The following is a 57,671-nucleotide window of genomic DNA, read 5'->3' as shown; positions in this document are numbered from 1 at the left end:
GACATGCTGGCTGAGCCCCAGCGCCACGGTGAACAGCGCATGCAGCGCGCCCATGAGGGCTCCGACAAGCACGGCCACCAGCACGCCCAGCCACAGGCTGCCGCTCAGGCTGGCGGCGGTGAAGCCCGCCATCGCCGAAAGCAGCATGATGCCCTCGATGCCGAGATTGAGCACGCCGGCACGCTCGGAAAACATTTCGCCCAGCGTCGCGAAGGCCAAGGGCGTGGCAATGCGGATGATGGCGGCGAGGAAGCCGACCTGGAAGATCTGCTCGAACACCGCGCTCATGTCTGCGCTCCCACGCGGCGGATGCGGTAAGCGGTGAAGAGCAGCGCCACCAGCATGGAAAGCAATGCGGTTCCCTGAATAACGTCGCTGAGGAAAGCCGGCACGCCGGTGGCGCGCGACATCGCCTCGGCCCCGGTCATGACGGCGGCAAGGAAGAGCGCCGCCGGCACGACGCCGAGCGGGTTGAGCCGGGCCAGCATCGCGACGACGATGCCTGAATAGCCGTAGCCCGGCGAGATGTCGCTCATCACCTGGAAGTGCACGCCGCCCACTTCGCCGACGCCGGCCAGGCCCGCCAGCGCGCCGGAAAGCAGCGCGGTGGAGAGGAGCACGCGCTGCACGTTGATGCCGCCATAGCGGGCTGCTTCCGGATTCTCGCCGGTGACGCGGATGCGGAAGCCGAGCGTGGTGCGCGCGATCAGGAACCAGCAGAGCGGCGCCGCGATCAGCGCGACGAAGACGCCGAGATGCAGTCGCGTGCCTTCGATCAGCACGGGGAAATTGGCCGAATCCTCGATCGGCGGCGAGATCGGGTAACCGGAGAAGGTGTCTTTCCAAGGCCCCTCGATCAGCGCCATCAGCGCGTAGTAGATGACCGAGTTGAGCAGCAAAGAGCTCACCACGTCGTCGACCTTGAACTTGACTCTGAGCGTCGCCGGAACCAGCGCGACGAGAGCGCCGGCGGCGGCGCCCACCAGCGCCATCAACAGCATGGCGAGATCGCCCGGCATCGGGATCGCGCCGACGAAGCAGCTCGCCACCGCGCCGGCCAGCAACTGGCCCTCGGCGCCGATGTTCCAGAATTTGGCGCGGAAGGCGATCGCCACCGCGAGGCCGGTGAAGATCATCGGGGCGGCGCGCACCAGTGTTTCGGTGATGGCGTAGCTGTCGCCGAGCGAGGCGGACAGCATCACGCCATAGGCCTCGATGACGCCGGCGCCGGCTACGGCGATGAGCCCACTGCAGAGCACCAGCGTAACGGCGATCGCGATGAGCGGGAGGGCCAGATTGAACCAGGCGGGCGTCGAGGTGCGGGCTTCGAGGCGAAACATCAGGCTGCCTCCTCGGTGTGCCCGGCGCCGGTCATCATCAGGCCGAGCCTTGCGATGGTGGCATCGGCGCTGGGAAGCGTGCCGGCGATGCGGCCCTCATACATCACGGCGATGCGATCCGAGAGCATCAGCAACTCCTCGAGGTCCTCGCCGACGACGATGATGCCGCAGCCTCTGGCGCGCATGGCGAGGAATTTCTCATGAATGAAACGGGCGGCGCCGATGTCGAGGCCGCGTGTCGGCTGCGAGACGATCAGCACTTTCGGATCGAAGGCGAGCTCACGCGCCAGCAGCGCTTTCTGCAGATTGCCGCCGGACAGCGCGCCGGCGCGTACCATCGGGCCGGGGCAGCGAATGTCATAGGCCTTGATCTGTTCCTCGGCGAAGGCGCGGATGGCGGCCGGGTTGAGCAGGCCCTTGCGGCTGAAGGCTTCGGTGCCGATGCGCGGCAACACCATGGAGTCGGCCAAAGGCAGGTTGGTCACCAGGCCGGTCGTCATCCGGTCCTCCGGAATGCGGCCGAGGCCGAGCGCCTGCAGTTCGTGCGGCGAGAATTGCGCAACCGTTTTGCCGGCTATCGTCATCGTGCCGGCCCTGGGCGCCAGCATGCCGGAAATGACGTCGGCCAGCGCGCGCTGACCATTGCCGGAGACACCGGCTATGCCGAGGATCTCGCCGGCGCGGACGAAAAGCGAGACGTCGCGCAGCGGCGTGCCGGCATGGCCCGAGGTGGAGATGCCGTCGAGCGTCAGCACCGAAGCGCCAGGTGTTGAGGCTTCCCTGACCGGCGGGACGATTTCGTGGCCGCACATCAGCTTCGCCATCTCGGCCGAGGTCGTTTGCGCCGGATGATCGACGCGGCCGGCGACCTTGCCGTGGCGCAGCACGACGCAGCGATGGGTGAGCGCACGGACCTCGTTGAGCTTGTGCGAGATGAAGATGATACCCAGTCCTTGCGCCGCCATCGAGCGCAGGGCGGCGAACAGGCCGTCGACCTCCGAAGGCGCCAGCACCGCCGTCGGCTCGTCGAGGATCAAAAGCTTCGCGCCGCGAAACAGCGCCTTGATGATTTCCAGCCGCTGCTGCTCGCCGACCGACAGCGCCGAAACAGGCAGGTTCGGATCGAGGCTCAGCCCGTACTGCCGGCCGATCTCGGTGAGCCGCGCCAGCCCGCCGGCGCGGTCGATCCGGCCCGACTTGCCAGGAATGCCGATCAGGAGGTTCTCCAGCACCGTGAGGCGCGGCGCGAGGTGAAAATGCTGGTGCACCATGCCGATGCCGGCGGCGAGCGCATCGGCGGAATTATGGATGGAGACAGGCTTGCCCTCGACCATGATCTCGCCCGCATCCGGCGCATAGGCGCCGAACAGCACGTTCATCAGCGTCGTCTTGCCGGCGCCGTTCTCGCCCAGCAGGCCGAGGATCTCGCCGGGCGCGACGCTGAGGTCGACGGCCTCGTTCGCCTTGACGGCGCCGAAGCTCTTGGTGATGCCGCGCATTTCGATGAGTGGGGCGGACAAGGGTGAATCCTGGTTTTGCTATCGGGCGAAGGGCAGCGCGAGGCCCCCCTCTCTGGCCTGCCGGCCATCTCCCCCTCAAGGGGGGAGATCAGATGTCACGCCGGCTTTCGCCAACTTTCAACGTTGAAAGGATCGAGCGCCGTCGACGGAACTGCCAATCTCCCCCCTTGAGGGGGAGATGTCCGGCAGGACAGAGAGGGGGGCCTCGCGCCACCCCTCAATGGCATCAATCCGAAACCGGCGTGTTCTCGTCGACGTCGACGCGGAAATTGCCTTCGAGGATCTCGGCCTTCTTCTTCTCGACCAGGTCCTTGACCTCCGCCGGCAGCGTCTTGTCGAATTTGTGGTAGGGCGCGAGATAGGAGCCGCCCTTAGCCATGCGCGAGAAATCGCCATAGTCCTGCGCGGTGAAGACGCCGGCCTTGACGAGCTTGATCGCCTGCTCGACCGTCGGGTACATGTCCCACACCGGGCCGGTGATGACCGTATCCGGCCCGAGGCTCGACTGGTCGGACATGTTGGAGATGGCATAGATCTTCTTCTCGACCGCCGCTTCGATGACGCCGAAGCGCTCGGCGTAGATGACGTCGACGCCGGCATCGATCTGCGCCACCGCCGCTTCCTTGGCCTTGGGGGGATCGAAGAACGAGCCGATGAAAGCGACCTTCTTCTTGACGTTGGGATTGACTTCCTTGGCGCCGGCAAAGAAGGCGTTGACCAGCCGGTTCACTTCCGGGATGCCCATTGCCGCGACCGCGCCGACCGTGCCCGACTTCGACATTTTTCCGGCGATCATGCCGGAAAGATAGGCGGGCTCGTGGATCCAGTTGTCGAAGACACCGAAATTGGGTTCGGCCGGGCCGGCGCCGGAGCCGAACAGCCAGGCCGTTTTCGGGAACTGCTTGGCCGTGCGGCGCGATTCGCGCTCGGCGGCAAAAGCGTCGCCCAACACCAGCTGGTAGCCCCCTTGAGCATATTCGCGCATCACGCGGCTGAAGTCGGCGGTCTGCACCTTCTCCGACCACTTGTAGTCGATACCCAGCTCTTTCTGCGCCTTCAGCAAGGCGACATGGATCTGGTTGTCCCATGGTTCCTCGATCGGCGTGGCGAAGATCGCCGCCACCTTCAGCTTCTTGTCCTTGGCGAAGGCCGCGCCGGGCAGCGCCGCCGCCGCGAGGCCGAGCGCGCCGAGTTCCAGCACGCTGCGCCGCGACAGGCCGGCGCGTTGCGTTTTGCTATGGTCGTTTTCCATTGAAGTGCCCCTCTGTTCGACAGCCGTGTCGAGCCGGCCGTTCCAAAAATGTCAGACGCACAGGACTATGGAACGGCGCCTGAGATTTGTCCACATGGTCAAATTTGGTGAGTGGTCGCTGTGTAGAAGCCGGGAACGCCGGCGGGACAGCGCCGCCCTCGGCATCTGGAGACGGGCGAGGGCTGACGAAGGCCGGTCCCGTCTAGTTGTCCACCCGACCGAAAGGCGGCACGTCGCCGATCACCTCGCGCTTGTCCTTGCCGCAAGTGAAGGTTTTCGCCTTCTCGTCGGCAAGCTTGCGCGCCAGGTCGTTGGCCTGCGCGTTGCCGGTGGCCAAAACCAGGCCGATCGTACAGCCCTGATGCTCTTCCGGCTGCGCCACCTTGGCGACGACCAGCACCTCGATCGACTTCTTCTCGTCCTCGGGATTGCTGACCGAGCGGCGGTGGATCGCGGCGAAGGGGATGGCGATGTCGCCATTGGTCTCGATCCGCCATTCCACCTTCGGGCCGGAGCCGTTGAAGGCGGTGAAGCTCTCCCAGACCGCGGTCATGTCGTCGGACGGAAAGCCGTAATAGACGGATTCGCGCGCGTCGTCGTAGCCGACCAGCACCGGATAGCCGCGATAGCCCGAGCAGACGAGGCTCGCCCAGTCGCCATCGCCTTCCGCTGCCTGCGCATAGGTCACGCAATCCTTCTTCCAGTCGAGATCGGTATAAGCGCTGGAGATGTCGCCGGCCTGGGCCGCCTGGCAGAAACCGGCGAGGGCAAGCGGGATCAGAAGAGCACGCATCAATGGCAACTCCGTTTCGAGTTGCCGGAAGCGTAACGCCGTCCGCTATTTCTTCAAGCTGGCTTCGATCAGGAGGTCGGCGTTACGAGCGACGGCCGCCGCCGGTCCGCCCAGGCCGAAAAGCTGGCCGCTGATGTAAGCGCCCTCAATGAGAAGCAGCAGGCCGTCGCCCAGCGTGTCGGAATCGGCGGCGCCCATCGCGGCCGCCATGGCGCGCAGGCGCCGGCGCAGCTCTATCTTGTTGTTCTCGCTCACCACCCGCGCGGGATGCCCGCGCTCGGGGTATTCCACCGCCGCGTTGGTCATGCCGCAGCCGCGGTAATCCGGCTTTTGCGTGCGTTTGCCGACGCGGGTCAGGAAAGCGATGATCTGGGCGCGCGGATTGCCCGGATGGGCGTCGACGGCCTCGTCGAAGCGCTCCCAGAATTCCAGGTCGTACTTGCGCAGATAGGAGGCGGCGAGCTCGTCCTTGGACGGAAAGCTGCGGTAGAGGCTCGGCTTGGTGACGCCGGCGCGCTTGACGATCTCGTCGACGCCGATCGCCCGGATGCCCTCGCGATAGAAAAGGTCGCGCGCCACGTCCAGGATCTTGTCCGCTGCCTTCGGGGCGGGGGCCGCGTTCGACGACACTTCAATTTTATTGTCCGATGGCATTCAAACAACTCGCTTGACAATGTTACTGACCGGTACGTATGTATGGCGCCATCCCACTGCAACGTACCGGTCAGTAACATGATAGCCCAGTCCCGTCCGTTTGGCCAGCGCTACGCATTCGTCGTCGTTGCCGTGATTTTCCTCTGCCTGCTGATCGCGGCCGGGCTTCGCTCGGCGCCCTCGGTGATGATGGTTCCGCTGGAGGAAAGCTTCGGCTGGCGCCGCGACGTCACCTCCTGGGCCGCCAGCGTCGGCATCCTGCTCTACGGGCTGACGGGCCCCTTCGCCGCGGCGCTGATGGAGCGCGTTGGGCTCCGCCGCACGCTGCTTGGCGCGCTGCTGGTGATGTCGGGCTCGACCGCGCTCAGCCTGTTCATGACGCAGCCCTGGCATCTCTTCCTCACCTGGGGCGTGTTTTCCGGCATCGGCTCGGGCGCGGTGGCGAGCGTGCTTGGCGCCACCATCGTCAACCGCTGGTTCAAGACCAATCGCGGCCTGATGATGGGCCTGATGTCGGCTTCAAGCGCCACCGGCATGCTGGTGTTCCTGCCCGTGATCGCCTCGCTGGCGCAAAACGGCGGCTGGAAGCCTGTGGCGATTGCGGTTGCCCTCGCCACCGCGGCGCTGATCCCGCTCGTTCTGCTGCTCGTGCCGGAACGCCCTTCCTCGATCGGCCAGGTGCGCTACGGCGCCGACGCGAACGACGTGCCGCCGGTGTCGCCGGCATCGCAGGGCAATTTTCTGGCGCATACGCTGAACACGCTGCGCCGCGCGGCGGGCACCCGGGTGTTCTGGTACCTGTTCGCCACCTTCTTCGTCTGCGGCTTCACCACCAACGGTCTCGTCGGCACGCATCTCATCGCCTTCTGCGGCGATATGGGTATCGGCGAGGTTCAGGCCGCCGGGCTGTTGTCGATGATGGGCATTTTCGACCTGATCGGCACGAYGCTGTCCGGTTGGCTCACCGACCGTTTCGATCCGCGCAAGCTGCTCGGCGTCTATTACGCCGTGCGCGGCCTGTCGCTGATCTACCTGCCTTATTCCGGCTTCTCGGCGACCAGCCTGGTCATCTTCGCTGTGCTCTACGGGCTCGACTGGATCGCCACCGTGCCGCCGACGCTCAGGCTCGCCAACGAAGCCTTCGGCGACCGCAGCGGGCCGATCGTGTTCGGCTGGATCGTCGCCGGCCACCAGGTGGGCGCCGCGGCCGCCGCCGCCTTTGGTGGCACGATGCGCGAGCTGCAGGGCAATTACGAGCTGGCGTTCCTGATTGCGGGGATGACGGGCATCGCAGCGGCTTGTATTTCGTTGCTGATCAATACCGACAGGCCGGCCTTCGAGCCGGAGCCGCAGATGGTCTGAACAGCCAATCTCCCCCCTCGTGGGGGAGATGCCCGGCAGGGCAGAGGGGGGCGCTGTCCCGCCGACTTCTCGGTTGAATTGCCGTCAAATCAAACCGTTGCGAAGAGTTTGAGGGGTCTGAGAGGTTGGCGATCCTTCGCGCCCCCTCTGGCCTGCCGGCCATCTCCCCCACAAGGGGGGAGATCAGCAGTTCTGTTCGCTGTTATCAAAACTTCATGGTTCCGAAATGCGCCTGAAACATTGAGGCGAGAGCTTGGCGGTCCCGTTCAAAGCCATCCGGAGACAGCCATGAACAAGCTTTCCCTTACCCGCCGCGCTTTCGTCACCTCGGCCAGTGCCTTCGGCCTTGTCGGCGCCTCCGGTCTGGCACTGCCCTATTATTCTCGCGCCAGCCAGCGCCCCGCCTTCACGCATGGCGTCCAGTCCGGCGACGTCGACGCCACGTCCGGCATGGTCTGGACCCGCACCGATCGCCCGGCGCGCGTGATGTATGAAGTGTCGACCACCGAAAGCTTCGCCAATGCCACGCGGCTGGCTGCGCTCGATACCTCGCCCGCCAGCGACTACACGGTGAAGCGGCTGCTCACCGACCTCGCCTCCGACCAGGACATCTTCTACCGCATGACTGCCGCCGATCTCTCCGACATCAATGCCGTCTCCGAGCCGATCGTCGGCCGCTTCCGCACGGCACCGTCCTCGAAGCGCGATGTGCGCTTCGCCTGGTCGGGCGACACCGCCGGCCAGGGCTGGGGCATCGACGAGACCGGCATGAAGACCTATTCGACCATCGCCAAGCACACGCCGGACTTCTTCCTGCATTCGGGCGACACGATCTATGCCGACGGTGCGCTGAAGGACGAGGTCGACCTGCCCGGCGGCGGCAAGTGGAAGAACGTCGTCATGCTCGATGGCAAGCGCAAGGTCGCCGAGACGCTGGACGAATATCGCGACCAGTGGAAGTACAACATGATGGACAAGCACGTRCTTGCCCTCTCCGCCATCTGCCCGACCTTCTACCAGTGGGACGACCACGAGGTGCTCAACAACTGGTCGGACTCGAAGGACCTGACCGCCGACGACCGCTACAAGGAGAAATCCATCCATGTGCTGGCGGCACGCGCGGCGCGCGCCTTCCATGAGATGACCACCATCCGCTACGAGCCGTCGGAGCCGGGCCGCGTCTACCGCAAGATCTCGCACGGGCCGCTGCTCGACGTGTTCTTCCTCGACATGCGCTCCTATCGCGGTCCGAACGGCCCCAATCTGGACGAAACGTTGACGCCGAAGTCGCGCATGATCGGCGAGGAGCAGTCCAAATGGCTGAAGCGCGAGCTGGCGAACTCCAAAGCGACGTGGAAGATCATCGCCGCCGACATGCCGCTCAGCCTGATCGTCTGGGACGACGCGGCGAAAAAGGTCGGCTTCGAGGCGGTGTCGAACAACGACAACGGCGCGCCGAAGGGCCGCGAGCTCGAATTCGCCGATGTGCTGCGCTTCATCAAGAATGCCGGCATCACCAACACGGTGTGGCTGACCGCCGATGTGCACTACACCGCGGCGCATTACTACAACCCCGACAAGGCGCAGTTCCAGGATTTCAATCCGTTCTGGGAGTTCGTCTCCGGCCCGATCCACGCAGGCACATTCGGCCCCAACGACCTCGACATGACCTTCGGGCCGGAGCTGAAATTCATCAAGGCGCCGACCGCCGAGCAGGGCCAGAACCTGCCGCCGTCGGCCGGACTGCAGTTCTTCGGGCTGGTCGATATCTCCGGCGCCACCGAACAGCTCACCGTGCGGCTGATGGATCGCGACGACAACGAGCTTTACAAGGTTACACTCGACCCGGTGCGGTCGGCGTAACGGGCTCGAGAAATTGGCAAGGTCGGCGGGACAGCGCCCCCCTCTGGCCTGCCGGCCATCTCCCCCACTTGGGGGGAGATCAGCAGTTTCGGCGCGTCGCTCCTTCTGCAACGTTGGCAATTGGCGAAAGCAAGCGTGGCAGCCAATCTCCCCCCAAGTGGGGGAGATGCCCGGCAGGGCAGAGGGGGGCGCGAAGGATCSCTAAATTTGCGGTATTGAGGGGCGTCAGTCCGGATAACAAGCGCGCGGAACGTTCGGCCAAACCGCCGTGTCGCAGTTGGCGTCCTTCTGCCGCTGCTTGAAGGCGGCGCTGACCGGGCCGGTGACGATCGGGTCGACGCCGTCGGGGGCGTCGGCGAACATCTGCTGCGCGGTCCTGGCGTCGGGCGGCTGGATGGYACCGCTCTCTCGCAGAGCCGTCGCCGACTGCGCCACACCGGCCGCAAGCAGCACGCCGAGCGCTGCCCACCCGAAAACCGGACGCAATCTGGACATATGATCGGTCATGAACATCGAACTGCCCGGCCCCTCAAAGGTTCCGCCTTGGTTAACAGAATCATTTCACACCAAGACGTTTAAGAATCAGTGACCATTATTTGGGGTCGGGCCTCCCCTTTCGCAATTGCGAAAAACCCTGTATGAGCCGGGCAACCGAAAAAGGCGGCGCTTGTTAAGCCTGCTGCCCGCAACGTTCCCGAGACCAGACACATGAACCTCCGCAATATCGCGATCATCGCGCACGTCGACCATGGCAAAACCACGCTCGTCGACCAGCTCCTGAAACAGTCCGGCGCCTTCCGCGACAACCAGCGCGTCGCCGAGCGCGCCATGGATTCCAACGACCTCGAAAAAGAGCGCGGCATCACCATCCTGGCCAAGGCGACCTCGGTCGACTGGCACGGCACCCGCATCAACATTGTCGACACGCCCGGACATGCCGATTTCGGCGGCGAGGTCGAGCGCATCCTGTCGATGGTGGATTCGGCGATCGTGCTCGTCGATGCCGCCGAAGGCCCGATGCCGCAGACCAAGTTCGTCGTCGGCAAGGCGCTGAARGTGGGCCTGCGCCCCATCGTCGTCATCAACAAGATCGACCGTCCGGACGCCCGCCATATCGAAGTGGTCAACGAGGTGTTCGACCTGTTCGCCGCGCTCGACGCCACCGACGAACAGCTCGATTTCCCGATCCTCTACGGTTCGGGCCGCGACGGCTGGGTGTCGGAAAACCCCGAGGGTCCGAAGGACCAGGGTCTGGCGCCGCTGTTCGACCTCGTCGTCAAGCATGTGCCGGCGCCGACCGTTCATCCCGGCCCGTTCCGCATGATCGGCACCATCCTCGAGGCCAACCCGTTCCTCGGCCGCATCATCACCGGCCGCATCGAGTCCGGCACGCTGAAGGCCAACCAGGCGGTCAAGGTGCTGCACCATGACGGCACGCAGATCGAGACCGGCCGCGTCTCCAAGATCCTCGCCTTCCGCGGTCTCGAGCGCCAGCCGATCGAGGAAGCGCAGGCAGGCGACATCGTAGCCATCGCCGGCCTGTCGAAAGGCACCGTCGCCGACACTTTCTGCGACCCGGCTGTGAACGAGCCGCTGCATGCGCAGCCGATCGACCCGCCGACGGTCACCATGTCCTTCCTGGTCAATGACAGCCCGCTTGCCGGCACCGAGGGCGACAAGGTGACCAGCCGCGTCATCCGCGACCGCCTGCTGYGCGAGGCCGAGGGCAATGTCGCGCTCAAGATCGAGGAATCGGCCGAAAAGGACTCCTTCTTCGTTTCCGGCCGCGGCGAATTGCAGCTCGCGGTGCTGATCGAGACGATGCGCCGCGAGGGTTTCGAGCTCGCCGTGTCGCGTCCGCGCGTCGTCATGCAGAAGGGCGATGACGGCCAGCTGCTGGAGCCGGTCGAGGAAGTCGTCATCGACGTCGACGAGGAGCATGCCGGTGTCGTCGTGCAGAAGATGTYGGAGCGCAAGGCCGAGATGGTCGAGCTGCGTCCTTCCGGCGGCAACCGCCAGCGCCTCGTCTTCCATGCGCCGACGCGTGGCCTGATCGGCTACCAGTCGGAGCTTTTGACCGACACGCGCGGCACAGCGGTGATGAACCGCCTGTTCTTCGCCTATGAGCCCTACAAGGGCGAGCTGCCCGGCCGCACCAATGGCGTGTTGATCTCCAACGAGCAGGGCGAATCCGTCGCCTACGCCATGTGGAATCTGGAAGACCGCGGCCCGATGATCATCGATCCGGGCGTCAAGGTCTATCAGGGCATGATCATCGGCATCCACTCCAGAGACAACGACCTCGAAGTGAACGTGCTCAAGGGCAAGAAGCTCACCAACATCCGCGCCGCCGGCAAGGACGAAGCGGTGAAGCTGACGCCGCCGATCCGCATGACGCTGGAGCGGGCGCTGGCCTGGATCCAGGACGACGAGCTGGTCGAGGTGACGCCGAAGACCATTCGGCTCCGCAAGCTCTATCTCGACCCGAACGAGCGCAAGCGTTTCGAGAAGTCGGCCAGGGTGATGGGCGCGGCGTAAGCTTTCCAGCCAAGGGTTCAAAAGAGGGAGTATCTACTCCCTCTTTTCGTTTCAGCGGCACGCTGCCGACAGGATGGCGTTGCGATCAGCCTCCCCGGTCAGATCGATGCGCACCGCCAGGCCATCGCGAACCGGCTTGCGCAAGGTCCTGGCGCCGTCCGATCCGACGGTCAGCCGCCCTCGGCCCTCGAGGGCCTGAAGCCTCGATCGCGGGAGGCCGAGCTCGCCGGCAAGCAAGCGGTCCAGCCGCAAAGGCGTCGTGCCCTCCAGCCGAAGCTCGAGCCAAAGCGCGGTCGCGTGTCCAGGTTCGCCGGCAGGCGGCTCCTTATGGACCGTGATGTCGGCAAATTCCTCGACCCGCCCGGCGCGATTGCGCAGCGCGGCGGCATCGAAGGCAAAGCGGCGCACGAGCGCGGGATCGTTGCATTCGAGGGCCGTAAGCAGCGCCGGCTCGATATCGCGGCGGTTTCGCCGCTCCAGGATGGTGAAATTCCAGGAGTTGTCGCAGCCTGTACAGCGGTAGATCAGCCAGACGTCGATGCGTTTGCCGTTGGCGTTGACGCGGAATTTCTCGCTGCATTTGTAGGGCCTGACGCCGCCGCACCGGTTGCAGTTGATGAGAGGTCGAGGCGCGATTGCGGGCGCGATCGTCCAATGGACACGCAAGGTGGACATGCCGGTAGGCCCTTCCCGTCGGGAAGTCCGTCAGGCCGGCAATGTCCGAGATGCCCCTTTTTGTTGAGCATGATCTTTACCGAAAACCGGGTACCACTTTTCGCTGACGCGGACCTTCGGTTCGGGATCATGCTCGTGTGGRCACGGCGTGGCGAGAGACTGTGTTATCAGGAAGTCAGGCGTCGGCGTGGATCACACGCGGCGGCTCAGCAATGCCAAACCGGTCTCGAACCGCCCCCTGAAGAACACATGAAGTGGAGCAGAYGCGCCAGTGCTGCGCCTGCGGTGCATTCGGAGGAGTTGGCGAGACCGGCGGTTACTGAGGCAAAGTGATGCTCTGAAATGAATGTCGAGGCGGGTCTTCTAGACGTGTGGCAGTGGAGGAGCAAGGGCTAAACACGGATGTCTGCGCTGCCCCTCATTGCCCTGCCGGGCATTTCTCCCCGTGAACGGGGAGAAAGAGGCTGGCCGCGTCGCCGGCTCCTGTTCTACGACGTTTGCGATTGGCGAAATCGTCGCCGCCAGCGTCCCTTCGCCCCGTTTACGAGGAGAAGGTGCCCGAAGGGCGGATGAGGGGCAGCGCCGGCGCTGGCAGCTATTGTCTCCATCCTCAACGCGAGCCCCCTTGCCGGGCGTGCCAAATTCGCTCTGATCGGCTATCGTTCGTTTCCGTCCTATAGGAAACGACCCCATGCATCTCGCCTCGCTGCTGATCTTCGCCGCCGCCCTCTTCGTTGCCGCGGGCTCGCCCGGCCCGTCGATCGCGGCCCTTGTGGCGCGGGTGATCTCGAAGGGTTTTCGCGATGTCTTCCCCTTCCTGCTGGCGATGTGGATCGGCGAGGCCATCTGGCTGTCGCTGGCGGTGTTCGGGCTGGCCGTCGTGGCGCAGACCTTCCACTACGCCTTCGTCGTCGTGAAATGGGTTGGAGTTGCCTATCTCGCCTATCTGGCGTTCAAGATGTGGACGGCGCCGGTCGAGGCCAAGGAAGGCGAGATGCCGCGCGAGGATTCGGCCCTGAAACTGTTCTTTGCCGGCATGGCGGTAACGCTGGGCAATCCGAAGATCATGATGTTCTATCTGGCGCTGCTGCCGACCATCATCGATCTTGCCTCGGTCAGCCTCATCGGCTGGGTCGAGCTGACGCTGACCATGGCCATCGTGCTGGTCGTCATCGACCTTGCCTGGGTGCTGGCCGCTTCGCAGGCGCGCCGGCTGCTCAAGAGCAAGCGGGCCATGAAGATCGCCAACCGCGTCAGCGCCACGACGATGGCGGGCGCCGCCGCGGCAATCGCCGCGCGCTGATCCGGGCTTTCCAGGCGAAGCCTACCTTGCCATGGCGTGGTACTCAGGGTTCGGCCGCATGTCGACCGCGGCGGCCACCCGGTTCGACATGTTGAAGAAGGCGGCGGTCGAGGCGATGTCCCAGATGTCGCGATCGGAGAAACCGGCTTGCCGCAAGGCCGCGCGGTCGGCTTCGACGATTTTAGCCGGCTCTTCCGTGACCTTCACGGCGAATTCGAGCATGGCGCGCTGGCGGTCCGACAGATCGGCGGCGCGGAAATTCATCACCATCATCTCGCCCAGCGCCGGCTCGCCCGACAGCTGGCGCACCGCCGCGCCATGGGCGGTCAGGCAATAGAAGCAGTGGTTGATCGAGGAGACGACCACGGCGATCATCTCGCGCTCCAACTTCGACAGGCCGGACTCGCCCAGCATCAGGTCGTTGTACATGTCGGTGAAGGCGCGCAGCTTCTTCTCGTCGAAGGCGTAGGCGAGAAGCACGTTGGGCACGAGGCCGAGCTTCTCCCGGCATTTGTCGAAATAGGCTTTCGTCGCCTCGCTGAGCTCCGCCTGGACAAGGTCAAGCGCGGTAATCCTGTCATTCATGGGTCGTTCTCCTTGCAAGGCAACGGCGTCGGTTCGAATTTTTTAATGCGTCGTCAAACCTTTGTCGCGAAACGGCGGTCATCTGCTACGATAGCCGCAAAAGCATACGACGGGAGGGACCAAGCGTCATGGCCAGCGTTAAATCCAAGCCGAAGAAGAAAGCCGCCGCCGCGAAGGCGGAGGAAAAATCCGCAAGGCTTGCCGACTATCTGCTGGCACGGGCGCCTGCCGAAGACATCGCGGCCTATGACGTGGCCGATCTCGAACGCGCCGGCGAGCTCGCCGCCCAAGCGGTCGCCAGCCACAGGAAAGGCGAAAGCGTCATCGCCGTCGAGGCCGATTCGGGCGTTGCATGCGGCGGCCGGCCGGTGACGGTCATCACCGTCGTCAACGACAACATGCCGTTCCTGTTCGATTCCATCCTGGGCGAGATCACCGAGGTCAGTGGCGAGCCGACGCTGGTCACCCATCCGATCGTCACCGTACGCCACGGCAAGAACGGTGTGGCCGAGGTGCTTGGCGACGCCGGCAAGGAGGATGACAAGCACGACCGGCTAAGCGTCGTCCATGTGCATATCCCGCGGCTGACCGCCGACCAGGCGAGAAACCTCACCGAGCGGCTGCGCAAGACGCTTTCGCAGGTCCGCGCCGCCGTCGTCGACTGGAAGCGCATGCTCGCCCGTCTCGACCAGGCGATTTCCGAATTCCGCTATTCGGCCGTGCCGCTCGACAAGAAGAGCGTCGCCGAGGCGATCGCCTTCCTCGAATGGCTGCGCGACGACAATTTCACCTTCCTCGGCATGCGCGAGTTCAAATATGTCGGCGGCGAGGAAAGCGGCAGTCTGGAGCGCGCCGAGAAGCCTGGCATGGGTATTCTGTCGGATCCCGACGTGCTGGTGCTGAGGCGTGGCACCGAGGCGGTGACGACGACGCCCGAGATCCGCGCCTTCCTGCACGGGCCGGAGCCGCTGATCGTCACCAAGGCCAACGCCAAGTCGTCGGTGCATCGGCGCATCTATCTCGATTACATCGGCGTCAAGACCTACACGTCGAAAGGCGCGCTGGCGGGTGAGCTGCGCATCGTCGGCCTGTTCACCTCGACCGCCTACACGCGCTCGGTGATGAAGATCCCCTATCTGCGCTCGAAGGCGGAGACCATCATCGCTAAGTCCGGCTTCAACCCGAACGACCATTCGGGCAAGGCGCTGATCAACGTGCTGGAGAGCTATCCGCGCGACGAGCTCTTCCAGGTCCCCGTCCCCATCCTGCGCAAACATGCCAGCGCCATCCTTGGGCTCATCGAGCGGCCGCGCGTCAGGGCGCTGGTGCGTGCCGACCAGTTCGACCGCTTCGTCTCGATCCTGGTCTTCGTGCCGCGCGACCGCTATGACAGCGTCGTGCGCGAGAAGATCGGCGCCTATCTCAAGACCGTGTTCGAGGGCCGGCTGTCGGCCTATTACCCGGCCTTCCCGGAAGGCGGGCTGGCGCGCGTGCATTTCATCATCGGCCGTTCCGGCGGCAAGACGCCGAAGATCGAGCAGTCGACGATCGAGGCGGCGATCCGCGACATCGTGCGCACCTGGGAGGACGCGCTCTCCGAAGCCGCGGAGGCCGCCGGCAGCGATCCGGCGCTGAAGGCGATCGCGGCGCGTTTCCCCGAAAGCTACCGGGACTCCTTCTCGGCCGCCGTGGCGCTGGCCGATGCCGGGCGCATCGCGAAGATCGGCGTGGTCAATCCGATCGCCATCGACTATTACCGCCATGCCGACCAGAAGCCGCACCAGGCGGCTTTGAAGATCTACCATTTCGGCAGCCCGGTGGCGCTGTCGCGACGTGTGCCGGTGCTGGAAAATATCGGCTTCCGCGTCATCAGCGAGCGCACCTTCGAGGTCGGCGGCGATCCGGCTGATCGGGTGTTCATCCACGACATGGAGCTGGAGAACAGCTACGGCGCGCGAATAGACCTTACCGACGGCGGCGCGCTGTTCGAGGACGCGTTCCTGTCGGTCTGGCGCGGCGATGTCGACAATGACGGCTATAACGGCCTGGCGCAGACCGCCGGCCTGTGGTCGGGCGAGATCACGATCCTGCGCGCCTATGGCCGCTATCTGCAGCAGGCCGGCATCCCGCAGAGCCAGGATTTCATCGCCGCGGCGCTCAACCGTTATCCCGAGATCGCGCGCGGCCTGCATGACCTGTTCGTCGCCCGTCTCGGACCGGCGGCGGAGGGCGACGGCGCGGTGGCGGCCAAGCACCTCAAGGCCAAGATCAAGGACGCGCTGGAGGAGGTGCCCAATATCGATGACGACACCATCATCCGCCGCTATCTCAACCTGATCGAAGCCTCGCTGCGCACCAATCATTTCGTAGCCGATACGAAAGCGAAGGGGCAGTCGCTGGCAATCAAGCTCGACTCGCAGGCGGTCGAGGGCCTGCCGGCGCCCAGGCCATGGCGCGAGATCTTCGTCTACGGCTCCGAGGTCGAGGGCGTGCATCTGCGTTTCGGCCCGGTGGCGCGCGGCGGCCTGCGCTGGTCGGACCGCGCCCAGGACTACCGCACGGAGGTGCTCGGCCTGGTCAAGGCGCAGCAGGTCAAGAACGCTGTCATCGTGCCGGTCGGCGCCAAGGGCGGCTTCTATCCCAAGAAGCTGCCGATGAGTGCCGGGCGCGACGCCATCTTCGAGGCCGGCACCTCGGCTTACAAGAACTTCGTCTCCAGCCTGCTCTCGATCACCGACAATATCGGCGTCGACGGCGTCATCCCGCCGGCCGGCGTGGTGCGGCGTGATCCTGACGATCCGTATTTCGTCGTCGCCGCCGACAAGGGCACGGCGACCTTCTCCGACACCGCCAACGCGATTTCCGAGAAGCACCACTTCTGGCTGGACGACGCCTTCGCCAGCGGCGGTTCGGCCGGCTACGACCACAAGAAGATGGGCATCACCGCCAAGGGCGCCTGGGAAGCGGTGAAGCGGCATTTCCGTGAGATGAACCGCGACATCCAGACCGCGTCCTTCACCGTCGTCGGCGTCGGCGACATGTCGGGCGACGTGTTCGGCAACGGCATGCTCTTGTCGCCGCAGACCAGACTGATCGCCGCCTTCGACCATCGCGACATCTTCATCGATCCCGATCCCGACATGGCGGCGTCGATGGCCGAGCGCCAGCGCATGTTCGCGCTGCCGCGCTCGTCCTGGCAGGACTATGACAAGTCGAAACTGTCGGAAGGCGGCGTCATTGTTTCGCGCAGCCAGAAATCGATCACGCTGCCGCAGGCGGCCGCCGCCGCGATCGGCCTCGCCAAGACGACGGCGACGCCGGTCGAGATCATGAACGCCATCCTCAAGGCGCCGGTCGATCTTCTGTGGTTCGGCGGCATCGGCACCTATGTGCGGGCTTCCGGGGAAAGCAATCAGGATGTCGGCGACCGCGCCAACGACGCCATCCGCGTCACCGCGCTCGATGTCCGGGCGAAAGTCATCGGCGAAGGCGCCAATCTCGGCGTCACACAGCGGGCGCGCATCGAGTTCGGCCTGAATGGCGGACGCTGCAACTCGGACGCCATCGACAATTCGGGCGGTGTCAACTGCTCCGACGTCGAGGTCAACATCAAGATCGCGCTGGCGTCCGCCATGCGCAAAGGCTCGCTGGCGCGGCCGGCGCGCAACAAGCTGCTCGCCGAAATGACCGACGAGGTGGGCGCGCTGGTGCTCTCCAACAACTATCAGCAGACGCTGGCGCTATCGCTGGCGCGCAAGCGCGGCCTTGCCGACATCGCGCACCAGGCACGTTTCATGACGGCGCTGGAATCGCGCGGCCTGCTCGACCGCGCGGTCGAGACGCTGCCCTCGCCGGCGGCGCTCGCCGAACGCGAGGCGCGCGGCGAGCCGCTGACCAGGGCCGAGCTCGGCGTGCTGCTGGCCTATGCCAAGATCGTGCTGTTCTCCGACATCGTCGCCAGCGACGTGCCGGACGATCCGCATTTCGACCGCGACCTGATGGCCTATTTCCCGGAGCGCATGGCGAAGAAATTCGCCGGCGAGATCCGCGACCACAGGCTGCGGCGCGAGATCATCGCGCGCGTCGTCGCCAACGATCTCGTCAACCGCGGCGGACCGTCCTTCGTCAACCGGCTGCAGGAGGCGACGGGCCGCACCGCGGCCCATGTCGTGCGCACCTTCGCCGTGGTCCGAGACGGCTTTGCGCTGCCGGCGCTCTACAAGGAGATCGACGCGCTCGACAACCAGATCGACGGCCAGATCCAGCTTGATCTCTACCAGGCGGTTAGCCGGCTTATCTTCGTGACCAGCGGCTGGTACCTGAAGAACGATGCAGGCTCGGCGCCGCTCAGCCAGCGCATCGCCGAATTGCAGGAAGCCCGCAAGGCGCTTGAGCCGAAGCTGGTGTCGCTGCTGCCGGCCTTCTCGCGCGAGCGCATCGAGGAGCGGCGGCACGGCCTGTTCAAGTGCGGCGCGCCGGAAAGGCTCGCCGGGCAGCTCGCCCTGACCGAGGTGGCCGAGCTGATCCCGGATGTCGCGCTCACCGCACGCACCGCCAGTGCCGACATCGTCAGCGCGGCCAAGGCCTTCTTCGCCGTCAGCGACGCCTTCCGCATCCCGCGCGTCGAGGAAGCGGCGCGCTCGATCATGCCGCCCGACTATTACGACCAGCTGGCGCTGTCGCGCGCCACCGACACGATCGGCGTGGCGCGCCGCGGCATCGCGGTGGCGGCGCTGACCGCGCACGGCACGGCCGCGGATCCGGTCGCGGCCTGGCTCGAAGCCGGCGGCGAGCGCGTCGCGCGCATCCGCGAGCGGCTGCAGACGCTGACCGAAGGCGGYGACATCACCGTGTCGCGGCTGTCGGTGGCGTCGGGCCTGATGAGTGACCTGACGGGGATGTGACGTTCCTCGCCCCACGCAGTGGGGAGAGGTGCCGAGCGTAGCGAGGCGGAGAGGGGCTTCGTAGGGCGGCCGGCCTTTGGCGATAGCGTGCATGGCAGCTTGGCGCATGCATTGTCTCATGTAGCGCTGGTCGACCCCCACTCCGTCTCGGCTTCGCCGAGCCACCTCTCCCCCGATCGACGGGGTAGAGGAAGGGCGCCAAGCTTTTTGCCGCCAACGCTCCTCCAGCAAGGCTCCCTTCCTTTCCCTCCGGAGGGGGGAAAGGTGGCGCTGCGAAGCAGCGACGGATTGGGGGAACCACGTGGCAATCAAGCCAGGTCGATCAGTCAATCACAGAAGATGTGTGCATAGCGTAGCCCATTGCGTGGGGCGAGGAAGGCAACGGCAGCGCCGCGCTTGTTCATTTGCATCGCTGGTTGAAAACATGCAGACATGGCGCCCGACGCGAGCGATGCCAGGGGAGAAAGCATGGCGGCAGTAGAGACAGTGCAGCGGGCATCGGGGCGCGGCATCTGGGGCTGGATGTTCTTCGACTGGGCGGCGCAGCCTTTCTTCACCGTCGTCACCACCTTCATCTTCGGACCCTATTTCGTCTCGCGCATGGCGAGCGACCCGACCGCCGGACAGGCGGCCTGGGGCTACGGCATTGCCGCGGCCGGCCTGGTTATCGCGGTGCTGTCGCCGGTGCTCGGCTCGATCGCCGACCAGACCGGGCCGCGCAAGCCGTGGATCGCCTTCTTCGCCACGATCAAGATCGTCAGCCTTACCTTGTTGTGGTTCGCCGCGCCGGGGTCGAACCTGTTCCTGGTCGTGCTTTTGTTCTCGCTGGCTTCGGTTGCGGCCGAATTCTCGACCGTGTTCAACGATTCCATGATGCCGCGGCTGGTGCCTAAGGAAGAGATCGGCCGCATCTCCAACGTCGCCTGGGGCCTCGGCTATCTCGGCGGCATGGTGGCGCTGATCTTCGTGGTGCTGTTCCTGGCCGGCAATCTCGAAACCGGCAAGACGATCATCGGCCTCGATCCCTTGTTCGGCCTCGACCCCAAGCTCGGCGAGGACGCGCGTTTCACCGGGCCGATGTCGGCCGGCTGGTATTTCCTGTTCATCCTGCCGATGTTCTTCTTCACGCCCGACGCCAGCAAGGGAATTCCGATCGGGCCGGCGGTGCGCGAGGGCCTGTCGGAGCTGAAGTCGACGCTCGCCGAGGTGCGCCAGCGCAGCGGCATACTGCGCTTCCTCCTGGCGCGCATGATCTATCAGGACGGCGTCAATGCGCTGCTCGCGCTCGGCGGCACGTTCGCGGCCGGCATGTTCCACTGGTCGATCACCGAGATCGGCCTGTTCGGCATCATCCTCAACATCGTCGCCATCTTCGGCTGCTGGATCGCGGCGCGGCTGGACACGGCCCTCGGCTCTAAAGCGGTGGTGATGATCTCGCTGGCGATGCTGTCGGTCGCCACGATCGGCGTCGTCTCGACCGGCCCAGGTTTCACGCTGCTCGGCCTCATTCCGCTGTCGACCGCCGATTCCGGCGGCCTGTTCGGCACCGCGGCCGAAAAAGCCTATATCCTCTATGGGCTGCTGATCGGGCTCGCCTTCGGCCCGGTGCAGGCCTCGTCGCGCTCCTACATGGCGCGCAGCGTCACCGCCGCCGAGTCGGGCCGCTATTTCGGCATCTACGCGCTGGCGGGCCGGGCGACCAGCTTCCTGGCGCCGTTCATGGTGGCGACCATAACGGCCATGAGCGATTCACCACGGCTCGGCATGGCGGCAATCATCCTGTTCCTCGGCATCGGCATGGCGATCCTGGTCGGAACGCCCTATCCGGCGGACAAGCGGTAGCGCAATTCCCTTCTCCCCTTGTGGGAGAAGGTGTCGCCGAAGGCGACGGATGAGGGGTGCTCCAGGGAAAGCCAACGTCTCACTCCGCTGGAACACCCCTCATCCGTCTCGGCGCTGTGCGCCGATCCACCTTCTCCCACAGTGGAGAAGGAAAGAGGCGCTAATGCCTGAAATGCCTTACGCCCGTGAAGACCATGGCGATGCCGTGCTCGTCGGCGGCGGCGATGACGTCCTCGTCGCGCATCGAGCCGCCGGGTTGGATCACGGCCGTGGCGCCGGCCTCGATTGCCGACAGTAGCCCGTCGGCGAAGGGGAAGAAGGCGTCCGAGGCGACGACGGAGCCCTTGGTCAGCGGTTCGGCGAGGCCGGCGGCTTCCGCCGCGTCCAGCGCCTTGCGGGCGGCGATGCGGGAAGAATCGACGCGGCTCATCTGGCCGGCGCCGATGCCGACCGTCGCTCCGTCCTTAACGTAGACGATGGCGTTCGATTTGACGTGCTTGGCGACGCGGAAGGCGAATTTGAGGTCGGCCAGTTCGGCCGGCGTCGGCGCACGCTTGGTCACCACTTTCAATTCGAGGTCGTCGACCACGGCGTTGTCGCGGCTTTGCACCAGCAACCCGCCGGCCACCGATTTCACCGTCGTGCCGGCAGCGCGCGGGTCGGGCAGGCCGCCGGTGACCAGCAGACGCAAATTCTTCTTCGCCGCGACGATCGCGGCGGCTTCGTCGGTGGCGTCGGGCGCGATGATGACCTCGGTGAAGGTCTTCACGATCTCTTCCGCCGCCTCGGCGTCGAGGATGCGGTTCATGGCGACGATGCCGCCGAAGGCCGAGACCGGGTCGCAGGCCAGCGCCTTGGCATAGGCCGCCTTCAGCGATAAGCCTTCGGCGACGCCGCAAGGGTTGGCGTGCTTGATGATGGCGATCGCCGCGGAGCGGGCGGGATCGAACTCGCCGACCAGCTCGAAGGCGGCGTCGGTATCGTTGATGTTGTTGTAGGAGAGCTGCTTGCCCTGCAACTGCCTTGCCGTCGCCACGCCCGGCCGCTTGTCGCCCGACAGGTAGAAGCCCGCGCTCTGGTGCGGGTTCTCGCCATAGCGCATCACCTGGTCGAGCCGGCCGCCGAAAGCGCGCCATGTCGGATGCTCGATCTCGAGCGCCTCGGCGAACCAGCCCGAGATCGCCGCGTCATAGGTCGCGGTGCGGGCAAAGGCCTTGGCCGCCAGCATCTTGCGGAAGTCGAGCGAGAGCGAGCCAAGATTCATCTCCAGCGCGTTGACGACGGACGCATAATCGGCCGGGTCGGTGACGATGGCGACATAGGCGTGGTTCTTGGCCGAGGCGCGGATCATCGCCGGCCCGCCGATGTCGATGTTCTCGACGATCGAGGCGTAGCCGGCACCGGAGCGGCGGACCTCCTCGAACGGGTAGAGGTTCGAGACAACGAGATCGATGGGCTCGATGTGATGGTCGCGCATGGCCTTAGCATGGTCGGCATCGTCGCGGATGCCGAGCAGCGCGCCATGCACCGACGGATGCAAGGTCTTCACCCGGCCGTCCATGATCTCGGGAAAGCCGGTGAGGTCGGAGACGTCGCGCACCGCAAGGCCAGCCTCGGCAATGGCCTTTGCCGTGCCGCCCGTCGAGACCAATTCGACGCCGGCAGCGGCGAGCGCCTTGGCGAAGTCGATCAGGCCGGTCTTGTCGAAGACGGAAAGCAGGGCGCGGCGCACCGGAACGAGATCCGGCGCCGGAATGTTTTTCGTGGGCACGGCCATGGCGGGCGGCCTTTCAGAGCTGTTGGAAGGGACGTTGGCCGGCCCTAGCATATGAGCCCCGGAAATCAAGCTCGCAGCCGGATTTGCAACTCAGTTGTTCTCGGGATAGCCGGCGATATCGGTGCGGGTCAGCTGCCAGTGGACCTCGGCAATTGCCGAGGCCTTGAAGGCGAGCACGATCTGCCGGCTGCGGCGCGGGCCGCCCAGACCGGCGAAATAGATCGATTCCTCGACCTCCGGCACCACTTCGGCGCAGGTGAAGACCCAGCTGTCGCCCTGCGCGGCGGCAAGGGTCAGCCGGTCGTGGTCGTCCTGCAGCAGGCTGATATCGGGATGGACGTGGAAGCGCACCGTGACGAAGTCGCGGCCATTGTTGCGGATCGCCGCATTGCCCGGGCGCAGGAAACGGTCGCGCCCGGCAAGCACGTTGCCGTTCGTGCCGAGCTTCAGCTCGCGCTCGTGCAGGAAGCCGAATTGCTGGACATAGCCGTCATGGCGGGCGACGAAGCCCTGCATGCCCTTCTGGTCGAGGCGCTTGCAGGGCACATGCTGCGGACCGCCGATCAGGGGCGAGCCCAAAAGATCGCTGACGCGCAGCGAGTGGCTGAAGCGCGCCGACGAGGTGTCGTTGATCGTCGCTGTYGAGTGCGCGKCGGTGGCGCGGGCCAGCGGCCGGAATTCCGGGGCGCCGTAGGTGTCGATGCCGGCATTGACGATGAAGTGCTGACGCCCGGAGGAAAGCTCGAAGGCGAGGCAGCCGGCATGCGCTGCGTTGGAGACGTCGACAGGCGGCGGCAGGCCGGTGTCGGCGATCACCGTCACGCCGCCCATCGACAGGCGCTCATAGCCGGAATGAGGCGCGTGCAGCAGCGGCGCGCCCACCGTGTCGTCATGGCGCAAGATGGTGGCGATGCGGTCGTGGATGGTGGCGCCCATGCCGTTGAAGCGAGCCAGGCTGCCGTCCTGGTGGCGGAAGAAGCGCAGCGCCGGCAACATGCGGTCGATGGCGCCGATCAGGGCCGCCGGCGGCGCCTCGGCCTGGTTGGCATAGGTCTGGCGCAGCGGCAGCAGATCGGCGAGCAGTTCCAGCACCGCCATCGGCTTGCGCGAGATGTGGCCGCCATCGGGCAGGATTTGATGCTCCAGCTCCTCAGCCAGATTGCGCGTCGCGGAACGCAGCGCCGAGGCCGGGGCCGGCAAGGATAGCGCGGCGAAGGCGAGCGCGATGCGGGCGCGCAGCCTGGCCTCGCCATCCGGCATCTCACGCGCCACCGAGCGCAGGTAGCGGATCTGCACGGCGAGCGATTTGAGGAAGGCGCGATAGAAGGGGAATTCGGCGCCTTGCAGCACCACTGAGGAATGCTGCAGCCAGGCGATCACGCGCTTGGCCGTCGTTCCAGGCTCCCAGGCGATGCCCGAAATCTGGTTGCCGTGCATGGCGATCCAGTCGGTGACGAGCGCCCTGGCGTTGGCGGCGGCGAGCTCGGTGCCGGTGGCGCGCATATGGCGCAGCCAGCGGAAGCCGTGCAGCGATTTCTGCCAGCCGCGATTGGGCACGTCGAGCTGGAAGGGCGAGGTGCCGCCGGTCTCGACCAGATGGCCGGACAGCGGATAGCGGCCATAGTAAATCTCCAGAGCGATCTGCGGATCGGCGAGCCGCAGGTCGGGCGGGGCGATCAGGACGCGTTCGGGAGTGCGGCCGGAATAGCGCCAGCGATAAACCGGGCCGGCGCGGAGGCGCCGGCGCGTCTTGCGCCAGAACTCCTTCGCGACCAGCGTCCACAGACGCGTCGTGCTGGAGGCAACAAGTGCCAATAACCCTCCTGATGTCCCCTAACCCAAGCACCAGCTTATGCGATTCAAGAACTTATGCGAAGGCGGATTTCGCCGAAGTGAACCACTTCACGCCGTAGCAGTGGGGTCTTCCCTAAAAAGTCAGCCGATTTTATGAGATAACGCGTCAACCTGTCCGCTTCATCCGCGCGGCGAAGAAGCCGTCCAGGCCTGAAATCCCGGGCGGTCCCAGCGCCAGGTCGGCCGGCGTGGTGCGCAACGTGCCCTCAGGGGTCAGGAACGGATCGAAACCGGCAAATTCGCCGGGACGGATCGGATCGGCGGCGACGCCGGGGTTCCCGGCGAGGAAGGCGCGATAAAGCTCCTCGCCTTCGATCGGGTCGAGCGAGCAGTTGGAGAAGACGACGCGGCCGCCGGGCCTGACAAGGTTGACGGCGTGGTTGAGCAGCCGGCGCTGGAGGTCGGCGAGCTTTTCGACATCGGCCATGGTCTTGGTCCACGGCACGTCGGGGTGGCGGCGCACCGTGCCCGTCGAGGAGCAGGGCGCATCGAGCAGCACGGCGTCGAACAGTTTCGCCGGGCGGTAGTCGAGCAGGTCGGTCTGGACGAGTTCGGCCGTCAGGGCGAGGCGGTCGAGATTCTGCTTGAGCCGCGCGAGCCGGTTCTTCGACGTGTCGACAGCGGTGATGCTGGCGCCGGCCAGGATAAGCTGCGCCGTCTTGCCGCCGGGCGCGGCGCAGAGGTCGGCAACGCGTTGGCCCCCGATGTCGCCGAACAGGCGCGCCGGGAGGCTGGCGGCTGCGTCCTRCACCCACCAGGCGCCGTCGGCGAAGCCGGGCAGGTCGACGACATTGGCGGCGAGCTTTTCGACACGCACCGTGCCGGTCGGCAGCACGATGCCACCCAGACGCTCGGCCCAGAGCGCCGGATCGGCCTTGACCGTGAAATCGACCGGCGCCTCGTGGCGATGGGCGGCGAGGATGGCGCGCGCCTTGTCAGCTCCGTAGGCGGCGACCAGCCGCTCGGAGAACCATTGCGGCGCCTCGCTGGTGGCGGCGAGCGCCGGGGCAAGCTCGGCGTCCTTGACGCGCGCCAGCGAACGCAGCACGCCGTTGACGAGGCCGGAGAAACGCGTCGTGCGCGGATCGGACTTGGCGTGGGTGACGGCCAGATCGACGGCGGCGCTGTCGGGGACATCGAGGAACAGGATCTGCGCGGCGGCGACGTTGAGGATATGCGAGAGGGCCGTGGCGTTGGCCGGCAGCGGCTTTTCCAGCCGTTTCGACAGCAGCCCGGCAATGATCATGCGGTGGCGCAGCGCCGTCACCAGGATGGCGCGCACCAGCGCGCGGTCGCGGCCGTCCAGCGCCTTGTATTGCGGATGGCCGTGCTCGTTGTCGGTCAATCCGTCGAGTGGGGTATGGGCATCGATGACTGCGGCAAGCAGGCGCGCCGCCGCTTTCCGCGCGGCAAGGCCGGCAACGTTCTCGTCACCGGCCTTGCCTTGCGGATTGCCTGGGCGTTGCGGATTGCCTGGCTGTCCGCGCCTCGGCGGCGTCACGACCACGGGCCCTTGCGCCCGGCATTGCGAGGCCCGGTCGGGTTGCGGCCCCAGGGATTGGGTTTTGGTGGCGGCGGCTCGACCTCTGCGGCCGGGTCCGCCGGCTTGCCCCAGGGGCCGGCCGGCGCTTCGTTGGCGGCGGTCGGCGCTGCTGCCTCGCGCCGTGCGGCAGGCGATGCGCCGCCCATGGCGCGCGCCATCTCCTGCAGCGCCGCAATGCGGTTCTCGGTGCTCGGATGGGTCGAGAACAGATTGTCCATGCGCTCGCCATGCAGCGGGTTGATGATGAAAAGATGCGCCATCGCCGGATTGCGCTCGGCATCCTCATTGGGGATCCGCTCGGCGCCGCGCGCGATCTTGCCCAGCGCCGAGGCCAGCCACAGCGGATTGCCGCAGATTTCTGCGCCACGCCGGTCGGCCTCGTATTCGCGCGTGCGRCTCACTGCCATCTGCACGATCATAGCGGCGAAGGGCGCAACGATCATCGCCACAAGCACGCCGACAAAGCCGAACGGATTGTTGTTGTCACGGCTGCCGCCGAGGAAGAAGGCGAAATTGCCAAGCATCGAGATGGCGCCGGCGAGCGTCGCTACGATCGTCATGGTCAGCGTGTCGCGATGCTGCACATGGGCAAGCTCATGCGCCATCACGGCCGCAACCTCTTCATGGGAGAGCCGCTCGAGCAGGCCGGTGGACGCCGCCACCGCGGCATTCTCGGGGTTGCGGCCGGTGGCGAAGGCGTTGGGCTGCGGATTGTCGATCAGATAGGTTCTCGGCATCGGCAGGCCGGCCTGCTTGGCCAGCGCCTGGACGATCGCGTAATATTCGGGCGCATTCTTTTCGTCGACCTCGACGGCGCGGTTCATCGACAGCACCATCTTGTCGGCGTTCCAGTAGCTGAACAGGTTGGTGCCGGCGGCGATCAGAAGCGCGATCACCATGCCGCCCGAGCCGCCGATCAGATAGCCGACGCCCATGAACAGCGCCGTCATCGCGGCAAGGAGCACTGCGGTACGAAGCGTGTTCATCGTTTCATCCGTTCGGAGCGATGGAGAATTGGGGTCGATCCTTTTGCGGTCATGGCTATATGATGGGAAAGGCCGGGCCTCGTTTCAATCGGCAGGAATATCGCATGACCGAACCGACCAACAAGACCGAAACCGCGGGCGAAGGCGACGCGCCGCGAAAGGTGCTGACGCCGGCTGCGAGCCGCGCGCTAGCGGAGGCCGAGGCCAGGCGTAGGGAATATCGTCAGGCCGAGGCAAAATTGCCGAAGGAGATCGGTGGTCGCGGCGGTAACGAACCCGGCCGCTATGGCGACTGGGAGGTGAAGGGCCTCGCCACCGACTTTTAAGCGACGGCACGCTCGGGCGCGAGCGCAATCCAGCCACTGTCGTCCAGCGCGATGCCGATTTCGTCATAGGAACGGATCATCGGGTGCGGCGTGACGAGCGGGTGGACGTGCGTGGCGCTGATCACCATGACCGAAGCGCCGGAAGCCTCGCCCGCGGCGATACCCGCCGGCGCGTCCTCGAACACCAGGCAGTCGCGCGCAGCGACGCCGAGACGCTTTGCCGCCAGCAGGAAGCAGTCCGGCGCCGGCTTGCCATGGGTGACATCTTCGGCCGTGACCATCATGGCGGGAACCGGGATGCCGGCCGCCTGGATGCGCAGCAGCGCCAGTTCGCGCGGCGCCGAGGTGACGATCGCCCAGCGCTCCGGCGGCAGCGATTGCAGGAACGCGACGGCGCCGGGGATGGGGACGATGCCTTCGAGATCCTCGGCTTCGGCCTTGAGCAGCAAATCCGCCTCCGCCAGCGGATCGACGCCCGGAAGCTTCAGCGCGGCGATGGTCTCGCGTGCGCGCCTGCCATGGATCGTCGGCAGGAAGGCCGCCACATCGAGGCCATGCCGGTTTGCCCATGCCGTCCACACCCGTTCCGCCGCGGCGATCGAGTTGAGCACCGTGCCGTCCATGTCGAAAAGGAAGGCGGCGAATTTTGAGCCTGCAAACATCGGGTATCCTGGGGAATCGTTTTCGGGGAGGGCGAAACGCGTAGCCTAGTTTAGACCGGCTGGCTCTGGCTGAGAAGGCGAGAACCCGCCATTTCGATTCCACGGGGGAACAACCTCCGGTTCGCGGCGTTGAACAGCCAGTCTTCCAAAATCACCAAGGGGGGAATGCGATGCTGATCCGACTCGGCTATGAGATAGCCATCGAATGCGCGGCGGCGACGCCGATCATCTCACTTCTCGACATCCATCCCGACCGCCATGCCGACATCAAGCGGCAGACGCGGGTGCTGACTTCGCCGTCGGTGCCGACACACGCCTATCGCGACCGCCATGGCAATATCTGCCGCCGTTTCACGGCGCCGGCCGGAAGCTTCCGCATCCTCTACGATGCGGCGGTCGAGGACAGCGGCGAGACCGACGAGGTCAACATGCTGGCGCGGGAAACGCCGGTCGCGGAATTGCCTGACGATGTGCTGGTCTACCTGCTCGGCAGCCGCTATTGCGAGACCGACCACCTCAGCAACACCGCCTGGCAGCTTTTCGGTCCGCTGCCGCCCGGCTGGGCGCGCGTCCAGGCGATCGTCGATTATGTCAACAGCCGGCTTTCCTTCGGCTACGGCTATGCGCGCGCCACGCGCACGGCCGCCCAGGCGCATGAGGAGCGCGTCGGGGTGTGTCGCGATTTCGCGCATCTGGCGATCACGCTTTGCCGATGCATGAACATTCCGGCGCGCTACGTGAACGGCTATCTCGGCGATATCGGCGTGCCGGCCGATCCGGCGCCGATGGATTTCTCGGCCTGGATGGAAGTCTTCCTCGACGGCAAGTGGTACACGTTCGATCCGCGCCACAATCGGCCGCGCATCGGCCGCGTCGTCATCGCGCGCGGTCGCGACGCCACCGACGTGCCGCTGCTGCACAGTTTTGGCCCGCACCGGCTCAGCCTGTTCAAGGTGTGGACCTACGAGCAGGAAGGCAACCGCTTCAATCCTCCGCATCATGGCGTCGACCGGACGGTCAGCGCGCAGATGCTGGCTTGAGGTCAGTGATATTCAGGTGAGGCCGGCCTGACCTGAATCTCGACAGACACTGCGCCGCGCCATGTCTCGCGGCAGCCGCTGACCCGCTTCGGCACAACCCAATTGTGCCGAAGAGAGAACGGCCGCGACAGCCCTGGAGATCATGGTAAGCGCTTCATGAAGGCCGCTTCGCCAGTGGATTTTCGTTTACTTCCCGTTCACCCAAAAATTCGCCGAAAGCCAGCAAAAACAGCGGATTAACCGCCTGTTAAGCGTCTTTCGGCGGTGGCCCGACCGGTCTGGCCGAAATCCTGCAACGCTCTGGCCGAGCGGCGCAGTGCCGCAGACAGTGGAGGCGGAAGGGATGCGGCAGTTCAGAGGTGTCGTTCGTGGGGTGGACGGCTTTACCCGGGATCGCGGAGGCAATTTCGCGATTCTGTTCGGAGCTGCCGCATCGGTCCTCGCGCTGGGGGTGGGATTCGCGGTCAATATCTCGCAACTCTACAATGCGAGGTCGAGCCTGCAGGGCGTCGTCGACGCCGCTGTGACCTCGACGGCCCGCGATCTCACCCTCGGCGTCATCACCGAAGCCGACGCCAACAAGACGGTGCAGGCATTCCTCGACGCCAACAGCGCGGCCGGCATCCTGCAGGCCAATCAGGTCGTGCTCGACAAGCTTACGGTCAACAGGACGGCTAATACGGTGCAGGCGGATGCGCATGCCGATGTCGGGCTTTATTTCCCGTTCTTCAGCACCGGTGACATGCGCCGCGTGAATGCTTCGACCACGGCGCTCTATTCGGACAAGCAGGTCGAGGTGGCGATGATGCTCGACATAACGGGGTCGATGGCGAAGAAAGGCAAGGTCGACAAGATCGGCGACCTTAAAGCGGCGGCGAAAAACGCCGTCCGGACGATGCTTCAGAACCAGGACCCAAAGAACCCTCGCGTCCGTGTCGCGCTTGTGCCCTATGCATCTGCCGTGAACGCCGGCAAGCTGGCGGAAAATGTCTATGTCGAAAACCAAGGAGGCTCGGACCTGCCTCCCGTTGCCGGCAGCACGCTTCTGGTCGCCAAGACGAACAGCAAATTGCTGCCCTCGTTCAGCGACTATGTCTCCATCGTCGGCGCGGCGACGCCTCGTCCCGACAATTGCGCTACAGAGCGCAAGGACAAAAACGGCAATCCGGATTTCAGCGCCGACGGCCCCGACACGGTCCGCACGGACAAGAATGGCAAGAAATATTTTGCGCTGGTCAACCGGGACGATCATCTGGGCGGCTCGGGAATGAACAAGTGCCCTACCGCGGCGGTGATCCCGCTGACCGCCGATTCCGGTGCGTTGCTCGATTCGATCGACCACTTCCAGGCGGATGGCTACACGGCCGGCGCGATCGCCGTTCAGTGGACCTATTACATGCTGTCGCCGCAATGGCGCACCGTGATCAAGAATGCCGGCCTGGGCGGCGGCCCCTCGGACAACAATGCGAAAAAGATCGCCAAGGTCGCGATCCTGATGACCGATGGCCAGTTCAACACCGCCTTCGCCGGCGCGGGAGGCAACTACAATGGCCAAGGCAACCTTGCGCGCGGCAACGCTCAAACTCTATGCGGCAACATGAAAGACGATGGCATCGAGGTTTTCACCATCGGCTTCGATCTGAACGACAAGGACATGTCGGCAACCGAGCGGGACCAGGCGAAAGCGGTGCTTAAGGATTGTTCGTCGAAGGATACCTCCTCCGCCAACAAGCATTATTTCGAAGCGTCCACCGGAGCGGAGTTGGATGCCGCCTTCCAGGAAATCATCCGCAACACTGAAAAGGTCGCGCTGACGCAGTGATTCAAACGGAAAAGGCCGCCGCTTCTTGACGAARCCGGCGGCCTTCCGTGTTTCCGTCCACGACGCGGCTCCTGGCGGCAGCCCCTCCGGGCTACCTGCCGCGCGTCTCGCGCCTTAACGGGAAGACTGCTTCCCGGAAGTGCAATCCGCAGAGCTCACGTTATGGAAAACGAAATCACTCGACATCGGATCACCTCCTTTCAGTTCGTTGAACACACTGAGATGATGGGGTGCRCCGGAGCAAAAGACAAGATGACGCAACGGAATGGTCATGCCTCGAGCTGGGAAACCTGCTCTTGCGGTGCTTTTGCGCAACAGATCGGGATTGCGGTCCACAGGCCGGCGGACGACAGTGCGGCTTCGGGAACGGGGCGGATGCGACATAGCGGGAGGTGGGAATGGACGCCGCCGACAGAGCCGCGCGGATCGTACGCAAGGTCGTCGAAACGCTGAAGCCTGGTTTTGCAGTCAGGCTGTGGACCGGCGAGCGGATCGGACCCGCCAGCGGCCCGGTGCTTGCCATCAACGATCAGGACATCGTCTGGCAACTGGTCCGCCGGCCGACCTTCTCGACGCTGGTGGAGATGTGGATTTCCAAGACCGTCGATATCGAAGACGGCACGCTGTTCGATTTCTATGCCCTGCCGTCGCAAGGCAAGCTCAAGACGAAGCTCAAGTCCCTGCCCAAGCTGGCGATCCTGCGCGACCTGCCTATGGTGCTGTTTTCGCGCAAGCAGATGACGGCGCGCAGCGATCTTTCCGGCCGTAAGCCTTTCGTCAGCGGGTCGAACAAGGAGGCGATCCAGCATCATTACGACATTTCGAATGATTTCTACCGGCTCTTCCTCGACGAGCGCATGGTCTATAGCTGCGGCTATTTCCAGGATTTCGCCAATGGCATCGACCAGGCGCAGGTCGACAAGCTCGACCACATCTGCCGCAAGCTCAGGCTGAAGCCCGGCGAAAGGCTGCTCGACATCGGCTGCGGCTGGGGTGCGATGCTCATCCATGCGGCGAAGAATTACGGCGTCGTCGGCCATGGCGTCTCGCTGTCGCAAGCCCAGACCGACCTTGCCCGCGAGCGCATCCGCGCCGAGGGGCTGGAGGACCGCATCACCATCGAGATAAAATCCTATGCCGAACTTTCCGGCACTTTCGACAAGATCTCGTCGATCGGCATGTTCGAGCATCTGGGCCTCGCCAATCACGCGGCCTACTTCTCGGCCGTCCACCGTTTGCTGAAGCCCGGCGGAATCTATCTGCACCACGCCATCACCAGACGCAGCAAGGGCGACATCAGGAAGACGCTGCGCAAGGGGCCGGAATACAAGGCGCTGATCAAATACATCTTCCCCGGCGGCGAGCTCGACACGATCGGCATGACGCTCGGCAACCTCGAGGCGCACGGCTTCCTCGCTTACGACGTGGAGAACCTGCGCGAGCATTATGGGCGAACCTGCCGGCTGTGGGCAGAGCGTCTCAATGCGCGCTTCGACGAGGCGGTCGCCGAGGTCGGCGAGCCCAAGGCGCGGCTGTGGCTGCTCTATTTGGCGGGTTGCTCGATCACCTTCGAGCGCGGCTCGGCGCAGATTTTCCAGACCGTCGCCACGAGGCGCGCCCGCGGCGCGAGCGGCCTGCCGCCGACACGGGCGGATTTGTACCGGTAGGCCCGGCCCGCTTCAGTCCATCAAGCGCATCGGCGCGCCGATGCCGACTCGCGCCGGCCGGTCGACGGTGCAATAGACGCCGAGATTGTGGGTGTTGTGGCGCACCAGATTGCGCAGGATGCCGGGGTCGGCGTCGAAGCCATCCTGGGCGATGATGGTGAAGCCGCAGCGGCGGCAGGGTTCCGAGACGGTGAGCTCGAGATCGCCGACCGCGAGCTTCCTGCCGATCCATTCCGTTTCGGGAAACGAGCCTTCGACCGGTGCCATGTCGACGACGATGTTGGGCCGGAAGCGGCGCGGATCGGGCGTGCCTTCGGGGTGCAGCGCTTTCAGCCTGGCAAGCGAAGCGGTGGTGAGCAGATGGATCGGCGCCTTGGCATAGCGGGCCTCGGTCAGCGGGCCGACGTAGCCGGGCGCCGCATTCTGCGCGCCGAACGGCCGGATCGAGGCCTCGAAGCCAAGAAAGGCCGATACCGCGCGGTCGCTTTCAGGATCGGGCGCCGGCAGCCAGCCGCCGCCGGGCACGGCGACTTCGAGCGGCCATTCCTTGCTCAGAGGGGCTTCGGTCAACCGGGTGCGGATCAGCGGCACCTTGTGCCATCTGGCCTCGCGGTCGGGCCTGGCGATCTCGCCATCGGCATCGACCAGCCCGAACAGCCGGTCGCCATAGACGGTCTTTTGCTCGACCGAGATGGCATCGAGCCGCTCGCCGGCGAGCGAACTCGCCGGATAGCGCCAGAGCTGACTGACGGTGCCGAGCCCGCCGGCCATCAGCCCTTCTTGTTCTGCCGGTTGGCGACGAGGTCGTCGACCACGGCCGGATCGGCCAGCGTCGAGGTATCGCCGAGCGCGCCGAACTCGTCCTCGGCGATCTTGCGCAGGATGCGGCGCATGATCTTGCCCGAACGGGTCTTCGGCAGGCCGGGCGCGAACTGGATCTTGTCGGGCGTGGCGATGGCGCCGATCTCCTTGCGGACATGCGCGATCAGCTCCTTGCGCAGATCCTCGCTCGATTGGGTGCCGGCCATCAGCGTGACATAGCAATAGATGCCCTGGCCCTTGATGTCGTGCGGGTAGCCGACGACGGCGGCCTCGGACACCTTGTCGTGGCTGACCAGCGCCGATTCGACCTCAGCCGTTCCCATGCGGTGGCCGGAGACGTTGATGACGTCGTCGACGCGGCCGGTGATCCAGTAATAGCCGTCGGCATCGCGGCGGCAGCCGTCGCCGGTGAAGTACTTGCCCTTGTAGGTCGAGAAATAGGTCTGCACGAAGCGGTCATGGTCGCCATAGACGGTGCGCATCTGGCCCGGCCAGGAATCGATGATGCAGAGATTGCCGTCGGTGGCGCCTTCCAGCACTTTGCCGTCGCCGTCGACCAGCTGCGGCTGGACGCCGAAGAAGGGCCGCGTGGCGGAGCCCGCCTTGAGGTCGGTGGCGCCGGGCAGCGGCGTGATCATGATGCCGCCGGTCTCAGTCTGCCACCAGGTGTCGACGATCGGCACCTTGGCGTTGCCGACGACGTTGTAATACCACTCCCAGGCTTCCGGATTGATCGGCTCGCCGACCGTGCCCAGCACGCGCAGCGACTTGCGCGAGGTCTTCTTCACATGGCTGTCGCCGGCGCCCATCAGCGCGCGCAGCGCCGTCGGCGCGGTGTAGAAGATGTTGACCTGGTGCTTGTCGATCACCTCCCAGAAGCGCGATTGCGAGGGATAGTTCGGCACGCCTTCGAACATCAGCGTCGTGGCGCCGTTGGCCAGAGGCCCGTAGACGATGTAGCTGTGGCCGGTGACCCAACCGACATCGGCGGTGCACCAATAGATGTCGCCCTCATGGTAGTCGAAGACATACTGGTGGGTCATCGAGACATAGACGAGGTAGCCGGCGGTGGTGTGCAGCACGCCCTTCGGCTTACCGGTCGAGCCGGAGGTGTAGAGGATGAAAAGCGGGTCCTCCGCCTTCATCTTCTCCGGCTTGCAGTCGGCCTTAACGGTCGCCGCCTCGTCGTGGTACCAGACGTCGCGTTCCGGCACCCAGCCGATCTTGCCGCCGGTGCGGCGCACCACCACGACCTTCTCGACCTTGGTGCCGGCCCTGGCGGCGATGTCGATCGCCTTGTCGGTGTTGTCCTTGAGCGGGATTGGCTTGCCGCCGCGCAGGCCCTCGTCGGCGGTGATGACGATGGTCGACTTGCAATCGTCGATGCGGCCAGCGAGCGCGTCCGGCGAGAAGCCGCCGAAGACGACCGAATGGATGGCGCCCAGCCGAGTGCAGGCAAGCATCGCATAGGCCGTTTCCGGGATCATCGGCATGTAGATGGTGACGCGGTCGCCCTTCTTGACGCCATGCTTCTTCAGGACATTGGCGAAGCGGCAGACATGCGCGTAGAGCTCGTTATAGGTGATCTTGCGGTCGTCATAGGGGTTGTCGCCTTCCCAGATGATGGCGGTCTGGTCGCCGCGCTTCTTCAGATGCCGGTCGATGCAGTTCCAGGAGACGTTGGTCTCACCGTCCTCGAACCACTTGATCGAGACCTTGCCGTCGAAGGAGGTGTTCTTGACCTTGGTGAAGGGCTTGAACCAGTCGATCCGCTTGCCGTGCTTGCCCCAGAACTTGTCCGGGTTCTTCACGCTGTCGGCGTACCATTTGAGATAGGTGTCGTTGTCGATCAACGCGTTCTTCTTCCACGCCGGCTGGACGCGGTGGACATGCACATCGGACATTTTTCAGCTTTCCTCCGGGACCGTTCCGCCGGCTTGAAGCGCCGGCGGCATCGCGGCGATGCGGCCGCGAATTCGCGGGCATTATTAACAGTTCCGCCGTGACGGCAATATTAGACGTTGGATTCGCGCGGCGGGATGACGCAGGGGCAAGCGCCCAGGGCTACTAGCACTCCTGCTTGGCGGCTGCTAACCGCCTGTTTTAATGAGAAAAATTTTTAGGGATCTCGCAAAAAACCATAGACAGTTAAGCAACCGTGCGCACAATCCGGCGTTGGGAGGAAGGAGAATCAACCAAGGAAACGCAATGCGCGACAATTCCGAAATGGACCTGATGCTCAAGGGGTATGGGCTGACCACGGCCAAGATCCTTTACCATTACCCGGACCACCCGCACCTGCTGCAAAGCTTCGTCTGGCAGGATTACGACATAGCTCCGAAATTCCCGGTGCTGATCCGCTTCATCGAATTCTGGAAGAACAAGCTCGACGGGCCGCTGCATTCGGTGACCTATACCCACCAGAGGCTCGTCGCGCCGAACGAGTGGCGGAAGGTGGATGGGGAGTTTCTGGTGCACTGAGCACGGATGTTCTCCCCCCTTGAGGGGAAGATGTCGCCGAAGGCGACAGACGGGGTTGCCGCGCGGGGAGCGCCGGCCCTCTGCGAGGCCGGAGGAGGTTGGCGTTCGATGTGAGACGACCCTCTGCCCTGCCGGATATCTCCCCCCCTCGAGGGGCGAGATTCGCAGCTTCAACCTTGTGTCTCACACCGCCGGCGGGTTGAGCCGGGCGAAACCTTCCTGCCGCCGATAGGGGAAATACGGATAGGGCGCCGTTACGGCGCTCGCTTCATCGAGCGCCTTGATCTGCCCCGAGGTCAGCGCCCAGCCAACGGCGCCGAGGTTCTGGCGGAGCTGCTCCTCGTTGCGCGCGCCGATGATCACGGACGAGACGGTCGGCCGCTGCAGGAGCCAGTTGATGGCGACCTGCGGCACGGTCTTGCCGGTCTCGGCAGCGACCGCTTCCAGCGCATCGACCACCTTGAAAAGATGCTCGTCCTCGACCGGCGGGCCGAAATCGGCGGTGCCGTGCAGCCGGCTCTTTTCCGGCAAGGGCTGGCCGCGGCGGATCTTGCCGGTGAGCCGGCCCCAGCCGAGCGGGCTCCACACCAGCGCGCCGACGCCCTGGTCGAGGCCGAGCGGCATCAGCTCCCACTCATAGTCGCGGCCGACCAGCGAATAATAGACCTGGTGCGCGACATAGCGCGGATAGCCGTGCCTGTCGGCGAGGCCGAGCGATTTCATCACCTGCCAGCCGGAGAAGTTGGAGACGCCGACATAGCGCAGCTTGCTGGAGCGCACGAGGTCGTCCAGCGTCGACAGCACCTCCTCGACCGGCGTCGAGGCGTCGAATGCGTGAAGCTGCAACAGGTCGATATAGTCGGTGCCTAGCCGCTTCAGTGCGGCGTCGACAGAGCGGATCAGGCGCGAGCGCGACGAGCCCCAGTCGGCCGGGCCGTCGCCCATCGGCAGGGATGTCTTGGTCGAGATCAGCACCGCGTCGCGGCGGCCCTTGATGGCCTCGCCAAGCACCTCCTCCGAGGCGCCGTTGGAATAGACGTCGGCCGTGTCGAAGAGATTGACGCCTGCCTCCAGGCAGATGTCGACCAGCCGGCGCGCCTCCTTCGCATCGCTGTTGCCCCAATGGCCGAAGAGCGGGCCGGAGCCGCCAAAGGTGCCGGCGCCGAAGGAAAGGGCGGGCACTTTCAGGCCGGAAGCGCCGAGAGGTCGGTAGTCCATCTTTCTTCTCCTGATTGTATGTCGAAGGAATCAGCGCTCAGCACTGCGCGGTGACCGGCTTGCCGATCGCCCGGCCGCGTTCGAGACGCAGCGCCATGAGCACGACGYCGAGCGCGGCAAGCGGCACCAGGCCCGCAACAAGGGGGACGGCGCCGAGGCCGGGGCCATGGTCGATGACGAAGCCGCCGAGCCAGGCGCCGATGGCATTGCCGAGATTGAAGGCGGCGATGTTGAAGGAGGAGGCCAGGCCCTGACCGGCGCCCTCGGCCTTCTCCAGCACCCACATCTGCAGCGGCGCGACGGTGGCGAAGGCGGCGGCACCCAGCAGGCCGACGGCGACGATCGCCGTGATCGGCTGATGGATCGCCGCGGTCATGGCGAACAGCACGGCCGACAGCGCGACCAGCGTGCCGACGACCGTCGGCACCAGATGGCGGTCGGCGAGGCGTCCGCCAAGCAGATTGCCCGCCACCAGCCCGCCGCCGAAGACAAGCAGGATCGGCGATACGGCTCCCTCGGAAAAGCCGGTGACGCGGGTGAGGATCGGCGCCAGATAGGTGAAGGCGGCAAAGACGCCGACCCAGCTCAGCACCGTGGTCAAAAGGCCGAGCAGCACCGGCCGGCGGCCGAGCACGGCAAGCGCGCCTTCGGAGCTCTCCTCCTCGTCCGCGGCGACAGGCTCGTCGCGCGGCACCAGCAGCGCAATCACGGCAAAGGCGATGACGCCAACCAGCGTGACGGCGAGAAAGGTGGAGCGCCAGCCATAGGCCTGGCCGAGCCAGGTGCCGAAAGGCACGCCGAGGATGTTGGCGACGGTGAGGCCGGTGAACATCAGCGCGATCGCCGAGGCCTTCCTGTTCGGCGCGACCAGGCTGGTGGCGACGACGGAGCCGACGCCGAAGAAGGAGGCGTGGGCGAAGGCGGTCAGCACACGCGCCGCCATCAGCGTCCAGTAGTCGGGCGCCAGCGCGCAGGCGAGGTTGCCCACGGTGAAGACCACCATCAGGGCAAGCAGCAAGGTCTTCTTCGCCAGGCGGCCGGTCAGCGCGCCAAGCAGCGGCGCGCCGACGACGACGCCCAGCGCATAGCCGGAAATGAGCAGGCCCGCGGACGAGATCGAGACGCCGAGATCGGCGCTGACATCGAGCAGCAGGCCCATGATGACGAATTCGGTGACGCCGATGCCGAAGGCGCCGGCGGTGAGGGCATAGAGAGCAAGGGGCATGGCGATGGTCCGTCTGGTCAGGAAAGGGACGCTCAATCCCGCGCCCCGGAATCTTTGCTGGCGCATGATCTTTCCCGAAAACCGGTTCCCCACTTTTTGCTTTCGCTGACCTTCGGTTCGGGATCATGCACGGGGAAGATCGTGATCGGGCAAGCTGTGAACCAGCCTTGCGCCAGGCATATTTTCTGTGAAATAGATTCACGAATGGCGAGGCCCGACATCAACCGCTCCGGCGAGATCGAAGTGTTCGTCCGCGTCGTCGAGGCGGGCAGCTTTTCGGCCGCGGCGCGGGCATTGCGCATGACGCCTTCGGCGGTGAGCAAGCTGATCGCGCGGCTCGAGGCGCGGCTTGGCGCACGGCTGATCAGCCGCTCGACGCGCCGGCTGCAACTGACACCGGAAGGCGCGGCCTTCCACGACAGCGGCATGCGCATCCTGGCCGATCTCGATGCGGCCGAACGGGAAGCGGCGGCGGGCGCCGCGCCGCGCGGCAGGCTGAGGGTCAATTCCTACGTACCGTTCGGCCAGCATCGGCTGATGCCGCTGTTGCCGCGCTTTCTCGAACGCTACCCGGAAATCTCCGTCGAGGCGGTGCTGACCGACAGCGTCATCGACCTGATGGAGGAGCGCGCCGATGTCGCGATCCGCGCCGGCCCGCTCAGGGAGTCACGGCTGGTGGCGCGCAAGCTCGGCCAGAGCCGGATGGTGGTGGTCGCGGCGCCGGCCTATCTCGAAGCGCGCGGCATGCCGCGGACGCCGGCCGACCTGGCCAGCCACAATCTGCTCGCTTTCGGCTTCGTGCGGCATATCGACGGCCTGCCATTCGTGGATGCGAAAGGCGCTCCGCTCATGGTTCCGATCGTCGGCAATTCGACGGTCAGCGACGGCGAGGCGATGCGGCTGACGACATTGGCCGGCGCCGGCATCGCAAGGCTGGCGCGCTGGCATGTCGAACCCGACATCGGCGCCAGGCGGCTCGTGCCGCTGCTGGAAGCATTCAATCCCGGCGACGAGGAGCAGACGCATGCCGTCTATGTCGGCCAGGGCAAGCATCTGCCGGCCCGGGTGCGGGCGTTTCTCGATTTTCTTGCGGAGACAGTGCGCCTTTGAAACGGAGAGCCGCGCCTCGACAAGCACGGCTTCCCGAAAGTCTGCCCTCTTGAAGGCTGACTACACCTTGGGCACGAAAGGCGCAGGACGGCGGCCGGCGCCTTGCCGCTCGAGCATCCAGCCGGAATATTCGGCAGGCAGCGCGCTGACCTCGTCGAGCCTGGCGAGATCATCGGCGTCGAGCTTCAGGCCGGTGGCGGCAAGGTTCTGCTCGAGCTGGTCCATGCGGCTGGCGCCGATGATGACGCTCATGACGAAGGGTTTTGCCAGCACGTAGCCCAGCGCCACCGTGGCGACGCTGATGCCGTGCTTCTTGGCGACCTCGCGCATGACGGCAACCGCCGCCCAGGCGCGATCCTCATTGACCGGCGGGAAGTTGAAGGACGCGCGGCGGCCCTCGCCGTTGCCCGGCGCGCCGGGACCGTATTTGCCGGAGAGCAGGCCGCCGGCCATCGGCGACCAGACCATCAGGCCGAGCTTTTCCTCGTTGATCAAAGGCACGATCTCACGCTCGAGATCGCGGCCGGCGATCGAGTAGTAGGATTGGATCGTCTCGAAGCGGGCAAAGCCCTTGCGCTCGGCAATGCCCAGCGCCTTGGCGATACGCCAGGCCTGCCAGTTGGAGACTCCGACATAACGCACCTTGCCGCTGGCTACGAGGTCGTCGAGCGCGCGCAGCGTCTCGTCGATCGGCGTCACCGTGTCGGTGCCGTGCAGCTGGTAGAGATCGATATGATCGAGCTGCAGCCGCTTCAGGCTGCCGTCGACCGAATCCATGATGTGGCCGCGCGAGGAGCCGCGCTCGTTCGGCCCGTTGCCCATGGCGCCATGCACCTTGGTGGCGATGATCACGTCCGAGCGCTTGACGCCGAGATCCTTGAGCGACTGCCCCAGCAATTGCTCGGACTGGCCGAAGGAATAGACATCCGCGGTATCGAAGAAATTGACGCCGGCGGCGATCGAGCGGGCAACGATCTCGTTGACGCCTTTCTGGTCGAGACTGGCGATCAGGCCCCATTGGGCATTCTGGCCGGCGGCGCCGAAGGTCATGGTGCCGAGGCAGAGTTCGGAAACGAACAGGCCGGTATTGCCGAGCTGGTTATAGCGCATGGTAGGATCCCCGAGAGAAGGATTGAATGACACCATGCAAATAGGAACGGGCCGTTTCGTTTCAAGTTCTGACGCCGGCCCTATCGTTCAATTGGCCGGTCGGTAACGAGATCGTTACGAGCGGCCGAGGCGCTTAGCGGCTGCCGAAGATCGCCGATCCCACTCTGACGCTCGTCGCGCCGAAAGCGATGGCGGTCTCGTAGTCGCCGGACATGCCCATCGAGAGCTTCGCGACGCCGGCCTCGCGGGCGAGCTTGTCCAGCAGCGCAAAATGCGGGCCGGGGTTCTCGTCGGCCGGCGGGATGCACATCAGGCCCTCGATGGCGAGGCTATGCACATCGCGGCAGCGCTTGACGAAGGCGACCGCCTCGCGCGGCTCGATGCCGGCCTTTTGCGGCTCGGAGCCGGTGTTGACCTGGACGTAGAGTTTTGGTGAGCGGCCCTGCCTGGCCATCTCCTTAGCCAGTTCGGCGGCGATCTTTTCACGGTCGACCGTCTCGATGACATCGAAAAGCGCCACCGCTTCCTTCGCCTTGTTGGACTGCAGCGGGCCGATCAGATGCAGCTCGAGACCGCCAAATGCCGCTTTCAGCGCCGGCCATTTGCCTTGGGCTTCCTGCACGCGGTTCTCGCCGAAAACGCGCTGGCCGGCCTCGATCACAGGGCGGATGTCCTCGGCCGTGAAGGTCTTCGACACGGCCACCAGCGTGACGGCGCCGGGCTCGCGCCTTGCCTCGCGCTCGGCGTTTGCGATCCTCGCCTTGACCGCGTGAAGCTGCTCTACGGCGTTCGTCATGCCACTATCCTGCCTATAGTTTTCATGGCCGGGCCGGCTCGCCGCAGTTGACGGGTCCGGCAATCCATGGTGAACACCGCGACGACATTTCCCAGCCGCCGGCGGTGTCCGGCGCCCTGTGCCTGCTTTTAAGTGAAAAACATCCGATGGCAACTGAACGATACAATCCGCGCACGTCAGAGCCCAAATGGCAGAAAGCCTGGGCCGAAAAGAAGCTGTTCGAGGCCCGCAACGACGACCCGAAGCCGAAATACTACGTGCTCGAGATGTTCCCCTATCCGTCGGGCAAGATCCATATCGGCCACACCCGCAACTACACGATGGGCGACGTGGTGGCGCGCTACAAGCGCGCCAAGGGCTTCAACGTGCTGCATCCGATGGGCTGGGACGCGTTTGGCATGCCGGCCGAAAACGCCGCCATGCAGAACAAGGTCCACCCCAAGGACTGGACCTACGAAAACATCGCGGTCATGCGCGAGCAGCTCAAGATGATGGGCCTGTCGCTCGACTGGGCGCGCGAGTTCGCGACCTGCGACGTCGATTACTACCACCGCCAGCAGATGCTGTTCCTCGACTTTGTCGAGAAGGGGCTGGTGACGCGCAAATCCTCCAAGGTCAACTGGGACCCGGAGGACATGACGGTGCTTGCCAACGAGCAGGTCATCGACGGCCGCGGCTGGCGTTCGGGCGCGCTGGTCGAGCAGCGCGAGCTGACGCAGTGGTTCTTCAAGATCACCGACTTCGCGCAGGATCTGCTGGACTCGCTCAACCGGCTCGAAGAATGGCCGGAGAAGGTCAAGCTGATGCAGCACAACTGGATCGGCCGCTCCGAAGGCCTGCTGATCCGCTGGCCGCTGGCGAAGCCTGTCGGCGATGCGAATGAGCTGGAAGTCTACACGACCCGGCCCGACACCATTTTCGGCGCCTCCTTCATGGCGGTCGCCGCCGACCATCCGCTGGCGCGGAAAGCCGCCGAGGAGAATGTCGAGCTTGCGAAGTTTATCGAGGAGGTCCGCCACATGGGCACCTCGGTGGCGGCGCTGGAGACGGCCGAGAAGAAGGGCTTCGACACCGGCATCCGCGTCGTCCATCCGTTCGACGAGAATTGGACGCTGCCGGTCTATGTCGCCAATTTCGTGCTGATGGAATATGGCACCGGCGCCATTTTCGGCTGCCCATCGGGCGACCAGCGCGACCTCGACTTCGCCAACAAATACGGCCTGCCGGTGATCCCGGTGGTGATGCCGGAAGGAGCCGACGCCAAGACCTTCCAGATTACGGAGGAGGCCTATGTCGATGACGGCGTGATGATCAATTCGCGCTTCCTCGACGGCATGAAGCCCGAAAAGGCCTTCAATGAAGTGGCGAAGCTGCTCGAAGCAAAAACGATCGGCGGCCGGCCGATGGCGGAGCGCAAGGTGAATTTCCGCCTGCGCGACTGGGGCATCTCGCGCCAGCGCTACTGGGGCTGCCCGATCCCGATGATCCATTGCGAGGCCTGCGGCGTGGTGCCGGTGCCGAAGACCGACCTGCCGGTGAAGCTGCCCGACGACATCGAGTTCGACCGTCCGGGCAACCCGCTCGACCGGCATCCGACCTGGCGGCATGTGAAGTGTCCGCAATGCGGCCGCGATGCGCGGCGCGAGACCGACACGATGGACACCTTCGTCGATTCGTCCTGGTATTTCGCGCGCTTCACAGCGCCTTGGGCCAATGAGCCGACCGAGCCGAAAGCGGCCGACGAATGGCTGGCGGTCGACCAGTATATCGGCGGCATCGAGCATGCGATCCTGCATCTGCTCTATTCGCGCTTCTTCACCCGCGCCATGCGCGAGACAGGTCACCTCAATCTGGCCGAGCCGTTCAAGGGCCTGTTCACGCAGGGCATGGTCGTGCACGAGACCTACCGCGTCGGTGGATCGTCCAACAACGGGCGCTGGCTGTCGCCGAGCGAGGTCAGGCTCGAGGACGTCGGCGGCAAGCGCCGCGCCGTCGAGATCGCCAGCGGCGAGGAGGCGACGATCGGCGCGCTGGAAAAGATGTCGAAGTCGAAGAAGAACACGGTGAGCCCGGAAGAGATCACCGACGGCTATGGCGCCGACACGGCGCGCTGGTTCATGCTGTCGGACTCGCCGCCGGAGCGCGACGTCGAATGGACCGACGACGGCGCAGCCGGCGCGCACCGCTTCGTGCAGCGCATCTGGCGCCTGGTGCAGATCGCGGCCGACGAGCTTTCCGGCGTGAAGCCCGTGGCGGCGAAGGACGGCGAGGCGGGCGCCGTGTCGAAGGCCGCGCACAAGATCCTGAAGGCGGTCGGCGAGGACATCGAGAAGCTCGGCTTCAACCGCGCCATCGCCCGCATCTACGAGCTCGCCAACGCGCTGGCGACGCCGCTCAACGACGTTGCCGAAGGCAAGGCGGACGCCGCGCTGAAAGGCGCTTGCCGCGAGGCGGTGGAGATACTGGTGCACATCATCGCGCCGGTCATGCCGCATCTGGCGGAGGAATGCTGGGAAGCGCTGGGCGGCACCGAGATGGTCGCCGAGCGGCCCTGGCCGGTCTACGATCCGGCGCTGGTCGTCGACAACGAGATCGTGCTGCCGGTGCAGGTCAACGGCAAGAAGCGCGGGGATTTGACAATTGCCCGCGACGCGGATCAAGGTGCCGTCGAAAAAGCGGTGCTGGCTCTCGACTTCGTGCAAAAAGCGCTCGATGGTAAGGCTCCGCGCAAGGTGATCATCGTCCCGCAGAGGATCGTCAATGTCGTTGCCTGATCCGGTGAAGTCAGAAGGGCCCCGCCTGCGCGGCCGCCTGGCGGTCTGCGGCATGGCCGCCGCGCTTGCGCTGGTCTCGGCCTGCACGGTCAGGCCGCTCTATTCCAACCAGCCGCTGTCGCCCGGATCGCAGCTCAGCGCGTCCGCCGAGCTCGCCTCGATCTCGATCAAGCCGGTCAAGACGCGCTACGCGCAGCAGGTGCGCAACAATCTGATCTTCGCTTTCGGGCAAGGCTCGGGCGAGCCGGCCTCGCCGGCCTATACGCTCGATCTCGGCGTCACCGAGCTCGTCGAATCAGCGGCCATCGTGCAGGTGCAGACCCAGGAGGACGAGCCGACGGCGGGCACGGTCACGCTGACCGCCAATTACGTGCTGCGCGATACCGCGACCAACACGGTGATTGCGGTGGGCAAACGCTCGATCCCCTCATCCTTCGACCGGCCCCGCCAGGAGTTCGCGGCCTACCGGGCGCAGATCGACGCCGAGAACCGCGCCGCGCGCGAGCTGGCCGACCTGCTGCGGCTGTCGATCGCGCAGGATCTGGCCAAGCACGGCAAGAAAGCCTGAGGCACTGCACAGAGGCTTGACCGGTCGACTCTGTTTGGCTGGTGGCATGCGCTGGAGATTGGCGCGAAACGCCCATCGCGATCGTCATTCCAGGGCGGAGCAGGAGCGAAGCTCCGTCGCGTAGACCCTGGAATCCATGCCGTTCCCCTCGCCAAGGCGTGCTGCGGAGCAGAATTCTGCACCGCAGCGGCGCTTCCAAGTCACGGCATGGATTCTATGGTCTGCGCCGCGTCGCTTCGCTCCTTGCTCCGCCATAGAATGACGAGGTTCGGGCGGCCTCAACCAATCCCCTGCGTTTGCCTCGACCTCGACCTCGATCGAAGAGCAGAACTCTGCACCATGACGGTCGCGATGGGCGTTCCGGCCATCGCCAGATGCGACCCACCAACACGTAGGCTGTTTGAAACAAAAAAGGCCGGTCACCCGGCCTTTTTCTGTTCTGACGAGATGCCGCCCTCAACCGATCTTCTGGCCGGTCTTGGCCCAGTCGGCGAGGAAGGCGGCAAGGCCCTTGTCGGTCAGCGGGTGGTTGACCAGCGCCTTCAGGGTCGCCGGCGGCGCGGTGACGATATCGGCGCCGATCAGCGCGGCCTGCTTGACGTGGTTCACCGTGCGCACCGAAGCGGTCAGAATCTCGGTCTTGAAATCGTAATTGTCGTAGATGGTGCGGATTTCCGAGATCAGCTCCATGCCGTCCGAGCCGGTGTCGTCGATGCGGCCGACGAAGGGCGAGATGAAGGAAGCGCCGGCCTTGGCGGCGAGCAGCGCCTGGTTGGCCGAGAAGCAGAGCGTCACGTTGACCATGCGGTTCATCTCGGTGCGGATGGTCTTGCAGGCCTTGAGGCCGTCCAGCGTCAGCGGCACCTTGATGGCCACGTTCGGCGCGATCTTGGCCAGCACCTCGGCTTCGGCCATCATCTGCTTGTATTCGGTCGCGACGACCTCGGCCGAGACCGGGCCTTCGACGATGTCGCAGATCTGCTTGGTGACTTCGGCGATCTTGCCGCCCGATTTCAGAATCAGCGAGGGGTTGGTGGTGACGCCGTCGAGAAGCCCCAGCTCGTGCAGCTCCTTAATTTCCTTGATGTCAGCGGTGTCGACAAAAAACTTCATGGCTGTCTCCTTGGGGTCGCCCGGCGTCGGCCAGGCACATAAGAGGGTCCCCTTTGATCTAGAGCAAAGTCGGGGCAAGGTCACGCCTCATGATGGAAGATTCGCCCTTTGTCGCAGCCGCGCCCGTGCTGGTGCCGATGCCCGCTGAGCGGCCCTACACTTATGCCGTGCCGCCCGGCATGCGCGTGGTGCCGGGCTCGATCGTGCGCGTGCCGCTCGGACCTCGGCAAGTGGCCGGCATCGTCTGGGACGGCGCGGTCGAGGYGGTCGATGCAAAGAAATTGCGGCCGATCGAGGAGGTGTTCGACTGCCCGCCGATCGACAAGGACATGCGCCGCTTCGTCGACTGGATCGCACAATACACGCTGTCGGCCCCAGGCATGGTGGCGCGCATGCTGCTGCGCGCGCCGGAAGCGTTCGACCCGGAGCCATGGATCGAAGGGCTTCAGCGCACGCTGGCCGAGCCCGACCGGCTGACCGACGCGCGGCGACGCGTGCTCGAAACCGCCGAGGGCGGCCTCGCCTGGACACGCACGGGACTGGCGCATGCGGCGGGCGTGTCCTCGACCGTCATCGATGGATTGCGGGCCCAGGGCGTGTTCGAGACGGTGATGATTCCGCCGCGCCCGGTGGTGGCGGCGCCCGATCCCGGCCATGCCGTGCCGGAATTGATGCCGGACCAGAAAGCGGCGGCCGAAAAACTGCGCGCCGCGGTCGCTGCCGATGTCTTCAACGTCACGCTGCTCGACGGCGTCACCGGCTCAGGCAAGACCGAAGTCTATTTCGAGGCGGTGGCGGCGGCGCTCGACAAGGGCAGGCAGGTGCTGATCCTGTTGCCGGAAATCGCGCTGACCCACGCCTTCCTCGAACGTTTCCAGGACCGGTTCGGCRCCAAGCCGGCGGAGTGGCATTCCGACCTGCCGCCGAGGATGCGCGAGCGCGTCTGGCGGCAGGTGGCCGAAGGCGGCGTGAGGGTCGTCGCCGGCGCGCGCTCGGCGCTGTTCCTGCCGTTCAAGGAACTCGGCCTGATCGTCGTCGACGAGGAGCACGACCCCGCCTACAAGCAGGAAGACCGCGTTTTCTACAATGCGCGCGACATGGCGGTGGTGCGTGGCCATATCGGCGGCTTTCCGGTCGTGCTCGCCTCGGCGACACCGTCGGTGGAAAGCCGCGTCAACGCCAGCCAGGGCCGCTACCACCGGGCCGTGCTGTCGTCGCGCTTCGCCGAGGCGGCGCTCCCCGACCTGAAGTCGATCGACATGCGGCGCTCGCCGCCGGCGCGCGGCGGCTTCCTGTCGCCGGTGCTTCTGGAACAGATGCAGCGCACGCTGGAGAGGAAGGAACAGTCGCTGCTTTTCCTCAACCGGCGCGGCTATGCGCCGCTGACGCTCTGCCGGGTCTGCGGCCACCGTTTCGGCTGCCCCGTATGTTCGGCCTGGTTGGTCGAGCATCGCTTTCGCGGCCAGCTCGTCTGCCATCATTGCGGCCACAACGAGCGGCGGCCCGAGGCCTGCCCGGAATGCGGCACGCTCGACCATCTGGTAGCCTGCGGCCCGGGCGTCGAGCGAATCGCCGAGGAAGTGGTTGCGCATTTCCCGGATGCCCGCACCATCGTGTTGTCGTCCGATCTTCTGGGCGGCGTGCGCCGGCTCAGGCTCGAGCTGGAGGCCGTCGCCAATGGCGAAGCCGATATCGTCATCGGCACGCAGCTCGTCGCCAAGGGCCATAATTTTCCCGGCATGACACTGGTCGGCGTGGTCGATGCGGACCTGGGATTGGCCAATGGCGATCCGCGCGCCGCCGAACGCACCTTCCAATTGCTCAGTCAGGTGACGGGGCGCGCCGGCCGCACCGGCAAGAAGAGCCTCGGCCTGTTGCAGACCTACCAGCCCGACCATCCTGTGATGCGGGCGATCGTCTCGGGCGATTCGGAAGCCTTCTACGAGCGCGAGATCGCCGAGCGCGAACGGGCGGCCCTGCCGCCGTTCGGCCGGCTCGCCGGCATCATCGTCAGCGCTGCGACGCGAGCCGAGGCCGAAAGCCATGCGCGGGGATTGAGACGGGCGGCACCGCAGGCTTCGGACTTGTTCGTGCTCGGGCCGGCCGAGGCGCCTTTGTCGCTGATCGGCGGCCGTCACCGCTTCCGCCTGCTGATCCAGGGCGAGCGGCGTGCCGACATGCAAGGTTTCATCCGCGCCATGCTGGCCGAAGGCCCGAAGCTGCGCGGCTCGGTCCGGGTGCAGGTCGACATCGACCCGCAGAGCTTCCTATAAGCGAGAGACAATCCCAACGGAGTGCCAGCTTATGAAAACCCTCGGCCTCATAGGCGGCATGAGCTGGGAATCGACGGCGATCTATTACCGCCTGCTCAACGAGATCGTGCGCGAGCGGCTGGGCGGGCTGCATTCGGCGAAGCTCTTGTTGTGGTCGTTCGATTTCGCCGACATCGCCGAACGGCAGCATGCGGGCGATTGGGAAGGCGCCGGCGTCCTGCTCGTAGAAGCCGCGCGCAGGCTGGAGGCCGGCGGCGCCGAGGGCCTGGTGATCTGCACCAACACCATGCACAAGCTGGCCGACGCGGTGCAGGCGGCCATTTCGATCCCGCTCATCCACATCGCCGACGCGACGGGGCGCGCCGTCGTCGAGGCGGGCCTGAGGCGGCCGGCACTGCTGGCGACGCGCTTCACCATGGAGCAGGATTTCTACAAGGGCCGTCTCGCCGACAAATACGGCCTGGAACCTGTGGTGCCGAACCAGGCCGGTCGCGACATGGTGCACAAGGTGATCTATGACGAGCTTTGCCAGGGCATCGTCAAAGGCGAATCGAAATCCGCCTATCTCGACGAGATCGGCCGGATGCGGCGCACCGACCAGGTGGACGGCGTCATCATGGGCTGCACCGAGATCACCATGCTGATCGGCCAGGGCGATTTCGACGTTCCGGTCTTCGACACGACCCGCATCCATACCGCGGCCGCGGTCGATTTCGCGCTCGCCTGATTGCGCTGCTTCTAATGTGCCCGCCGTCCTCTGGCGCGCTTTCATTCCCTCGCTAGAATGCAGCGTTTCAGAACAAGAAATATGAGGGGGATCATATGGACTTTGCGTTTCCGTGGCCCGCGAGYCAAGGCGAATGGCTGGCCTGGTCGAGCGCCGTGGTGACCCTGGCCCTCGGCCTGTTCCTGTTCCTGGCGCCGGGGCTTGCATTTCRCGTGCTGCGCCTGCAGCCGAGGCCGGAGAAGGCGGCGGCGATCGCCGAGGGGCGCGGCCGCATGTCCGGCTTCTATCTCGGCGTCAGCCTGTGCTGCATCCTTCTGGCGCAGCCGCTGCTCTATATGGCGCTTGGCTTCTCCTGGCTGTTCACCGCTTTCGGCCGGCTTTTGTCGATGATGTCGGACAGCGCCAACACACCTTTCAACTGGGTTTCGATCGTGGTTGAATTGGCGCTGGCGGCGCTGCCGCTGGCCTTTGCCTTCGGCTTCGTGCCGTGAATTCGGCGCTTGAGCTTGGCCTTCGCCGCCTGATGCGACAAAAGTGCCTGAAAACCATGCCGGACGATGCATTGCGGTCTTAAAAAGCCTGTGCTAGACGGCAATCGACTTTCGACCGGGGATAGCGGAAGCCGCGCCTCCGTGCTTGGAAAAATGCAGTAAGGTCAAAGATTTAGCCAGAGTTTTCGCTCGCGCCAACAATCTGCGGCCTGTCAGACAAGAGAAAAGACGGTCCGTGGCCCAATCGTCATCGCCAATCTCAGCTGTCGCAGAGCGCTATGCCGGCTCGCTGTTCGAGCTCGCGCTGCAGGACAATTCGGTCGCCAAGGTCGAGGCCGACCTTGCCGGCTTCGAGGCGCTGCTCAACGGCAGCGACGATCTCAAGCGGCTGATCAACAGCCCGGTGTTTTCCAGCGAGGACCAGGCCAAGGCCATCGCCGCCATCGTCGACAAGGCCAAGATCACCGGCCTGGTCGGCAATTTCCTGCGCGTCGTCGCCAGGAACCGCCGTCTGTTCGCGGTGCCCGGCATGATCAAGGCGTTCCGCCAGATCGCCGCCGAGCATCGCGGCGAGGCATCCGCCGAGGTCACTTCGGCGCATGCGCTGACGGCCGCGCAGCAAACTGAACTCAAGGCGACGCTGAAGAGCATCGCCGGCAAGGATGTGGCCATCGCCATGACCGTCGATCCGTCGCTGCTCGGCGGGCTGATCGTCAAGATGGGCTCGCGCCAGATCGATACGTCGCTCAAAACCAAACTCAATTCGCTCAAGCTTGCACTGAAAGAGGTCGGCTGATGGACATCCGCGCCGCGGAAATTTCCGCAATTCTGAAAGACCAGATCAAGAATTTCGGCAAGGAGGCCGAGGTCTCCGAAGTCGGCCAGGTTCTGTCCGTCGGTGACGGCATCGCCCGCGTCTACGGCCTCGACAATGTCCAGGCCGGCGAGATGGTCGAATTCCCGGGTGGCATCCGTGGCATGGCGCTGAACCTCGAAGCCGACAATGTCGGCGTCGTCATCTTCGGCAACGACCGCGACATCAAGGAAGGCGACACCGTCAAGCGCACGGGCGCCATCGTCGACGTGCCGGTTGGCCCGGGCCTGCTCGGCCGCGTCGTGGACGCGCTCGGCAACCCGATCGACGGCAAGGGCCCGATCAAGGCCACCGAACGCAAGCGCGTCGACGTCAAGGCGCCCGGCATCATTCCGCGCAAGTCGGTGCATGAGCCGATGTCGACGGGCCTCAAGGCCATCGACGCGCTGATCCCGGTCGGCCGCGGCCAGCGCGAGCTGGTCATCGGCGACCGCCAGACCGGCAAGACCGCCATCATCCTCGACACGATGCTGAACCAGAAGTCGGTGCACGACAACGGCCCGGAGAAGGAGAAGCTCTACTGCGTCTACGTCGCCGTCGGCCAGAAGCGCTCGACCGTCGCGCAGTTCGTGAAGGTGCTGGAGGAGCGCGGCGCGCTCGACTACTCCATCATCATCGCCGCCACCGCGTCCGACCCGGCGCCGATGCAGTTTCTGGCACCGTTCGCCGGCTGCACCATGGGCGAATATTTCCGCGACAACGGCATGCATGCGCTCATCAGCTATGACGATCTGTCAAAGCAGGCCGTCGCCTATCGCCAGATGTCGCTCTTGCTGCGCCGCCCGCCGGGCCGCGAAGCCTATCCGGGCGACGTCTTCTATCTCCATTCGCGCCTGCTCGAGCGCGCCGCCAAGCTCAATGACGACAACGGCGCCGGTTCGCTGACCGCGCTGCCGGTCATCGAGACCCAGGCCAACGACGTGTCGGCCTACATCCCGACCAACGTGATCTCGATCACCGACGGCCAGATCTTCCTCGAGACCAACCTGTTCTTCCAAGGCATCCGTCCGGCGGTGAATGTCGGCCTGTCGGTGTCGCGCGTCGGCTCGTCGGCGCAGATCAAGGCGATGAAGCAGGTTGCAGGCTCGATCAAGGGCGAGCTCGCGCAGTACCGCGAAATGGCGGCCTTCGCGCAGTTCGGCTCGGACCTCGACGCCGCCACCCAGCGCCTGCTGAACCGCGGTTCGCGCCTGACGGAGCTTCTGAAGCAGCCGCAATTCTCGCCGCTCAAGACCGAAGAGCAGGTCGCGGTGATCTTCGCCGGCGTCAACGGCTATCTCGACAAGCTGCCGCTCAACCAGGTCGGCAAGTTCGAGCATGGCCTGCTCAGCCACATGCGCTCGGCCGGCAAGGACGTGCTCGACGGCATCCGCAAGGAGAAGGCGCTGTCGGACGATTTGCGCGCCAAGCTCAAGGCGGAAATCGACGCCTTCGCCAAGACCTTTGCTTGAACGACGCCGGACGGGATCAGGTTTGAGGCATGGCTTCGTTAAAAGACCTTCGTAACCGTATCGCCTCGGTCAAGGCGACGCAGAAGATCACCAAGGCGATGCAGATGGTCGCCGCGGCGAAGCTGCGTCGCGCGCAGGAGGCGGCGGAAGCAGCCAGGCCCTATTCCGAGCGTATGGGCGCGGTCCTGGCCAACATCACCCAGGCGATCGGCGGCGGCGGCGATGCCCCGGCGCTGATGACGGGCACCGGCCGGGACGACGTGCATCTGCTCATCGTCTGCACCGCCGAGCGCGGCTTGTGCGGTGGCTTCAACTCGCAGATTGCGCGTCTCGCCCGTGACCACATCCGCAGGCTGGTGGCCGACGGCAAGCAGGTGAAGATCATCTGCGTCGGCAAGAAGGGTTACGACATCCTGCGCCGCGACTACGCCTCGCTGATCCTCGAGCGGGTCGACCTGCGCGAGGTCAAGACGCTCGGCTTCGTCAATGCCGATGCGATCGCGCGCAAGGTCATCCACCTCTTCAACGAGGGCGGCTTCGACATCTGCACGCTGTTCTATTCGCAATTCAAGTCGGTGATCAGCCAGATCCCGACGGCGCAGCAGATCATCCCGGCAGCGCAGGCTTCGGCCGCCACCGAAGGTGGCAATAGCGGCGGCGCGGTCTACGAATACGAGCCGGAGCCGGGCGAGATCCTCTCCGACCTCATCCCGCGCAACATCGCCGTGCAGATCTTCCGGGCGCTTTTGGAAAACGCGGCCGGCGAGATGGGCGCCAAGATGAGCGCGATGGACAATGCGACGCGCAATGCCGGCGACATGATCAACAGGCTGTCGATCACCTACAACCGCCAGCGGCAGGCGCAGATCACCAAGGAACTGATCGAAATCATTTCGGGCGCCGAGGCGCTCTAGGCGCGCGCAAGCGGGGTCCGAGACCTCGCGGCGGCGTGAACAACGGATAGACGAAAAGGGCAAAGACGATGGCGAAAGCAGCTACCCCGAAGACCGCGGCCAAGGAGGCATCGGCCCCGAAGGCGGCAAAGGCCCCGGCAGCCGCCGCGAAGGCCGCCGCTCCGGCAAAGAAGGCGGCCGCTCCGGCCAAGGCAGCGGCTTCCGCGGCCAGCGTCGCGGCCAAGCGCGTCGGCGCCGCCGGCAAGGTCCGCCAGGTCATCGGCGCCGTCGTCGACGTGCAGTTCGAAGACCATCTGCCGGCCATTCTGAACGCGCTGGAAACCGACAATGTCGGCAACCGCCTGGTGCTCGAGGTCGCCCAGCATCTCGGTGAGAACACCGTGCGCTGCATCGCCATGGACTCGACCGAGGGCCTGGTCCGCGGCCAGGACGTCTTTGACACCGGCGCGCCGATCTCGGTCCCGGTGGGTCCGGGCATGCTCGGCCGCATCATCAACGTCATCGGCGAGCCGGTCGACGAAGCCGGCCCGGTCGACGCCGTCGAGCTGCGCGCCATCCACCAGCCGGCTCCGGCCTATGTCGACCAGTCGACGGAAGCGCAGATCCTGGTTACCGGCATCAAGGTTCTCGACCTGCTGGCACCCTACGCCCGCGGCGGCAAGATCGGCCTGTTCGGCGGCGCCGGCGTCGGCAAGACCGTGCTGATCCAGGAACTGATCAACAACGTCGCGAAGGCCCATGGTGGCTTCTCGGTGTTCGCCGGTGTCGGCGAACGCACCCGCGAAGGCAACGACCTCTATCACGAGTTCATCGAATCGGGCGTCAACAAGAAGGGCGGCGGCCAAGGCTCGAAGGCAGCGCTCGTGTACGGCCAGATGAACGAACCGCCGGGCGCGCGCGCCCGCGTCGGCCTGACCGGCCTGACGGTTGCCGAATATTTCCGCGACCAGGGTCAGGACGTGCTGTTCTTCGTCGACAACATCTTCCGCTTCACGCAGGCGGGCTCGGAAGTGTCGGCGCTGCTCGGCCGCATTCCTTCCGCCGTGGGTTACCAGCCGACGCTGGCCACCGACATGGGCGCGCTGCAGGAGCGCATCACGACCACGACCAAGGGATCGATCACCTCGGTGCAGGCCATCTACGTGCCGGCCGACGACTTGACCGACCCGGCGCCGGCGACCTCCTTCGCGCACCTCGACGCCACGACCGTGCTCAACCGCGCGATCTCTGAAAAGGGCATCTACCCGGCCGTCGATCCGCTGGACTCGACCTCGCGCATGCTCGACCCGATGGTCGTCGGCGAGGAGCACTACCAAGTCGCCCGCCAGGTGCAGTCGATCCTGCAGCGCTACAAGTCGCTGCAGGACATCATCGCCATTCTTGGCATGGACGAGCTGTCGGAAGAGGACAAGCAGACGGTTGCCCGCGCCCGCAAGATCGAGCGCTTCCTGTCGCAGCCGTTCTTCGTCGCCGAAGTGTTCACGGGCTCGCCGGGCAAGCTGGTCGACCTCGCCGACACCATCAAGGGCTTCAAGGGCCTCTGCGCCRGCGACTACGACCACCTGCCGGAAGCCGCCTTCTACATGGTCGGCGGCATCGACGAAGCGGTCGAGAAGGCGCAGCGTCTGGCGGCTGAAGCAGCGTAACGAAGCGAATAGCGAATAGGGAGTAGCGAATAGGGATCAGTGGGCCGGCCGAGTTTCCTCTACTCGCTACTCGCTATTCGCTAGATTGGCATGGCTGAAGCTTTCAAGTTCGAACTGGTCTCGCCGGAGCGGCTGCTCGTCTCCGATCAGGTCGAGTCCGTCGTCATCCCGGGCGCGGAAGGCGAGATGACGGTGATGGCGCAGCACGCGCCGGTCATGACCACCATCAAGCCCGGCGTCGTCACGGTGAAGGCGGCCAGCGGCAAGGAAGACCGCTATGTTGTGTTCGGCGGTTTCGCCGACATCCTGCCGTCCGRCTGCACGCTGCTCGCCGAATCGGCGGTGCATGTGAACGACATCGACCGTGCGGACCTCGCGCGTCGCATCCAGGACGCCAAGGAAGACGCCGCCGACGCCAAGGACGACGTGGCGCGCAGCCGCGCCGAGCAGTTCCTCGCCCAGCTCACCACGCTGGAAGGCGCGCTGCTGCCGGCCTGATTTCGGCTGCGGAGGAGCGATTTAAAGAGCGGGCTTGCCCCGCTTTTTGTTTGCCCCGTTTTTCCCGCCTCCGGCGCAAACGCCGGCGATGAGCTGAAGGCTCCTGAACCTCGTCATTCCAGGGCGGAGCAAGAAGCGTAGCGACGCGCGCAGACCCGTGGATGACGACCGCGATAGGCGTCGAGGCCAATTGCCAAGGCATGGGCCTGCCAAGGCACACTAACCAACCGGTCGAAACTGCTGTGCCAAGGAATTGGCTACTCGGCCAGCCCGGACGGGTCCTTGCCAATGCCGAGCGCGGCAAAGGCCAGCTTCGGACCGCCTTGTTTGAAATGGACCAGATGCGTGGCGACAAACTCGATCAACTTCTGGCGCTCCGCGTGGCCTATGGCGAAGCCGGCGAGGTCGAACACGGCCTCGGCCATTGTTGCCGTCGGCAGGTTGCGGCCGAACAGGTCGCCGAGCGCCGCATCGAGCGGATCGGTGAAATGGCCTTCAGGCAAACTGCCGCCGCGCGCGGCGCATGCGGCTATCCAGGCGGCGACAACCAGCGACAGATGTTCCGGCAACAGCCCCGCCTCCAGCCGCGCAAGCGCTGAAGCGACGATGCGCTGCGGCAGCTTCTGGCTGCCGTCATTGGCGATCTGCGCGGTGCGGTGGGCGAGCGCGGTGTTGGAAAAGCGCGCGGCGAGCTCGGCCGTGTAGGGGGTCGGGTCGAGCCCGGCATCTTGCGGCAGCGTTGGAATGGCCTCGGCCCAAAGCCGGTCGACAAATTGCCTTATTGCCGGATCGGCAAAGGCGCGGTCGACGGTGGCGTGGCCGCTGAGCAGGCCGAGATAGGCGATGCCGGAATGCGCGCCGTTGAGCAGCCTCAGCTTCATGTCCTCGAACGGCCGCACATCCTCGACCATGGTGACGCCGAATTTTTCCCAGGCCGGCCGGCCCGCCGGAAAGCGGTCCTCGATCACCCATTGGCGGAATGGCTCGGTCATCACCGGCCAGGCGTCCTCGAGGCCGAGCTCGTCGGCGATGCGCGCCCGGTCGGCATCGGTGGTCGCCGGCACGATGCGGTCGACCATGGAAGACGGGAAGGCGACTTCGTCGGCCACATAGCGCCCGAGATCGGCATCGCGCAGCTTCGCGAACTCGATCAACAGCCGGTGCAACGTGGCGCCGTTGGCCGGCAGGTTGTCGCAGCAGAGCACGGTGAACGGAGGCGTGCCGGCAATGCTGCGCCGCGCCAGAGCCTCGGCGAGAAAGCCATGCGCCGTCTTCGGCGATCCGGGGTTGGCGAGGTCGTGGACGATGTCGGGGTGGGCGCTGTCGAGCGTGCCGTCGGCTGCCCTGAGATAGGCCTTCTCGGTGATGGTGAGCGTGACGATGCGGATGCGCGGATCGGTCAGCGCGGCGAGCACCGCGCCGGGGTCTTCCGGAGCGACGAGCAAGGACTGGATCGAGCCGACGACCTGCAGCTGTTCGCCGGCGCTGTCCCGGATTGCCAGCGTGTAGAGCCCGTCCTGCGGCTTGAGCGCATCGCGCGTGTCGGGGCTGCGCAGCGAGACCCCGACGATGCCCCAATCGCCTTCGCCATCCGCCAGACAGGCATCGACATAGGCGGCCTGGTGGGCGCGGTGGAAAGCGCCGACGCCAAGATGGACGATGCCGGGCGTGATGGCGCGGCGGTCATAGCGCGGGATGGCGGCCGGCACATTCGCAATCGTCAGGTTCGACAGGCGCTTCTTCATCGGACGTGAAGTCTCCAATCGCTTGCGGCCAGGCCGCCCTGGATGACGGCAAGTTCGGTGGCGGCGTAGCACCCGCCGCCTCCGTCGACAATGGCCGCGGCACGCTTAAGGCGCGCAGCCTTTCGTGTGTTGACACCATTTCCCACGGACCCTACCGGTGGATCACCGGAGGAGGACCGACATGGCCGCATTGACCGATCCGGATCTGCTGTTTGCCGCCGAAGGGCGCCAACTTTCGCTCGCACGTGCCCTTTACGCCGGCGTGAAAGACCTGCCCATCGTCAGCCCGCACGGTCATACCGACCCGCGCTGGTATGCGCTCGACGAGCCGTTTCCGGACCCGGCACAGCTGCTCATCGTGCCGGACCATTACATCTTACGCATGTTGTTCAGCCAGGGCGTGAGGCTGGAAGAGCTCGGCGTGGCAACGCTTGACGGTTCGCTCGCCGAAACCGACGGCCGCGCGATCTGGCGGCGTTTCGCCGAGCATTACTATCTCTTCCGCGGCACGCCGACGCGGCTCTGGCTCGACCATGCGCTCGAGCATCTGTTCGGCATCGCGGAACCGCTGACCACCGCCACCGCCGACCGCTGCTACGATACGATCGCCGCGCTGCTGCAACGCGACGACTATCGTCCGCGCGCGCTGTTCGAGCGCTTCAACATCGAGGTGATCGCGACGACCGAAGGCGCGCTCGACGATCTCGAATGGCACCGCACGATCCGCGACAGCGGCTGGAGCGGCCGCGTCGTCACCGCCTACCGGCCGGACGCCGTCGTCGATCCCGATTTCGAAGGCTTTGCTTCCAATCTCGATCGCCTCGGTGAAATCACCGGGTGCGACACCGGCAACTGGGCCGGCTATATCGAGGCGCACCGGAAGCGGCGCGCCTATTTCAAGGCATTCGGCGCCACCTCGTCCGATCACGGCCATCCCACCGCCGAGACCGCCAATCTCTCCGACGCGGCGGCTGAGGAGCTGTTCAACCGCATCCGCCGCGGCTCGGAGGACGGCCGCGAGCGAAARYTGTTCCGCGCCCAGATGCTGACCGAAATGGCCAAGATGAGCCGYGACGACGGCCTGGTGATGCAGATCCATCCYGGATCATGGCGCAATCAYTCSCCTTCCGTTTTCCRGAAGTTCGGCCGYGACAAGGGCTTCGATATCCCGACCCGCACCGATTACGTGACGGCGCTGAAGCCGCTGCTCGACTGCGTCGGGCTGGAGCGCGACCTCGCGATCATCCTGTTCACGCTGGACGAGACGAGCTACGCGCGCGAGCTGGCGCCGCTCGCCGGCGTCTATCCGGYGCTGAAGCTCGGCCCGGCSTGGTGGTTCCATGACAGTCCGGAAGGSATGCGCCGCTTCCGCGARATGACCACCGAGACGGCCGGCTTCTACAACACCGTCGGCTTCAACGACGACACGCGCGCCTTCCCCTCGATCCCGGCGCGCCATGACGTCGCGCGCCGCGTCGATTGCGCCTTCCTGGCGCGGCTGGTCGCCGAGCATCGACTGCGCGAGGA

46 protein-coding genes (1 of these 46 running past the window's edge) are annotated in these 57,671 nt (G+C 65.4%); 23 read left to right on the top strand and 23 right to left on the bottom strand.

The genetic code is table 11. The features are described 5' to 3' along the window. The 6 genes from LCM4577_RS12540 to LCM4577_RS12515 form a co-directional block, all read right to left on the bottom strand. Positions 1–288 carry the beginning of an ABC transporter permease gene (locus LCM4577_RS12540; protein ID WP_071031097.1) on the bottom strand. It extends 657 nt beyond the left edge of the window, so 288 of the gene's 945 nt are visible here — the first part of the coding sequence; its start codon is at positions 286–288; its stop codon lies beyond the left edge, outside the window. Continuing rightward, positions 285–1,340, bottom strand: a complete 1,056-nt coding sequence (locus LCM4577_RS12535; RefSeq protein ID WP_071031099.1) for an ABC transporter permease — start codon at positions 1,338–1,340, stop codon at positions 285–287. Before LCM4577_RS12535 ends, LCM4577_RS12540 begins: the two co-directional genes overlap by 4 nt. Further along, complete coding sequence (locus tag LCM4577_RS12530; protein ID WP_083354707.1) at positions 1,340–2,860, bottom strand: ABC transporter ATP-binding protein; 1,521 nt, start codon at positions 2,858–2,860, stop codon at positions 1,340–1,342. Before LCM4577_RS12530 ends, LCM4577_RS12535 begins: the two co-directional genes overlap by 1 nt. Positions 2,861–3,086: 226 nt before the next feature. Further along, positions 3,087–4,112, bottom strand: a complete 1,026-nt coding sequence (locus LCM4577_RS12525; RefSeq protein ID WP_041002849.1) for a BMP family protein — start codon at positions 4,110–4,112, stop codon at positions 3,087–3,089. 202 nt (positions 4,113–4,314) lie between these two features. After that, positions 4,315–4,905, bottom strand: a complete 591-nt coding sequence (locus LCM4577_RS12520; protein WP_040991560.1) for a hypothetical protein — start codon at positions 4,903–4,905, stop codon at positions 4,315–4,317. Positions 4,906–4,950: 45 nt separating this feature from the next. Further along, positions 4,951–5,559, bottom strand: a complete 609-nt coding sequence (locus LCM4577_RS12515; RefSeq protein WP_040991561.1) for a TetR/AcrR family transcriptional regulator — start codon at positions 5,557–5,559, stop codon at positions 4,951–4,953. Between the two features lie 78 nt (positions 5,560–5,637). Here LCM4577_RS12515 and LCM4577_RS12510 point away from each other — a divergent pair, with 78 nt between their 5' ends. Then, a complete protein-coding gene (locus LCM4577_RS12510; protein WP_071071443.1) occupies positions 5,638–6,921 on the top strand; it encodes an MFS transporter in 1,284 nt (427 codons plus the stop codon). A 288-nt stretch (positions 6,922–7,209) separates the two neighbouring features. Beyond that, positions 7,210–8,784 (top strand): alkaline phosphatase, encoded by a 1,575-nt coding sequence (locus LCM4577_RS12505; protein ID WP_071071441.1) that lies wholly within the window; start codon positions 7,210–7,212, stop codon positions 8,782–8,784. 225 nt (positions 8,785–9,009) lie between these two features. Here the strand turns inward: LCM4577_RS12505 and LCM4577_RS12500 are convergent, their stop codons facing one another. Then, the gene (locus LCM4577_RS12500) at positions 9,010–9,279 is read right to left on the bottom strand and encodes a hypothetical protein (RefSeq protein ID WP_244508302.1); all 270 of its coding nucleotides are present in this window, start codon (positions 9,277–9,279) and stop codon (positions 9,010–9,012) included. A 213-nt stretch (positions 9,280–9,492) separates the two neighbouring features. Between LCM4577_RS12500 and typA the strand changes: the two genes are divergently transcribed. Continuing rightward, positions 9,493–11,322 carry a translational GTPase TypA gene (typA, locus tag LCM4577_RS12495; RefSeq protein WP_071071439.1) on the top strand — a complete coding sequence of 610 codons (1,830 nt, stop codon included), beginning with the start codon at positions 9,493–9,495 and terminating at the stop codon, positions 11,320–11,322. A 51-nt stretch (positions 11,323–11,373) separates the two neighbouring features. Here the strand turns inward: typA and LCM4577_RS12490 are convergent, their stop codons facing one another. Beyond that, positions 11,374–11,997 carry a DUF1062 domain-containing protein gene (locus LCM4577_RS12490; RefSeq protein ID WP_071031111.1) on the bottom strand — a complete coding sequence of 208 codons (624 nt, stop codon included), beginning with the start codon at positions 11,995–11,997 and terminating at the stop codon, positions 11,374–11,376. 691 nt (positions 11,998–12,688) lie between these two features. Here LCM4577_RS12490 and LCM4577_RS12485 point away from each other — a divergent pair. Next, positions 12,689–13,300, top strand: coding sequence for a LysE family translocator (locus tag LCM4577_RS12485; protein ID WP_071071437.1), 612 nt, complete (start codon positions 12,689–12,691; stop codon positions 13,298–13,300). A gap of 21 nt (positions 13,301–13,321) precedes the next feature. Here LCM4577_RS12485 and LCM4577_RS12480 read toward each other — a convergent pair whose 3' ends face one another. Continuing rightward, positions 13,322–13,885 (bottom strand): peroxidase-related enzyme, encoded by a 564-nt coding sequence (locus tag LCM4577_RS12480; protein WP_071071435.1) that lies wholly within the window; start codon positions 13,883–13,885, stop codon positions 13,322–13,324. Between the two features lie 128 nt (positions 13,886–14,013). Here LCM4577_RS12480 and LCM4577_RS12475 point away from each other — a divergent pair, with 128 nt between their 5' ends. Together LCM4577_RS12475 and LCM4577_RS12470 are read left to right on the top strand one after the other, a co-directional pair. Then, positions 14,014–18,789, top strand: coding sequence for an NAD-glutamate dehydrogenase (locus LCM4577_RS12475; protein ID WP_071071433.1), 4,776 nt, complete (start codon positions 14,014–14,016; stop codon positions 18,787–18,789). A 432-nt stretch (positions 18,790–19,221) separates the two neighbouring features. Next, positions 19,222–20,631, top strand: a complete 1,410-nt coding sequence (locus LCM4577_RS12470; RefSeq protein WP_071071431.1) for an MFS transporter — start codon at positions 19,222–19,224, stop codon at positions 20,629–20,631. A gap of 160 nt (positions 20,632–20,791) precedes the next feature. On the opposite strand, the gene purH is transcribed toward LCM4577_RS12470, so the two are convergent. The 4 genes from purH to htpX form a co-directional block, all read right to left on the bottom strand. Continuing rightward, positions 20,792–22,408: a bifunctional phosphoribosylaminoimidazolecarboxamide formyltransferase/IMP cyclohydrolase gene (gene purH / locus LCM4577_RS12465; protein ID WP_071071429.1), complete on the bottom strand. Its 1,617-nt coding sequence runs from the start codon at positions 22,406–22,408 to the stop codon at positions 20,792–20,794. Between the two features lie 90 nt (positions 22,409–22,498). Then, the gene (locus LCM4577_RS12460; RefSeq protein ID WP_071071426.1) at positions 22,499–24,223 is read right to left on the bottom strand and encodes a heparinase II/III family protein; all 1,725 of its coding nucleotides are present in this window, start codon (positions 24,221–24,223) and stop codon (positions 22,499–22,501) included. A 145-nt stretch (positions 24,224–24,368) separates the two neighbouring features. Further along, the gene (locus LCM4577_RS12455; RefSeq protein WP_198541038.1) at positions 24,369–25,763 is read right to left on the bottom strand and encodes an RsmB/NOP family class I SAM-dependent RNA methyltransferase; all 1,395 of its coding nucleotides are present in this window, start codon (positions 25,761–25,763) and stop codon (positions 24,369–24,371) included. Beyond that, positions 25,760–26,791, bottom strand: coding sequence for a zinc metalloprotease HtpX (gene htpX, locus LCM4577_RS12450; protein WP_071071422.1), 1,032 nt, complete (start codon positions 26,789–26,791; stop codon positions 25,760–25,762). The genes LCM4577_RS12455 and htpX overlap by 4 nt, the downstream gene beginning before the upstream one ends. Before the next feature lie 104 nt (positions 26,792–26,895). Between htpX and LCM4577_RS12445 the strand changes: the two genes are divergently transcribed. After that, positions 26,896–27,117, top strand: coding sequence for a DUF1674 domain-containing protein (locus LCM4577_RS12445; protein WP_071031287.1), 222 nt, complete (start codon positions 26,896–26,898; stop codon positions 27,115–27,117). On the opposite strand, the gene LCM4577_RS12440 is transcribed toward LCM4577_RS12445, so the two are convergent. Then, positions 27,114–27,779 carry an HAD-IA family hydrolase gene (locus LCM4577_RS12440; protein WP_071031268.1) on the bottom strand — a complete coding sequence of 222 codons (666 nt, stop codon included), beginning with the start codon at positions 27,777–27,779 and terminating at the stop codon, positions 27,114–27,116. The two genes, LCM4577_RS12445 and LCM4577_RS12440, sit on opposite strands and share 4 nt — an antisense overlap. Before the next feature lie 170 nt (positions 27,780–27,949). On the opposite strand from LCM4577_RS12440, the gene LCM4577_RS12435 reads away from it, so the two are divergent. The 3 genes from LCM4577_RS12435 to LCM4577_RS12425 all read left to right on the top strand — a co-directional run bounded on the left by LCM4577_RS12435 (position 27,950) and on the right by LCM4577_RS12425 (position 32,308). Beyond that, the gene (locus tag LCM4577_RS12435; RefSeq protein WP_071031269.1) at positions 27,950–28,819 is read left to right on the top strand and encodes a transglutaminase family protein; all 870 of its coding nucleotides are present in this window, start codon (positions 27,950–27,952) and stop codon (positions 28,817–28,819) included. A gap of 343 nt (positions 28,820–29,162) precedes the next feature. Continuing rightward, entirely contained in the window at positions 29,163–30,641 is a 1,479-nt protein-coding gene (locus tag LCM4577_RS12430; RefSeq protein ID WP_071071420.1) for a TadE/TadG family type IV pilus assembly protein, read from the top strand. A 398-nt stretch (positions 30,642–31,039) separates the two neighbouring features. Beyond that, on the top strand, positions 31,040–32,308 hold the full coding sequence (locus tag LCM4577_RS12425; protein ID WP_071071418.1) for a cyclopropane-fatty-acyl-phospholipid synthase family protein: 1,269 nt from the start codon (positions 31,040–31,042) through the stop codon (positions 32,306–32,308). Positions 32,309–32,320: 12 nt separating this feature from the next. Here LCM4577_RS12425 and LCM4577_RS12420 read toward each other — a convergent pair whose 3' ends face one another. Continuing rightward, positions 32,321–33,079 (bottom strand): MOSC domain-containing protein, encoded by a 759-nt coding sequence (locus LCM4577_RS12420; protein ID WP_071031273.1) that lies wholly within the window; start codon positions 33,077–33,079, stop codon positions 32,321–32,323. Next, entirely contained in the window at positions 33,079–35,034 is a 1,956-nt protein-coding gene (gene acs, locus LCM4577_RS12415) for an acetate--CoA ligase (RefSeq protein WP_071031275.1), read from the bottom strand. The genes LCM4577_RS12420 and acs overlap by 1 nt, the downstream gene beginning before the upstream one ends. A 304-nt stretch (positions 35,035–35,338) precedes the next feature. Between acs and LCM4577_RS12410 the strand changes: the two genes are divergently transcribed. Beyond that, the gene (locus LCM4577_RS12410) at positions 35,339–35,611 is read left to right on the top strand and encodes an usg protein (protein WP_071031277.1); all 273 of its coding nucleotides are present in this window, start codon (positions 35,339–35,341) and stop codon (positions 35,609–35,611) included. Positions 35,612–35,794: 183 nt separating this feature from the next. On the opposite strand, the gene LCM4577_RS12405 is transcribed toward LCM4577_RS12410, so the two are convergent. Genes LCM4577_RS12405 through LCM4577_RS12395 form a run of 3 tightly spaced genes read right to left on the bottom strand, consistent with a single transcriptional unit; the run spans position 35,795 to position 38,275 of the window. Next, positions 35,795–36,829 carry an aldo/keto reductase gene (locus LCM4577_RS12405; protein ID WP_071031278.1) on the bottom strand — a complete coding sequence of 345 codons (1,035 nt, stop codon included), beginning with the start codon at positions 36,827–36,829 and terminating at the stop codon, positions 35,795–35,797. Between the two features lie 37 nt (positions 36,830–36,866). Then, positions 36,867–38,054, bottom strand: a complete 1,188-nt coding sequence (locus LCM4577_RS12400; RefSeq protein ID WP_071071553.1) for an MFS transporter — start codon at positions 38,052–38,054, stop codon at positions 36,867–36,869. A 32-nt stretch (positions 38,055–38,086) separates the two neighbouring features. Next, complete coding sequence (locus LCM4577_RS12395; protein WP_131803230.1) at positions 38,087–38,275, bottom strand: hypothetical protein; 189 nt, start codon at positions 38,273–38,275, stop codon at positions 38,087–38,089. Here LCM4577_RS12395 and LCM4577_RS12390 point away from each other — a divergent pair. After that, positions 38,259–39,164: a LysR family transcriptional regulator gene (locus tag LCM4577_RS12390; RefSeq protein ID WP_040991581.1), complete on the top strand. Its 906-nt coding sequence runs from the start codon at positions 38,259–38,261 to the stop codon at positions 39,162–39,164. The genes LCM4577_RS12395 and LCM4577_RS12390 overlap by 17 nt on opposite strands. A 60-nt stretch (positions 39,165–39,224) precedes the next feature. On the opposite strand, the gene LCM4577_RS12385 is transcribed toward LCM4577_RS12390, so the two are convergent. Both LCM4577_RS12385 and LCM4577_RS12380 read right to left on the bottom strand, forming a co-directional pair. Further along, a complete protein-coding gene (locus LCM4577_RS12385) occupies positions 39,225–40,274 on the bottom strand; it encodes an aldo/keto reductase (RefSeq protein WP_071071551.1) in 1,050 nt (349 codons plus the stop codon). A 133-nt stretch (positions 40,275–40,407) separates the two neighbouring features. Continuing rightward, positions 40,408–41,070 carry a YggS family pyridoxal phosphate-dependent enzyme gene (locus tag LCM4577_RS12380; RefSeq protein WP_071071416.1) on the bottom strand — a complete coding sequence of 221 codons (663 nt, stop codon included), beginning with the start codon at positions 41,068–41,070 and terminating at the stop codon, positions 40,408–40,410. Positions 41,071–41,216: 146 nt separating this feature from the next. On the opposite strand from LCM4577_RS12380, the gene leuS reads away from it, so the two are divergent. Next, positions 41,217–43,844 (top strand): leucine--tRNA ligase, encoded by a 2,628-nt coding sequence (gene leuS, locus LCM4577_RS12375; protein WP_071071414.1) that lies wholly within the window; start codon positions 41,217–41,219, stop codon positions 43,842–43,844. Beyond that, positions 43,831–44,412 (top strand): LPS assembly lipoprotein LptE, encoded by a 582-nt coding sequence (gene lptE / locus LCM4577_RS12370; protein ID WP_071031285.1) that lies wholly within the window; start codon positions 43,831–43,833, stop codon positions 44,410–44,412. Before leuS ends, lptE begins: the two co-directional genes overlap by 14 nt. 456 nt (positions 44,413–44,868) lie before the next feature. Here the strand turns inward: lptE and fsa are convergent, their stop codons facing one another. Further along, complete coding sequence (gene fsa / locus LCM4577_RS12365) at positions 44,869–45,525, bottom strand: fructose-6-phosphate aldolase (RefSeq protein ID WP_071031292.1); 657 nt, start codon at positions 45,523–45,525, stop codon at positions 44,869–44,871. A gap of 89 nt (positions 45,526–45,614) precedes the next feature. Between fsa and LCM4577_RS12360 the strand changes: the two genes are divergently transcribed. The 8 genes from LCM4577_RS12360 (at position 45,615) to LCM4577_RS12325 (ending at position 54,399) form a co-directional block, all read left to right on the top strand. Continuing rightward, positions 45,615–47,798, top strand: coding sequence for a primosomal protein N' (locus LCM4577_RS12360; RefSeq protein ID WP_071071412.1), 2,184 nt, complete (start codon positions 45,615–45,617; stop codon positions 47,796–47,798). 31 nt (positions 47,799–47,829) lie between these two features. Then, positions 47,830–48,525: an aspartate/glutamate racemase family protein gene (locus LCM4577_RS12355; RefSeq protein WP_071071410.1), complete on the top strand. Its 696-nt coding sequence runs from the start codon at positions 47,830–47,832 to the stop codon at positions 48,523–48,525. A gap of 95 nt (positions 48,526–48,620) precedes the next feature. Further along, complete coding sequence (locus LCM4577_RS12350) at positions 48,621–49,016, top strand: DUF4345 family protein (protein WP_071071408.1); 396 nt, start codon at positions 48,621–48,623, stop codon at positions 49,014–49,016. Positions 49,017–49,251: 235 nt separating this feature from the next. Beyond that, entirely contained in the window at positions 49,252–49,812 is a 561-nt protein-coding gene (locus LCM4577_RS12345) for a F0F1 ATP synthase subunit delta (RefSeq protein ID WP_041011100.1), read from the top strand. Continuing rightward, positions 49,812–51,341, top strand: coding sequence for a F0F1 ATP synthase subunit alpha (gene atpA, locus LCM4577_RS12340; protein WP_040991590.1), 1,530 nt, complete (start codon positions 49,812–49,814; stop codon positions 51,339–51,341). Before LCM4577_RS12345 ends, atpA begins: the two co-directional genes overlap by 1 nt. Positions 51,342–51,370: 29 nt before the next feature. Continuing rightward, positions 51,371–52,255, top strand: a complete 885-nt coding sequence (locus LCM4577_RS12335) for a F0F1 ATP synthase subunit gamma (RefSeq protein ID WP_040991591.1) — start codon at positions 51,371–51,373, stop codon at positions 52,253–52,255. 68 nt (positions 52,256–52,323) lie between these two features. Further along, the gene (atpD, locus tag LCM4577_RS12330; RefSeq protein WP_071071406.1) at positions 52,324–53,901 is read left to right on the top strand and encodes a F0F1 ATP synthase subunit beta; all 1,578 of its coding nucleotides are present in this window, start codon (positions 52,324–52,326) and stop codon (positions 53,899–53,901) included. Between the two features lie 90 nt (positions 53,902–53,991). Beyond that, positions 53,992–54,399, top strand: a complete 408-nt coding sequence (locus tag LCM4577_RS12325) for a F0F1 ATP synthase subunit epsilon (protein ID WP_071071404.1) — start codon at positions 53,992–53,994, stop codon at positions 54,397–54,399. Between the two features lie 257 nt (positions 54,400–54,656). Here the strand turns inward: LCM4577_RS12325 and LCM4577_RS12320 are convergent, their stop codons facing one another. Then, positions 54,657–56,144, bottom strand: a complete 1,488-nt coding sequence (locus tag LCM4577_RS12320; RefSeq protein ID WP_071071403.1) for a mannitol dehydrogenase family protein — start codon at positions 56,142–56,144, stop codon at positions 54,657–54,659. A gap of 181 nt (positions 56,145–56,325) precedes the next feature. Here LCM4577_RS12320 and uxaC point away from each other — a divergent pair. Further along, a partial coding sequence (uxaC, locus tag LCM4577_RS12315) for a glucuronate isomerase (protein ID WP_071071401.1) occupies positions 56,326–57,671 on the top strand: 1,346 nt, incomplete at its 3' end.

Source organism: Mesorhizobium sp. LCM 4577, assembly GCF_001854795.2.
GTDB lineage: Bacteria > Pseudomonadota > Alphaproteobacteria > Rhizobiales > Rhizobiaceae > Mesorhizobium > Mesorhizobium plurifarium.
The sequence above is the reverse complement of the archived record's forward strand: the minus strand, read 5'-3'. Positions and strand labels throughout refer to the sequence as shown.

Coding starts and splice junctions, on each gene's coding strand:
- LCM4577_RS12535 (WP_071031099.1), bottom strand. CDS start 1,340: ATGTTTCGCCTCGAAGCCCGCACCTCGACGCCCGCCTGGTTCAATCTG.
- LCM4577_RS12525 (WP_041002849.1), bottom strand. CDS start 4,112: ATGGAAAACGACCATAGCAAAACGCAACGCGCCGGCCTGTCGCGGCGC.
- LCM4577_RS12520 (WP_040991560.1), bottom strand. CDS start 4,905: ATGCGTGCTCTTCTGATCCCGCTTGCCCTCGCCGGTTTCTGCCAGGCG.
- LCM4577_RS12515 (WP_040991561.1), bottom strand. CDS start 5,559: ATGCCATCGGACAATAAAATTGAAGTGTCGTCGAACGCGGCCCCCGCC.
- LCM4577_RS12490 (WP_071031111.1), bottom strand. CDS start 11,997: ATGTCCACCTTGCGTGTCCATTGGACGATCGCGCCCGCAATCGCGCCT.
- LCM4577_RS12485 (WP_071071437.1), top strand. CDS start 12,689: ATGCATCTCGCCTCGCTGCTGATCTTCGCCGCCGCCCTCTTCGTTGCC.
- LCM4577_RS12480 (WP_071071435.1), bottom strand. CDS start 13,885: ATGAATGACAGGATTACCGCGCTTGACCTTGTCCAGGCGGAGCTCAGC.
- LCM4577_RS12470 (WP_071071431.1), top strand. CDS start 19,222: ATGGCGCCCGACGCGAGCGATGCCAGGGGAGAAAGCATGGCGGCAGTA.
- purH (WP_071071429.1), bottom strand. CDS start 22,408: ATGGCCGTGCCCACGAAAAACATTCCGGCGCCGGATCTCGTTCCGGTG.
- LCM4577_RS12445 (WP_071031287.1), top strand. CDS start 26,896: ATGACCGAACCGACCAACAAGACCGAAACCGCGGGCGAAGGCGACGCG.
- LCM4577_RS12440 (WP_071031268.1), bottom strand. CDS start 27,779: ATGTTTGCAGGCTCAAAATTCGCCGCCTTCCTTTTCGACATGGACGGC.
- LCM4577_RS12435 (WP_071031269.1), top strand. CDS start 27,950: ATGCTGATCCGACTCGGCTATGAGATAGCCATCGAATGCGCGGCGGCG.
- LCM4577_RS12430 (WP_071071420.1), top strand. CDS start 29,163: ATGCGGCAGTTCAGAGGTGTCGTTCGTGGGGTGGACGGCTTTACCCGG.
- LCM4577_RS12425 (WP_071071418.1), top strand. CDS start 31,040: ATGGACGCCGCCGACAGAGCCGCGCGGATCGTACGCAAGGTCGTCGAA.
- LCM4577_RS12420 (WP_071031273.1), bottom strand. CDS start 33,079: ATGGCCGGCGGGCTCGGCACCGTCAGTCAGCTCTGGCGCTATCCGGCG.
- acs (WP_071031275.1), bottom strand. CDS start 35,034: ATGTCCGATGTGCATGTCCACCGCGTCCAGCCGGCGTGGAAGAAGAAC.
- LCM4577_RS12410 (WP_071031277.1), top strand. CDS start 35,339: ATGCGCGACAATTCCGAAATGGACCTGATGCTCAAGGGGTATGGGCTG.
- LCM4577_RS12405 (WP_071031278.1), bottom strand. CDS start 36,829: ATGGACTACCGACCTCTCGGCGCTTCCGGCCTGAAAGTGCCCGCCCTT.
- LCM4577_RS12390 (WP_040991581.1), top strand. CDS start 38,259: ATGGCGAGGCCCGACATCAACCGCTCCGGCGAGATCGAAGTGTTCGTC.
- LCM4577_RS12395 (WP_131803230.1), bottom strand. CDS start 38,275: ATGTCGGGCCTCGCCATTCGTGAATCTATTTCACAGAAAATATGCCTG.
- LCM4577_RS12385 (WP_071071551.1), bottom strand. CDS start 40,274: ATGCGCTATAACCAGCTCGGCAATACCGGCCTGTTCGTTTCCGAACTC.
- LCM4577_RS12380 (WP_071071416.1), bottom strand. CDS start 41,070: ATGACGAACGCCGTAGAGCAGCTTCACGCGGTCAAGGCGAGGATCGCA.
- leuS (WP_071071414.1), top strand. CDS start 41,217: ATGGCAACTGAACGATACAATCCGCGCACGTCAGAGCCCAAATGGCAG.
- lptE (WP_071031285.1), top strand. CDS start 43,831: ATGTCGTTGCCTGATCCGGTGAAGTCAGAAGGGCCCCGCCTGCGCGGC.
- fsa (WP_071031292.1), bottom strand. CDS start 45,525: ATGAAGTTTTTTGTCGACACCGCTGACATCAAGGAAATTAAGGAGCTG.
- LCM4577_RS12355 (WP_071071410.1), top strand. CDS start 47,830: ATGAAAACCCTCGGCCTCATAGGCGGCATGAGCTGGGAATCGACGGCG.
- atpA (WP_040991590.1), top strand. CDS start 49,812: ATGGACATCCGCGCCGCGGAAATTTCCGCAATTCTGAAAGACCAGATC.
- LCM4577_RS12335 (WP_040991591.1), top strand. CDS start 51,371: ATGGCTTCGTTAAAAGACCTTCGTAACCGTATCGCCTCGGTCAAGGCG.
- LCM4577_RS12320 (WP_071071403.1), bottom strand. CDS start 56,144: ATGAAGAAGCGCCTGTCGAACCTGACGATTGCGAATGTGCCGGCCGCC.